Consider the following 57,671-nt stretch of genomic DNA (forward strand, 5'->3'; position numbering starts at 1 on the left):
AGGCGCGGGGCGAGAGCAGCGCGACGATCGCGTACGCGACCTCCTCCGCGCGGCCGAGGCGGCCGAGGGCGATCCCGCGGTCCGCCGCGAGCTCCGCCTGCCAGTCCTCGTACGACAGACCCGACTCGGCTGCCGCGTGGCGGCGGGTCCACTGGCCGGTGTCGATCAGGCCGAGGCAGACCGAGTTGACGCGGATGCCCTCGGGGGCGAGTTCCGCGGCCAGGGACTTGGAGAGGTTGAGGATGCCGGCCCGGGCGGCGCTCGTGGTGATGAGGCGGGGCTCGGGCTGCTTGGCGAGCACCGCGTTCACGTTCACGACGCTCGCCGCGTCCGACGCCGCCAGGTGAGGGCGGGCCGCGTGCAGGGGGTTGAGGACCCCCGCGAACTTCAGCTCGAGCTCGTCGCGCCAGTCGTCGGCGGTCGACTCGTCAAGGCCCTTCATGCGGGACTGCCCCGCGTTGTTGACGAGCCCGTCGAGCGAGCCGAAGGTGTCGGCCGCACGCTCGGTGAACTTTCGTACGGCGTCCGCGTCGCGTACGTCGCACACGCCCGTCAGGAGGCGGTCACCGCCGCCGAGGCCGGCCGCGGCCTTGGCGAGCCGGTCGGCGTCTCGCCCGCAGGTCGCGACGCGCGCGCCCTCGTCGAGCAGGGCGCGGACCGTGGCCAGGCCGACGCCCGAGCTGCCGCCGGTGACCAGGACGGTCCGGTCGGAGAGGCCCAGATCCATAACTCAGTGCTCCAGTGGGTCAGTTCATGGTGAAGCCGCCGTTGACGGCGATCACCTGTCCGGTCAGATAGCGGGACTCCTCGGAGAGGAGGAAGGAGACGAGCCCGACGAGGTCGTCCGGCTGCTGCGGGCGCGAGATCGCCCGGTTGCCCCGGTAGAGCGCGTGCCGTTCGGCGGGCACCGTCGCGGTGGCCTCGACCTCGGTGAGACCGGGCGCCACCGCGTTCACGGTGATCCCCTTGTCGCCGAGCTCGCGTGCCATCGCCCGGGTCAGCGCGATGACCGCGCCCTTCGAGGCGATGTAGTGGGCCAGGCGCGGCGACCCGTAGAGGGCCGCGTCCGACGCGATGTTGACGATCCGCCCGGGGGAGCGGAACTGCGGATGCAGGGCCTTGGCGACCAGCCACGGGCTGCGGGCGTTGACCGCCATCAGGCGGTCCCACACCTCGACGTCGATGTCCTGGAACTCCTTGCCGCCGACGCCGTTGGCGAGCGCGGCGTTGTTGACCAGGCCGTACAGCGGCCCCAAGTCACGTACGGCCAGGGCGAGACCGGCCACCGACTCCGGGTCCGCGACATCGCACCGCACGAAGTGCGCGTCCAGGCCATCGGCGCGCAGCCCGGCGACGGCCTCGCCGCCGAGCCCCGCGTCCACCTCGGCGACGACGACACGGAAGCCGTCCTCGCCCACCCGGCGGGCCATGGCGAGACCGAGGCCACGGCCCGCGCCGGTGATGACGACGGTGCGGTCGTCGCTCGTGGGACCGTCAGTCACGGGTGACGCCGTGCATCGGCGAGTGCTCGGGGTAGGTCGGCACCTGCGGCTTCTGCGTGCCGATGACGACGCAGAAGAGCGCGTCGGTGTCACCCTCGTTCTTCAGGGAGCGCGCCACGCCCGCCGGGACGACGATCATGTCGCGGTAGCCGAGGGTGCGGTACTCGGCTTCATCGGCGCCCCGGTGGATGCCCACCTTGACCTGCCCCTCCAGGACGAAGAAGGCCTCCTCGACGTCGTGGTGGGTGTGCTCGGGGCCCTCGGCGCCGGGCGGCAGCAGCATGTTGGAGAAGGTGAAGCCGCCGGACGGCAGGATGCGGCTGTCGTTCTCGTGGTTGCCGGTCGCGCCGGAGCCGACGTAACGGATCTGGCCGCGGCGGTACTGCGGGCCCGCCTTCTCCTGGAAGGACAGCGTGCTGAAGTCCGCGACACGGGACTCCTTGGTGGCGATCAGCGAGTCGGTGTACTTGCCGAGGTCGCCGCCGTTGTCGTACTCGGTGGTGGTCAGAGGCATGGAGTTCTCCTTCTCAGAGGTACTGGAGGTGTTCGGGGATACGGGCGGTGATGCGCAGGTGGGAGAGGACCCAGGCGTTGAAGGCCGCGGGCTGCTCCTGGTTGGCCAGGTGACCGGCGTCCTTGACGATCACGTAGGCGGTCTTGTGCAGGGCCCCGGCGATGGCCTGGGAGGCCTCGATGCCGGTGACCCGGTCCTGGTCGCCGCAGAGGACGAGGGCGGGGGCCGCGATCGTGGGGATCTCGGGTCGCAGGTCGGCGCCGGCCATGGACCGGGCCGCGTACGCGTAGCCGGGCAGGCGCACGGACGCGGCCATGGTGTCGACGACCCGGCGGACGAGCTGCGGGGGCGCGTCCGGCGAGACGAGCCGGGGCCCGCGCCGCTCGGCGAACTCCCGCGGCCCGAGTTCCGCGAGCTCCGCGGCCCGCTGCCGCATGGCGTCGGCCTTCGCGGGATCGGTGCCGGAACCGGCGCTGGAGTCCGCCACGATCAGCGAGTCGACCAGCTCCGGATGGCGGGTAGCGAGCCGCAGCGCGATCACCCCGCCCCACGAGACGCCGAGGACGTGGGCGCTCGCGCCGCGTTCCCGGATGAGGTCGGCTGCCGCGTCCGCGTAGCCGTCGAGGTCCAACGCGGCTGCCGGGTCGGCGGACCCGGCGTAACCGGGAGCGTCCCAGGCCACCACGCGCACGTACGCGGACAGCTCGGCGAGCTGGGGTGCGAAGGCGGCCGACGAGGAGCCGATGCCGTGCAGGCAGAGCAGGAGAGGACCCTGCTCACCCGCCTCCTCCACATGGACGGCGGTCACAGGATCTGCCCCGTCCGGCCCGCGAGCGCCGCGAGGCTGCGCAGGACCGCGTACGGCACGACCTGGCTGGTCGCGGGGTTGCCCGGGTCCGGCAGATGCGCGACCTCGAAGCGGTACGAGCCGTGCGCGCCGGACGCCTCGACGACATGCCGCGTGTGGTGGGCGCCGGGGTCGGCGACGACCTGGACCCGCACAGCGTCCAGGTCGCCGACGGCGAGGGCGACCGATGCCGCGACGTTCGTCGACTTGGGGAACTTCACGGGGACGTCCCGCGCGGTCCCGGACATGACCTCGACCGGCCCCGTCGCCGTCCGCATCCGGGACAGCAACTCCGCGTCCATCCACGGCTGTTCGAGGGTGGCGGGCAGTTTCGTCGTAATGAGCCGCACCTCGTCGAGCGGTCCGAGGGAACGCACCGCCTGGAGCAGATCGAGCCCGCCGACCGCGCCCCCGGTGAAGTACACCCGGCCGGGACCGGCGGCCAGGAGCCGCTTGGAGAGCTCCTCGTCGGTGAGCGCGCCGGTCGAGGCGATCAGCAGATCGGTCCCGGAGGCGAGGACACGCTCGCCCCACTCCCGTACGACGCCCTGGCCCGCCGCCTCGACGATGAGATCGCAGCGCTCCATGGCCTCGTCGAAGGAGACCTGCGGGGCGGGGGCGCTCTCGCCGAGTGGACGGTTGTCGACCAGGCACGTCAACTCGGCCCCGGTGACCCGCTGTTCGGCCAGCGCGGTGCCGACGACGCGGCCGATGGCCCCCCAGCCGACGATGCCGACCTTGCGCACCCGCGTCATGCCTGAACCTCCAGATGGTCGTGGGGGGAGAGGGGGCCGGGGTCGGGGGCGCCCGCCATGTGGCAGCGGATCTCCTTCGACGGCGGCCCGGCCGTCCCCCAGAGGTCGGAAAGCTCGGGGACCCGCCGCCAGACCTTGGCGATCCACGCGTCCTCGACGATCTGCGCGACCTCGGAGGTGTACTCGCAGACGAGCCCGGAGGGATCGGTGAAGTAGGAGAAGGTGTTGTTGCCGGGGCCGTGCCGGCCGGGACCCCACTGCGGGTCGATCCCGTGGTGGCGCAGGCGTCCCAGGCCCCGCATGAAGTGGTCGACCGAACTCATCTCGTACGCGACGTGGTTGAGCGAGGCCCACTGGGCCTGGTTGAAGGCGATGCAGTGGTGGTCGGCGTTGCAGCGCAGGAACGCCATCTGGTGCTCGGACCAGTCGGAGACGCGCAGGCCGAGGACGTCGCGGTAGAAGGCGACGGAGGCGTCGATGTCCGCCGTGTTGAGCACGGCGTGCGTGACTCCGACCGGCACGGCGCCGTCCCGGCCGCGCGGCGGCACGGCGTGGACCTCCGCGCTGATCTCGATCAGACGGTGCTCGGGGTCGGTGAAGCGCAGGCCGTAGCCGCCGCCGACCTGGTCGAGCGGGCCGGGCCCCGCGACCGGCGTGATGCCGCGGGCGAGCAGTCTGCGGGCGGCCTCGTCGACCTCGGCGGGCGTGGCCACCGCGAAGGAGATCTTGCCGAGGCCGATGCGGTCGGCGCGGGTGAGCTGAAGGGCGTGGTGCTCGGCGCCGGTGCCGCGCAGCCAGGCGGCCGCGCCGCGCTCGGACTCCACGGTCTCCAGGCCCCAGACCTCCTGGTAGAAGTCGGCGGCCTCGGTGAAGGAAGGCGTGAGCAGTTCGACGGAGCGCAGGGCGCGGAGCCGGGCGATCGGGGGACGGGGGGCTTGGGGTGGGGACATGACCTGCTCCAGGGGTCCGGAGGTACGGGGTTCAGTTGGCCCAGGGGAGAGGCGCGTCGGACAGGCCCCAGTACAGGGACTTCTGGCGCTGGTACGCGCGGATGCCGTCGCGGCCCTTCTCGCGGCCGAGGCCGCTCTCCTTCATGCCGCCGAAGGGCGTGGCGATGCTGAACTGCTTGTAGGTGTTGATCCAGACCGTGCCCGCCTCGACGCGGCGCGCGATCCGCCAGGCGGCCCGGTGGTCGCGGGTCCAGATGCCGCAGGCGAGGCCGTAGACACTGTCGTTGGCCTGCCGTACGAGGTCGTCCTCGTCGTCGAAGGGCAGCGCGACCAGGACGGGCCCGAAGATCTCCTCCTGGCAGGTGCGCGAGGAGTTGGGGAGTCCGTCCAGGACGGTGGGCAGGTAGTACGCACCGTCCTCGTACTCCGCACCTTCCGGCGCGCCCCCGCCGCACAGCACCCGTGCGCCTTCCTCGCGGGCGAGATCGACGTACGAGGCGACGGAGTCCCGGTGCTTGTGGTGGACGAGGGGCGCGACCTGGGTGTCGGGGGAGGTGCCGGGCCCGACGCGCAACTTCCTTACCCGGGCGACCAGTTCGCCGACGAACTCCTCGTGGAGAGCGCGGGCGACGAAGAGCCGGGAGCCCGCGATGCAGGACTGCCCGCTGGAGGAGAAGATCCCGAACAGCACGCCGGCCAGAGCCTGTTCCACGTCGGCGTCGGCGAGGACGACCGTCGGTGACTTGCCGCCCAGTTCGAGCGAGACCGGCATCAGCTTCTCGGCCGCCGCGTGGGCGAGCGTGCGGCCCGTGCCCGTGCCGCCGGTGAAGGTGACCTTGCCGACGCGCGGGTGGCGGACGATCGCGTCCCCGACGACGCTGCCCCGGCCGGTGAGGACCGAGAGCAGAGCGGACGGGAGGTCGAATTCCGCCAGGGCGGCGCTGATCAGGCGGCCGAGCGCAAGCGAGACGAGGGGGGTCCACTCGGCGGGCTTGAGCAGGACCGCGTTGCCGGCCGCGAGCGCCGGGGCGAGCTTCTGGGCGTCGCTGGCGACCGGGGAGTTCCAGGGGTTGATCGCGCCGACGACGCCGATCGGCTCGTACACGCTCATCGTCACGTAGTCGCCGCGCGGGGGAGTGATGGCCTCCTCGGCGGTCTCCAGGGCGGCGGCCGTGTAGTGGAAGGTGGCCGCCGCGCTCGCGACCAGGGCGCGGGTCTCGGTGAGCGCCTTGCCCGTGTCGGCGGTCTGCAGGGCCGCGAGGTCGTCAGCGGACGCCTCGATCAGCTCGGCGACGCGATGCAGGAGCAGGGCGCGACGGTGGGGCAGCAGGTCACGCCAGCGCGGATCGGCGGCGGCCGCGGCCGCCGCCTCGGCCGCTTCGGCGACCTCGTCGAGGGAGACGGCGTGGACGGTGGCGAGCACGCGGCCCGTCGCGGGGTCGACGGTGTCGGCCGGGGCGCCCGCGCCGCGTCGCCACTCGCCCGCGATGAGGGCCTCGTCGGCCGGGATGCGGGGCATGGGGGGCCTCCTTGCATGCGGTGTCCGGGGTGAACCGCCGCGTGCTTCAGGCGAGTTCCGGATGCTCTTCGGTAAGCGCTAGAAATCTAAGGGCTTAAATATCTGAAGCGCAAGACCTGTCCGTCGACGGACTTCATGGATTTCCCCTGCGGAGACTCTTGACGCGCTCCGGTGCCGGGACGGTACAACTTAAGCGCTTAGAAACTTTGCGCTTACTCGCTTCTTGGCTTGAGTTTCCCCAGACTCCGTGGCCGTCGCGTTCCTCCCCTCGTCCCCGCCCCCTCAGCAGCGGAGTGCCCGCATGACGATCGACGCCTCCCCGGACCCAACGGTCCGGGCCGCCATAGCCGCCCGCTTCGAACGGCTACCCCTGTGCCGCTGGCACGTCACCGTCCGGCTCATCGTGGGCGCGGTCACCTTCTTCGAGGCCTTCGACCAGCTCCTGATCGCCTACGCCCTGCCGGAACTGCGCCACGAGTGGGACCTCAGCACGTCCGCCGCGACGCTGCTGCTCACCGTCGGCTCGATCGGCATGCTGATCGGGGCGCTGCTCTCCGGGCGCCTCGCGGACCGCATCGGCCGCGTCAAGGTCATCGCGCTGTGCATCGCGCTGTCCAGCGTCGCCAACCTGGCCCTGTCCGTGTCCACATCGCCCGACGCCTTCATGGCCCTGCGGTTCGTCCAGGGCCTGGCGATCGGCGGCGAGGTGCCGGTGGCGGCGACCTTCATCGCCGAGATCACCCGCAGCCACCAGCGCGGCCGCTTCGTCCTCCTCTACGAGCTGGTGTTCCCGGCGGGCCTGACCGTGGGCGCGCTGGTCGCGGCCTGGGTGGTGCCGATGCTGGGCTGGCGCTGGATGTACGCCATCGCCGCGCTGCCCGGCCTGCTCTGCATCCTCGTACAGCGGAAGGTCCCCGAGTCACCGCGGTGGCTGGCGGACCACGGCAGGACGCAGGAGGCGGACGCGGTGATGTCCGGCATCGAGGCGGACGTCGAGCGGATCACGGGGAAACCCCTGCCGCCCGTACCCGAGGCGCTTCCCGTGGTGGCCCCCGGCGAGGCGGCCTCCGGTCTTCGCGGCCTGTTCACCGGCCGCTACCGCCGCCGGACCTTGATCATCGGCGTGCTCTGGTTCACCGGCTACTTCGTCAACTACGGCATCACGTCCTGGCTCCCGACGATCTACCAGAACCGCTACGACCTGACCCTCTCCGACGCGCTCCTGTACTCCACCGTCACGTCCTGCGCGGGACTCCTCGGATGCCTGGTGGCCGCGCTCACGGTCGACCGGGTGGGGCGCAGGAAGGTCATCACCGGCTGTCTGGGCGGCGCGGCGGTGATGCTGGTGACGCTCGCGGCCGTCGGCGCGGACACGCCGGTGCAGGTCCTGGTGTGGACCTCGCTCGCCGCGGTCTTCTTCTTCGGCTCCAACATCTGCCTGTACCTCTACACGCCGGAGCTCTTCCCGACGCGGATGCGGGCACTCGGCAGCAGTGTCGGCGGGGCGATGAACCGACTCGGCGTCATCCTCGGCCCGATCGTGGTGGGTGTGGTGTACGCGGGCGGCAATGTGTCCACGGTGTTCGTGATGCTGGGGTCGGTGGCGCTGGTGGGGTCCGTGGTGGCCGCGGTGGGGGCCGAGGAGACTGCCGGGCGGCGCCTGGAGGAGGTCTCGCCTTGAGTTTGGCGGCCGTCAGCATCGGCTTCGCCGAGTTCGTCCCCAAACGCCGGACGGGCTGAAACTCATCAGCCTGGCCGGCGATTGCGGCCATCTTGTCGGGGGTCCAGGGGGGGGCGGAGCCCCGTGGTTACCCGAACCGCTCGATGCGGATGCGATCCACCGGCTGGCCCCCGGCCACCAGCAGGCGCGACGCATGCTCGGCGAAGCCGTTCGACCCGCAGATGTACGCCTCCCAGCCCCCCTCGGGCTGAGCCGGGCCGAGGAACGGCGCCAGGTGCTCGGCACGAAGCCGCCCCTCCGCCCGCGTCAACACCACCGTGGTCTCGTCGCCGTACTCGTCCGCGTAGATCAGGTCCTCGCGCGTCCGCGCGGAGACCAGCAGCCGCAACGGCACCGGCCGCCCCGCCCTCCGCCAGTGCCGCAGCATCGACATCAGCGGGACCACACCGGAGCCCGCCCCGAGCAGCAGCGCGGGGCGGTCGCCGGGCCACGCGAAGAACCCGGAGAGCGGCCCCCGCACCTCCACCACGTCGCCGACGCGGGCGACCGTGTGCAGATGCCCCGACACCTCGCCGCCCGGCACGTGGTCCAAAGTCAGCTCGATCTCGCCGCCCTCCTCGGGAGGGGAGGCGATCGAGTAGTGGCGCTGGGCCACGTACCCGTCCGGGGCGGTCAGCCGCAGCATCAGATGCTGGCCCGGCAGATGCCCCTGCCAGTCGGGCACCCTCAGACGGAAGGTCGAGACCGTTCCGGCGGCGTTGTCCCGGCGGACCTCCACCACGGTCGCCCGCTGCCAGAGGGAAGCCGCGCGACCGCTCACCTCGATCCGCCCGGGCACGGCGAACCGCGTGGGGGGCACGAAAGTCCCGGCCACGGTCTCGTTCACACGCTCAGTCACCGGCGTAACGCTCCTCCCGCCAGGGATTCCCCCGGTGGTGATAGCCGTTCTGCTCCCAGAAGCCGGGCTCGTCGTGGTCCAGGAGCCGCAGCCCCGCGACCCACTTCGCGCTCTTCCAGAAGTACAGGTGGGGGACGATCAGGCGGGCCGGGCCGCCGTGCTCGGGAGGCAGCGGGCCGTCCCCGTACTCCCAGACGATCCACGCCTTGCCGTCCGTCACATCGGCCAGGGGGAGGTTCGTGGTGTACCCCGTGTGCGACCACGCGACGACATGCGTGGCCTCCGGACGCGGCCCCGCGGCGGCCAGGAACGCGTCCAGGCCCACCCCGCCGAAACGCACCCCGAACTTGGACCAGCTGGTCACGCAGTGGATGTCGCCGCGGTACTCGGACGCGGGCAGCGCGTGCGCCTCGTCCCACGTCCAGGTGCGCGGGGTGGTGACGAGGCCGTCCACGCGGAACGTCCAGTCCGCTGCCGCCAGCTCGGGCGTCACCTCGGCGGACAGGACGGGCCAGCCGTCGGCCGCGTCGTACTGCCCGGGGGGCAGCCGCGGGTCGCGGTCGGCGGCGCGGGCGCGGCCGGTGAAGCCGCGGGTGGGTTCGATGGTCATACGGTGCGTGCCACTTCGGAGGTGCTTGTCGTGCTGGTGGGACCGGGCGCCGCGGAGTCCGCCGCGCCCTGCAGCGCGCGCAGGGCCCGCTGCTCGTCCACTGTCACCAGCGTACGGTCCCGCATCAGGACCCGGCCGTCGACCACTGTGTCCCGTACGTCACCGGACGTGGCGGCATAGGCCAGCATCGACCACGGGTCGTGCCGCGGGGTGAGGTGCGGCCGGGAGAGGTCGAGGACGATCAGGTCGGCGCGCTTGCCCGCCTCCAGGGAGCCGAGCTGGTCGCCGAGGCCCAGCGCCCGCGCCGATTCGACGGTCGCCATCCGCACGGCCTGCTCGGCGCCGACCGCCGTCGGGTCGCCGCCCGCCTTGTGCACGAGGGCGGCCATCTTCACCGCGCCCAGGAGGTCCAGGGTGTTGGAACTCACCGCGCCGTCCGTGCCGAGACCCACGGTGACGCCGGCGTCAAGGAGGTCGGGGACGCGCGCGATGCCGCAGCCAAGCTTCAGGTTCGACACCGGGCAGTGCGCGACGGCCGTGCCCGTGCGGGCGATCGTCCCGATCTCCGCGTCCGTGAGGTCGACCGCGTGCGCGAGCAGCGTGTCCGGTCCGAGCAGGCCGAGCGAGTCGAGCAACTCCACGGGCCGCATGCCGTGCTGCCCGGCGACCATCTCCACCTCGCCCGCGTTCTCGGCGGCGTGGATGTGCAGCAGGGCGCCGTGCTCGCGGGCGAGCGCGCCGATCGCCGTCAGCTGCTCGGGCACCAGGGTGTACGCGGAGTGCGCGAAGACCACCGGGCGGGTGCCGGGCGCCGGGGTGCGCGCGGCCAGGTCCGCCGCGGCCCAGCCGAGCCGGTCGGCGTAGGGGCGGCCGTCCGGCGGGCCCGGCACGTCCATGAACGTGGGGCCGGTCAGCAGGCGCCACCCGGCGTCGCGGGCCACGGCCTCGGCCGCCTCGTGGAACCAGTACATGTCCAGCGCGGCGGTGACCCCGCCACGTATGGATTCCGCGATCGCGCCCCGGATGCCCGCCGTCACCGTCTCCGGCGAGAGCCGCTGTGCCTCGGCCGGGATGACGCGGGCCAGGAAGCCCTGGAGGGTGACGTCGTCGGCGATGCCGCGGAACAGCGTCATCGCGAGGTGGGTGTGCGTGTTGATCAGGCCCGGCATGACGAGACAGCCGCCGGCGTCCAGCTCTTCGGCGGCCTCGTGGGCGGCGCGCAGCCGCTCGGCGGGACCCACCTCGATGATGCGGCCGTCGCGCACGGCGACGGCGCCGTCCCGCACGACGGTGCCGGACGCGTCGACGGTGAGGATGTCGCCGCCGTGGACCAGGAGATCCACGGGTCCGCCCCGGTCCTGGGCCGGCAGGTCAGTGGGGTGCATCGGTTCCGTTCTCCACAAGGTCGTTCAGGTGTCTGCTCAGCGCTCCGTGGCGGCAAGGAGACTAAGCGCGTCCAAGGTTATCCGTGCGCCCCGGTCGACTCCCTGGGCCACCACGTCGCGGTGCGGGTCGTAGCCACCGGTCGAGAAAGGTGTTTCCTCGTCGACGAGTTCGTCCGCGTTGGCGCCGTCGATGACCAGTGCGCCGCCCGCGACAAGGCCGTGCGTGGACGCGAAGACGTACAGCGCGGAGAGCTCCATCTCGATGGCCGCGATCCCGGCGGCCGCGTACGCCTCACCGGGCAGCGGCAGGAAGCCCGGCTGGAACGCGGCCCGCGTCCACACCACGCCACGGTGGTGCGGGGCGTCGGCCGCGCGGGCCGCCCGCTGCAGCGCGATGACCGCTTCCGGGGCCGCGAACGCCGGGTACTCGGCGGGGATCAGCTGCTGGGTCACGCCGTCGTCGCGTACCGCCGCGTCCGCGATGACCAGGTCGCCGTCGCGGATGCCGGAGCGGATCGCACCGGCCGTGCCGAGCCGCAGGATGGTGGTGACGCCCGCGTCCGCCAGCTCCTGGAAGAGGAGCAGGGCGCCGGGGGCGCCGACGCCGTGCGAGGCGACGACGACCGGGGTGCCCTGCCAACTGCCGGTGAAGGTGCGGTACTCGCGGTGGTACGACACCTCCTTGGCGTCGTCCAGGAGATCGGCGACGGCGGTGGCGCGCGCCGGATCGCCGACGACGACCGCACGGGTGGGCAGGCCGGTGCGGGGGACGCGGGTGATGGGCAGCGCGTCGGTGGGCGTACGGGCGTCGGTCGTCATGAAGCTGCTCCTAGGGCCGCTCGCGGCGGCGCCTGCCGTGGCGCGCCGGGCCCCGGAGACGGTAGCCGACGGCGGGACGCGAGGAGCATGCCGCCCGGCCCACGCCGAAGGGCGGCTCCCCGCGGGGAACCGCCCTTCAGTAAGTACTGACCAGATGTGCCTACTTGTTGTCGAGCACGTCCTGGACCTTGGCGCGCACGTCGTCCGTGGCGAGGCCGCGGATCGTCAGCGTCGTGCGGCGGCGCAGGACGTCGTCCGCCGTCTCGGCCCACTCGTGGTCACGGGCGTAGACGACCTGGGCCCAGATCTCCGGGGCGTCCGGCGAGACGCGCTCGGCGAGCTCAGGGTTCTCGTTCGCCAGGCGGGCGATGTCGAAGGAGAGCGAGCCGTAGTGCGTCGCCAGGTGCTTGGCGGTGTCGGCCGCCATGCGCGGGCCGGGCGCCGGGCCGTCGACCAGGAGACGGTGCGCGACCGCGCGCGGGTTGGCGATGCCGGGCAGCGGCAGGCGCTTCTGGAGCTGCGAGATCGGCTCGTAGTCGTCGCCGAGCGGGTGGCCGGGCAGCGACTCCAGCTTCTTCATCACCGTACGGCCGATGTGGCGGAAGGTCGTCCACTTGCCGCCCGCGACGGAGAGCATGCCGCGGGCTCCCTCGGTGACGACGGTCTCGCGCTTGGCCTTCGACGTGTCGCCGGGACCGCCGGGCAGCACGCGCAGGCCGGCGAAGGAGTACGTGATCAGGTCACGGGACAGCTGCTGGTCGCGGATGGAGAACGCGGCCTCGTCCAGGATCTGCGCGGTGTCGGCCTCGGTGACGCTCACGTCGGCCGGGTCACCCTCGAACTCCTCGTCCGTCGTGCCGAGAAGGAGCATGTCCTCCCACGGCAGGGCGAAGGTGATGCGGTACTTGTCGATCGGCGTGGCGAGCGCGGCCTTCCAGGGGGCGGTGCGCTTGAGGACCAGGTGCGCACCCTTGGAGAGGCGGATGGAGGGCGCCGCGTCGGGGTTCTCCATCTTGCGCAGGTGGTCGACCCACGGTCCCGTCGCGTTGAGCACGAGGCGGGCGTTGACGCCGAACTCGGTGCCGTCCATGCGGTCCTTGAGCTCCGCGCCCGTGACCCGGCCGCTGGTGAAGCGCAGGCCGGTGACCTCGGCGTGGTTCAGGACGGCGGCGCCGGCCTCGACGGCCGCGCGGACCGTCATCAGGGCCATGCGGGAGTCGTTCATCTGGTCGTCGCCGTAGACGGCGACGGCCTTGAGGTTGTCGGTGCGCAGCTCCGGCACGTCCTGCGCGGCCTTCGAGGGGCTGAGCAGGTGGCCGACGCCGTCGCCGAACGCGGACAGCGCGCTGTACGCGAACACGCCCGCGCCCAGCTTGGCGGCGCCGTGCGGGCCGCCCTTGTAGACGGGCAGGTAGAAGGTGAGCGGGTTCGCCAGGTGGGGGGCCACCTGACGGGACACCGCGCGACGCTCGAAGTGGTTCTCCGCGACCAGCTTCACCGCGCCGGTCTGCAGGTAGCGCAGACCGCCGTGGAGCAGCTTGGAGGAGGCGGAGGAGGTGGCGCCGGCGAAGTCACCGGCGTCCACCAGAGCCACCCGCAGTCCCGACTGCGCGGCATGCCAGGCGGTGGAGATGCCCAGGATCCCGCCGCCGATCACCAGGAGGTCGTACGTCGCCTTGGAAAGCTGCTCCCGGGTCTCGGCGCGGCTCGGGTTGGAACCGGCAGCCGGATGCGTCCCGAGGGCAGGGACGCTCTGCAGGGTGGTCATGTTGTTTACTCCTCGCCACTTTCGTCGAGCCAGCCCATGGAACGCTCTACGGCCTTGAGCCAGCTCTTGTACTCACGGGCGCGGGTGTCCGCGTCCATGCGGGGGGTCCATTCCGCCGCCCGGCGCCAGTTGGCGCGCAGTTCGTCGGTGCCGGACCAGAAGCCGACGGCGAGACCGGCGGCGTAGGCGGCGCCGAGGCAGGTCGTCTCGGCCACCATCGGGCGCACCACCGGTGCGTCGAGGAAGTTCGAGAGCGTCTGCATCAGCAGGTTGTTGGAGGTCATGCCGCCGTCGACCTTGAGGGCCGTGAGCTCGACGCCGGAGTCCTTCGTCATGGCGTCGGTGATCTCACGGGTCTGCCAGGCCGTGGCCTCCAGGACGGCGCGCGCGATGTGCGCCTTGGTGACGTACCGGGTGAGACCGGCGATCACACCGCGGGCGTCGGAACGCCAGTACGGGGCGAAGAGGCCGGAGAAGGCCGGTACGAAGTAGGCGCCGCCGTTGTCCTCGACCGACGACGCGAGCGTCTCGATCTCGGCGGCGGAGTTGATCAGGCCCATCTGGTCGCGCATCCACTGGACGAGCGAACCGGTGACGGCGATGGAACCCTCGAGGGCGTAGACCGGCTTCTGCTCGCCGATCTGGTAGCCGACGGTGGTCAGCAGGCCCGAGTAGGAGTTGATGGCCGACTCACCGGTGTTCATCAGCATGAAGGTGCCGGTGCCGTACGTGGACTTGGCCTCGCCCTTGGCGAAACAGGTCTGCCCGAAGAGGGCCGCCTGCTGGTCGCCGAGCGCGGAGGCCACGGGGATGCCGGGCAGGACGTCGCCGAGCTTGCCGCCGGTGACCTCGCCGTAGACCTCGGCGGAGGAGCGGATCTCGGGGAGCATCGCCATGGGGACACCGATGGACTCGGCGATCTTCTCGTCCCACTTCATGGTGTGCAGGTTCATCAGCATGGTGCGCGACGCGTTGGTGACGTCGGTGACGTGCTTGCCGCCGTTGACACCGCCCGTCAGGTTCCAGATGACCCAGGAGTCCATGGTGCCGAAGAGGATGTCGCCGGCCTCGGCGCGCTCGCGCAGGCCCTCGACGTTGTCGAGCAGCCAGCGGGCCTTCGGCCCGGCGAAGTAGCTGGCCAGCGGCAGGCCCGTCTCGCGGCGGAAGCGGTCCTGGCCGACGTTGCGGCCGAGCTCCTTGCACAGGGCGTCGGTGCGGGTGTCCTGCCAGACGATGGCGTTGTGCACCGGCTCGCCGGTGTTCTTGTCCCAGAGCAGCGTGGTCTCACGCTGGTTGGTGATGCCGATCGCCTTGATGTCCTCGTGGGTGATCCCGGCCTTGGAGATCGCGCTCGCGACGACTTCCTGGACGTTGGTCCAGATCTCGCTCGCGTCGTGCTCGACCCAGCCCGGCTTCGGGAAGATCTGCTCGTGCTCCTTCTGGTCGACCGAGACGATCCGGCCGTCCTTGTCGAAGACGATGCAGCGGCTGGAGGTGGTGCCCTGGTCGATCGCGGCGATGAAGGGGCCGGCGGTGTGTGCGTCGGTGGTCACGGTGTGCTCCTGAATTCTTGCTCGGCGGTCTGTCTCAGGCGGTCATCGGCTGCTGTCGCGGTCCTACTTGAACGCGATGTTGTAGATACCGCCCGCGATGGCGCCGCCGATCAGCGGGCCGACGATCGGCACCCATGCGTACGTCCAGTCCGAGCCGCCCTTGTTGGGCAGCGGGAGCAGGGAGTGCACGATGCGCGGACCCAGGTCACGGACCGGGTTGATCGCGTAGCCGGTGGGGCCACCGAGCGAGAGGCCGATGCCGACCACGACGAGCGCGGTGATCAGCGCACCGAGGACACCGATGCCGTTGCCGTTGTCGTTCAGGCCCTGCGTGAGGATCGCGAGGACCAGCACGACGGTGGCGATGACCTCGGTCAGCACGTTCTGCGCGTAGTTGCGGATCTCGGGGCCGGTCGAGAAGACACCGAGCACCGGACCGGCCTTGGGCGCGGCCTTCTGATCGACCAGACCCTCGTCCACCGGCTGCGCGGCGAGGATCGCCGGGTCGGTGAGGTGCGCCTTGAACTGGCCCATGTACGTGAGCCAGACCAGGATCGCGCCGATGATCGCGCCGAGCAGCTGCGAGCCGAGGTAGAGCGGAACGTTGCTCCACTTGGTGCCGCCCTCGATGGCGAGACCGACGGTGACCGCCGGGTTGAGGTGGGCGCCTGACACGCCACCCGCCAGGTAGGCGCCGGTGAGCACCGCGAAGCCCCACCCGAAGGTGATCGCGAGCCAGCCGGCGTCCTTGGCCTTGGAGGCCTTGAGCGTGACGGCGGCGCAGACGCCACCGCCGAGCAGGATGAGTATGGCGGTACCGATGGTCTCGCCGATGAAGATGTCGGAGCTGGACACCCGCGACTCCTTTGTCCTTCGTCCAGGGGAAGGCGAACCCCGGGTCCCTCCGGTGGTCCGCGACCTCAGGTGAGGTCGTTGCCGGCCCTTGGCCTTGTCACACTCTAGCGCGTAATGCCGGTAGGTGTTCGACAATGCCGACCGATGGACGCGAGTCTCACCCCGGCGTTACTTGCCCGTCAAGAGTTCTGTTATTGAAAACACGATCGTTATTGATCGTTTCGGGTTATCGGTGGTGACAGGGGTCGCCACCGGGTGAAACGTCGTCCAACGATGTTCGCGCAGAAGAGTGCCCCCTGCATGTTGAGCAGGGGGCAGAGGTGGGGCGCGGGCCGGCCGCGACCAGGCGGCGGGAACTCCCGGCGGGCGGGTCTAGAAGCGGCCGGCGCCCAGATCCCGCGACACGGCGCGGGCACAGTCCCGTACGGCAGCGATCAGGTCGGGGCGCAGCTCCCCGTCCCTCTGGACCCGCTCCACCGCGCCGGTGATGCCGACCGCGCCGACCGGCATGCGGCGCCGGTCGTGGATGGGGGCGGCCACGGACGCGATGCCCTCCCACGTCTCCTCGACGTCGGCGGCGTACCCCCGCGCGCGGGTCAGGTCGAGGGCGCCCTCGAAGGCCTCGGGGTCCACGACGGTGCGCGTGGTGAAGGTCTGCCGGTCGGCCTCGGCCTCGGCCGCCTCGCTGTGCGCCACCGGGTCATAGGCGGCGAGCACCTTGCCCAGGGCCGTGGAGTGCAGCGGCTGCATCGCGCCGACCTCCAGGACCTGGCGGCTGTCGTCGGGCCGGAAGACGTGGTGCACGATCAGGACGCCCTGCTGGTGCAGGACACCCAGGTAGACGCTCTCGCCGCTGGACCGGGCCAGGTCGTCGGTCCACACCAGGGCGCGGGCCCGCAGCTCGTGGACGTCGAGATAGCTGTTGCCCAGGCGCAGGAGCTCGGCGCCGAGCTGATAGCGGCCCGAAGCCGACTCCTGCTCGACGAAACCCTCCGCCTGCAGGGTGCGCAGAATGCCGTGGGCCGTTCCCTTGGCCAAGCCAAGGGCGGACGCGATCTCCGAGAGGCCGAGCCGTCGCTCTCCGCCCGCGAGCAGCCGCAGCATCGCGGCCGCCCGCTCGAGCGACTGGATGTTCCGTGCCATCGCAGCCCCTTCCTCCGTCCCCTGCTGACTCCAACGTTCGACAATGCTGAACACTATCGGTCGTTGTCGACCTCCCGCGACAGAGCGGCAGGCTGTGTTTCCGGCCGTGTTCCCGCAGGATTCTCGCGGTTCCCCGCCGCGCGCCGCGCCACACCCCCGGGAAGGGCGGACCCGCCGGGCGTCCGCCTCGTGAACACTCGCACGCTGTGGACCTTCGTCCCGTTACCCTGACCGAGTGCGCCTTCCTCCGAAGCGCAAAGCCGACAGCCGTCGCACCTCAGGGAGCTCTTTCATGGCCTCGTTGCCGACCCCCTCGTCCGGTTCCTCGAATCTTCAGGACCGAGCCCGAGTCGATGCCTTCCGCGAAGCCCTCGCCACCCGTGTGGTGGTGGCCGACGGCGCGATGGGCACGATGCTCCAGGCACAGGACCCCACCCTCGACGACTTCCAGCAGCTCGAGGGCTGTAACGAGATCCTGAACGTGACCCGCCCGGACATCGTCCGCTCGGTCCACGAGGAGTACTTCGCGGTCGGCGTCGACTGCGTCGAGACCAACACCTTCGGCACGAACTTCGCGGCCCTGAGCGAGTACGACATCCCCGAGCGGAACTTCGAGCTCTCCGAGGCCGGCGCGCGCATCGCCCGTGAGGTCGCCGACGAGTTCACCGCCTCTACCGGGCAGCAGCGCTGGGTCCTCGGCTCGATGGGCCCCGGCACCAAGCTGCCGACCCTGGGCCACGCCCCGTACACGGTGCTGCGCGACGCCTACCAGACCAACGCCGAGGGCATGATCGCGGGCGGCGCGGACGCGCTCCTGGTGGAGACCACCCAGGACCTGCTTCAGACCAAGTCCGCGATCCTGGGCGCCCGCCGTGCCCTGGAGGCCACGGGCGCGAACCTCCCGCTGATCTGCTCGGTCACCGTGGAGACCACCGGCACGATGCTGCTCGGCTCGGAGATCGGCGCCGCGCTGACCGCGCTCGAGCCGCTGGGCATCGACATGATCGGCCTGAACTGCGCCACCGGCCCGGCGGAGATGAGCGAGCACCTGCGCTACCTCGCCCGCCACTCGCGCGTCCCGATCTCCTGCATGCCCAACGCGGGCCTGCCGGTCCTGGGCAAGGACGGCGCCCACTACCCCCTGACGGCACCTGAGCTCGCCGACGCCCAGGAGAACTTCGTACGCGAGTACGGCCTCTCCCTGGTCGGCGGCTGCTGCGGCACGACCCCCGAGCACCTGCGCCAGGTCGTCGAGCGCGTCCGCGGCACGGAGACGGTCCGCCGTGAGCCGCGCCCCGAGCCGGGCGCCGCCTCGCTCTACCAGACCGTGCCCTTCCGCCAGGACACCTCCTACCTGGCCATCGGCGAGCGCACGAACGCCAACGGCTCGAAGAAGTTCCGTGAGGCCATGCTGGAGGGCCGCTGGGACGACTGCGTGGAGATGGCGCGCGACCAGATCCGCGAGGGCGCGCACATGCTCGACCTGTGCGTCGACTACGTCGGCCGCGACGGCGTCGCCGACATGGAGGAGCTCGCGGGCCGCTTCGCCACCGCCTCCACGCTGCCCATCGTCCTGGACTCCACCGAACTGCCGGTCATCCAGGCGGGGTTGGAGAAGCTGGGTGGCCGCGCGGTCATCAACTCCGTGAACTACGAGGACGGCGACGGCCCCGAGTCCCGCTTCGCGAAGGTCACCGCGCTGGCCAAGGAGCACGGGGCGGCGCTGATCGCGCTGACCATCGACGAGGAGGGCCAGGCCCGCACCGTCGAGCACAAGGTCGCCATCGCCGAGCGCCTCATCGACGACCTGACCGGCAACTGGGGCATCCACGAGTCGGACATCCTCATCGACTGCCTGACCTTCACCATCTGCACGGGCCAGGAGGAGTCCCGCAAGGACGGCATCGCCACCATCGAGGCGATCCGCGAGCTCAAGCGCCGCCACCCGGACGTGCAGACCACCCTGGGCCTGTCGAACATCTCCTTCGGCCTCAACCCGGCCGCCCGTGTCGTGCTGAACTCCGTCTTCCTGGACGAGTGCGTCAAGGCGGGCCTGGACTCGGCGATCGTGCACGCCTCCAAGATCCTGCCCATCGCGCGCCTGGAGGAGGAGCAGGTCAAGGTCGCCCACGACCTGATCTACGACCGCCGCGAAGAGGGCTACGACCCCCTGCAGAAGCTCATGGAGCTCTTCGAGGGCGTCAACATGAAGTCGATGAAGGCGGGCATGGCCGAGGAGCTCCTGGCCCTGCCGCTGGACGAGCGTCTCAAGCGCCGCATCATCGACGGCGAGAAGAACGGCCTGGACGCCGACCTGGACGAGGCGCTCCAGACCCGCCCCGCGCTCGACATCGTCAACGACACCCTCCTGGAGGGCATGAAGGTCGTCGGTGAGCTCTTCGGCTCCGGACAGATGCAGCTGCCGTTCGTGCTGCAGTCCGCCGAGGTCATGAAGACCGCGGTCGCGCACCTGGAGCCGCACATGGAGAAGTCGGACTCCGAGGGCAAGGGCACCATCGTCCTGGCCACCGTCCGCGGCGACGTGCACGACATCGGCAAGAACCTCGTCGACATCATCCTGTCCAACAACGGCTACAACGTGGTCAACCTCGGCATCAAGCAGCCGGTGGCCGCGATCCTGGACGCCGCGGCCGAGCACCGCGCGGACGTCATCGGCATGTCGGGTCTCCTGGTCAAGTCGACCGTGATCATGAAGGAGAACCTGGAGGAGCTCAACCAGCGCAAGATGGCCGCGGACTTCCCCGTCATCCTCGGCGGCGCCGCCCTCACCCGCGCGTATGTCGAGCAGGACCTGCACGAGATCTACGAGGGCGAGGTCCGCTACGCCCGCGACGCGTTCGAGGGCCTGCGCCTGATGGACGCCCTCATCGCGGTCAAGCGCGGCGTCCCCGGCGCCACGCTGCCCGAGCTGAAGCAGCGCCGCGTGCCGAAGAAGGACACGCCCGTCCTGCCGACCACCGAGGACGAGGGCCCCGCCCGCTCGGACGTCTCCGTCGACAACCCCGTCCCGACCCCGCCGTTCTGGGGCACCCGCGTCATCAAGGGCATCCAGCTCAAGGAGTACGCGTCCTGGCTGGACGAGGGCGCCCTGTTCAAGGGGCAGTGGGGCCTCAAGCAGGCCAGGACCGGCGACGGACCCTCGTACGAGGAGCTGGTGGAGAGCGAGGGACGGCCCCGGCTGCGCGGCTGGCTGGACGAGCTGCACACCAAGAACATGCTGGAGGCGGCCGTCGTGCACGGCTACTTCCCGTGCGTCTCCAAGGGCGACGACCTGATCATCCTGGACGACCAGGGCAACGAGCGCACCCGCTTCACCTTCCCGCGCCAGCGCCGCGGGCGGCGCCTGTGCCTGGCGGACTTCTTCCGCCCCGAGGAGTCCGGCGAGATCGACGTGGTCGGCCTGCAGGTCGTCACCGTCGGCTCGAAGATCGGCGAGGCCACCGCCGAACTGTTCGCCGCCGACTCCTACCGCGACTACCTCGAACTGCACGGCCTGTCCGTGCAGTTGGCCGAGGCTCTCGCCGAGTACTGGCACGCGCGGGTGCGCGCCGAGCTCGGCTTCGGCGGCGAGGACCCCGCCGACGTCGAGGACATGTTCGACCTGAAGTACCGCGGCGCGCGCTTCTCGCTGGGTTACGGAGCCTGCCCCGACCTGGAGGACCGCGCCAAGATCGCCGAGCTCCTGGAGCCCGAGCGGATCGGGGTGCAGCTCTCCGAGGAGTTCCAGCTCCACCCGGAGCAGTCCACGGACGCGATCGTCATCCACCACCCCGAGGCGAAATACTTCAACGCGCGCTGAGCGGGCAAGTCGTACACTTGTCGGTCCAGTGCAGGCCGGTTGCCACCCCGTCAAAAGGGGGCAACCGGCCTTTCCGTCCCTCATGGAGGTGTGCCCGGATGACCAGTACGGTTCCCGCGCTCGGTACCCGAACGGCCGAAGGCTCCGCCCTGCAGGCGGTGCTCCTCGACATGGACGGAACACTCGTGGACACCGAGGGGTTCTGGTGGGACGCGGAGGTGGAGGTCTTCGCCTCGCTCGGACACACGCTCGACGAGGCCTGGCGTGACGTCGTCGTCGGCGGCCCAATGACGCGCAGTGCCGGATTCCTCATCGCCTCCACCGGCGCCGACATCACCGTCCCCGAGCTGACCGTGCTGCTCAACGACGGCTTCGAGGACCGCATCGGGCGTGCCCTGCCGCTGATGCCGGGCGCCGCCAGACTCCTCGCCGAGCTCGCCGCGCACGAGGTGCCGATGGCACTGGTCTCCGCGTCGCACCGGCGCATCATCGACCGCGTGCTCGAATCGATCGGAGCCCACCACTTCACGCTCACCGTCGCGGGCGACGAGGTGACCCGCACCAAGCCGCACCCGGACCCGTACCTCCTCGCGGCGGCGGGGGTTGGGGCGGAACCGGCCAGATGTGCGGTCATCGAGGACACCGCGACCGGCGTCGCGGCGGCCGAGGCCGCGGGGTGCCGAGTGGTGGCCGTACCTTCGGTGGCGCCCATCGCACCGGCCTCGGGCCGGACCGTCGTTCCGTCCCTCGAACACGTCGACCTGCCTTTCCTGCAAGGATTGATGGCCGGAAAGTGCTGAACAGTTGAAGATGTGACCTTTCCCACTCCCGGGGCGGTCGACAGCTGGTCAGAGCTGTGCCGGACCTCCGATTTGGGCGAGTTGTCGAGTGGCGTTGTGTCCCGATTGAGGGGAACCTCACGAAACCTTCCCGTGTTGGGTTATCGGTGCGTCCGCGCCCGGTTTCGCTGCGTGATTGAGGGTCAACTCCGGTCCCTTCGAGCCCTCCTGGCGGTGCGGACTAATGTCATCGCGAGAACATCGCCCTGCCCCACGGACCGGCTGACCCCACCCCTCGCTGCCGGTCCGGACGGGACCAACAGCTCTGGAGAACGTCGAGCATGAACCGTAAGACTTTGGTGCTGCCGGCCGTCATAGGTCTGCTCGCTCCCGCGCTCGCGGCCTGTGGTGGGGCGGGCGACGGTGGGGGAGACGACGCGATCGCCGTCGGCACCACGGACCGGTTCTCCACCTCACCCGAGATCCCGGCCCCCTTCGACCCCGCGTACGCCTACGACGCGGGCTCCTGGAACGTCGTGCGCCAGACGGTCCAGACGCTGATGGCCGCCCCGCGCGGCGGCGGAGACCCCGAGCCTGACGCCGCCGAGAGATGCGGCTTCACCGACACCGGCAACGAGCGCTACGAGTGCACGCTGCGCAAGGGCCTGAAGTTCGCCGACGGCAAGCCGCTGACCGCCACCGATGTGAAGTTCTCCATCGAGCGGGTGCGCGACATCAAGATCAAGGACCCCAGCGGCTCCGCCGGCATGGTGTCCAACGTCGACGCGATCGAGACCGAGGGCGACCGGGGCATCGTCTTCCACCTCAAGAGCCCCGACGCGACGTTCCCGTACAAGCTGGCCACGCCCATCGCGGGCATCATCAGCTCGGAGCACTACGCCAAGAACAAGCTGCGCGACGGCTTCGACCTGGACGGCTCCGGCCCCTACACCGCCAAGCAAGAGGTCGACGGCAACGATCTCGTCAAGACGGTGTTCTCCAAGAACCCGAACTACAAGGGTGCGTACAAGCCCAAGAGCGACAAGATCGAGATGCGCACCTACGAGTCCACCGACTCCATGGGCGACGCTCTCAAGAGCGGCGACATCGACATGATGACGCGCACCATGTCGCCCGAGCAGATCAAGCAGCTCGACGAGGACCCGGGCAACGACATCGAGCTGGTCGAGACGCCCGGCCTGGAGATCCGCTACCTCGGCTTCAACACGGACGCCACCACCGTCAAGTCCAAGGCGGTCCGTCAGGCCATGGCGCAGGTCGTCGACCGCGGGGCCCTCGCCTCCGGCGTGTACGGCGACGCCGCCGAGCCGCTGTACTCCCTGGTGCCCGCCACGATCACCGGCCACACCAACTCGTTCTTCAACCAGTACGGCGACCCGAGTCCGTCCAAGGCCCGCTCCCTGCTGCAGAAGGCCGACATCAGCACCCCGGTGAAGCTCACCCTGCACTACACGACGGACCACTACGGCCCGGGCACCAAGAAGGAGTTCGAGCTCCTTCGCAAGCAGCTCAACGAGAGCGGCCTGTTCGACGTGTCGATCAAGGGCACGGAGTGGAACACCTTCCGCCCCGCCGAGCAGAAGGGCGCGTACGACGTCTACGGGATGGGCTGGTTCCCGGACTTCCCCGACGCCGACAACTTCCTGACGCCGTTCCTCGACAAGAACAACATCCTCGGCTCGCCGTACGTGAACAGCACCATCAACGACGAGCTGCTCCCGCACTCGCGCCGCGAGGCGGATCGGCTCACCGCCTCCAAGAGCATCAAGAAGATCCAGGACATCGTCGCCGAGGACGTGCCGGTGCTTCCGCTCTGGCAGGGCAAGCAGTACATCGCCGCCGGCGACGACATCACGGGCGTCGAGTGGGCCCTCAACTCGTCCTCGAACCTGCAGCTGTGGGAGCTCGGCCGCGGTGTGAGCGGCTGACCTCCGCGCACACCGGCACACAAGGCAGCCGGGCTTCGCTCCACCGAATGACATCAACGACAAGGCACGTTCGTGAATTTGCGTAACCAGTGGCTGGCCCTTCCCCTCTCGGGCGGGCTGGCCGCGGCTCTGCTGACCGGCTGCGGCACGGAATCGGGTGGAGCGGGGGAGGACGGCGAATCCGTGGTGATGGGGATGTCGGACGACGTCCTCGCCACCGACCCGGCGTCCGGCTACGACCCCGGGTCGTGGCTCCTGTTCAACAACGTCTTCCAGTCCCTGATGAGCTTCCCGAACGGGGGCACGGAGCCGGAGCCCGAGGCCGCCAAGGAGTGCGGCTTCACCGACACGGAGACCAGAGTCTTCGAGTGCACGCTGCGGGACGGTCTGAAGTTCAGCAACGGCAACGCGCTGACCTCGAAGGACGTCAAGTTCTCCTTCGACCGCATGATGAAGATCAACGACGACGACGGCCCCGCGATCATGTTCCCGATGCTTGACCGCGTCGAGACCCCGAACGCCAAGAAGGTCGTCTTCAAGCTCAAGTACGCCGACGCGACCTTCCCCAGCAAGATCGCGTCCGGCGCCGGTTCCATCGTCGACCACGCGTCGTACGACATGAACTCCCTGCGCGGCGGTGACGAGGCCACGGGCTCGGGCCCGTACAAGCTCGACTCGTTCGACAAGAACCAGGCGGTCTTCTCGGTCAACCCCGACTACAAGGGCACCGCCAAGGTGAAGAACAAGGGCGTCACGCTCAAGTTCTTCCACGACGACCAGAGGGGCCTGAAGAAGGCACTCCTGGACGACAAGATCGACATCGCGTACCGAGGCCTCGCCGCGTCCGACATCGCGGACATCGAGGCCGACACCTCCGACGCGAGCCAGAACATCGACGTCGTCGAGGGCACCAGCGCCGAGGTGCAGCACCTGGTCTTCAACATGAAGGACCCGGTCGCGGGCAAGCTCGGCGTACGCAAGGCCATGGCGTACCTGCTCGACCGCGACGCCCTGGTCAAGGACGTCTACCGGGACACGGCGACGCCGCTGTACTCGATCGTCCCGGCCGGCATCGGCGGCCACAACACCGCCTTCTTCGACACCTACGGCGCCCGCCCGCAGCGCTCCAAGGCCGCGGCGGCCCTGCGCGCTGACGGCATCAGCGGCAAGGTCAAGCTCACGCTCTGGTCCACGCCCTCGCGCTACGGCCCCTCGACCGACCAGGAGCTGAAGGCGATCGCCAAGCAGCTCAACGCGAGCGGTCTCTTCGACGCCGACGTGAAGTCGATCGAATTCAGCCAGTACGAGCGGGACATCAAGTCCGGCAAGTACGGCGTGTACGTCAAGGGCTGGGTGCCGGACTACCCGGACCCGGACAACTTCACGCAGCCGTTCTTCGGCAAGGGCAACGTCCTGGGCAACGGCTACGAGAACAGCGACATCACCGGGAAGATCATCCCCGGCACCGCCGCCGAGACCGACCGCACCAAGACCGACGAGGACTACGCCGAGCTCCAGGAGACCGTCGCCGACGAGCTGCCGATCCTGCCGGTCTGGCAGGCCAAGCAGTACGCGGTCATCCGTGACGACGTGTACGGCGTGGAGTCGTGCCTCGACGCGTCGACGGTGTTCCGCTTCTGGGAACTCAGCAAGGCCTGATCCCACGGACACAGGAAAAGGCGGCCGCTCCCTTTCGGGGCGGCCGCCTTCATGCGTCCGGTCGTGCTGCCTGCCGTCACTGGGCGCCGGGGCGCACCAGACCGCTCTCGTACGCGTACACGGCGGCCTGCACGCGGTCGCGGAGGCCGAGCTTCGTGAGCACGTGACCCACATGCGTCTTGACCGTCGTCTCGCTCACGAACAGGTCGGCCGCGATCTCCGCGTTCGACAGGCCGCGGGCCACCAGCTTGAGGACCTCGACCTCCCGCTCGGTGAGCGTGTGCAAGGTGTCCGGCACCGGCTCGTCGCCCGACGGGAGATGACCGGCGTACTTGTCCAGGAGCCTGCGGGTGATGCTCGGCGCGAGCATCGCCTCGCCCGACGCGACCACGCGGATCGCCTGCACCAGCTCGTTCGCCGGGGCGTCCTTGAGCAGGAAGCCGCTGGCGCCCGCGCGCAGCGCCTCCACCACGTACTCGTCGAGGTCGAACGTGGTCAGGACCAGGACCTTCGCGGGACCGTCGCGGCCCGGTCCGGTGATCTGCCGGGTCGCCTCGACGCCGTCCATCCGCGGCATGCGGATGTCCATCAGGACCACATCGGGCTGCAGCGCCCGCACCTGGTCGAGAGCCTGCAGGCCGTCCCCGGCCTCGCCGACGACCGCGACGTCCTGCTCGGCCTCCAGGATCATCCGGAATCCCGTGCGCAGCAGTGGCTGGTCGTCGACCAGTAGGACACGGATCGCCACGTAACTCTCCTTCGCTAGCCCGGGGCCATTCTGCCCTGCGCGTCCTCTTCGGACTCGGGCACCCTCACCGCAAGGGGGTACGGCGGGGGAGTCCCGCCGAATTCCGGACATACGGCCTGGTGGTCGCACCAACCGCAGAGCTTCGTGGGCCTCGGCCGCCAGTCACCCGTCTCGGTGGCGAGCGTGATCGCCTCCCACAGCGCGTGCAGCTTCCGCTCGACCTGCTCCAGGTCCTCGATCCTGGGGTCGTACGTGATGACGTCCCCGCTGCCCAGATAGACGAGCTGGAGACGGCGCGGGACCACGCCCTTCAGCCGCCACACCACCAGGGCGTAGAACTTCATCTGGAAAAGCGCGCCCTCCGAATACTCGGGGCGGGGCGCCTTGCCCGTCTTGTAGTCGACGATCCGCACCTCGCCGGTGGGCGCCACGTCCACGCGGTCGATGATGCCGCGCAGCTTCAGGCCCGACTCCAGCTCCGCCTGCACGAACAGCTCACGCTCCGCGGGCTCCAGACGGGTGGGGTCCTCCAGGGTGAACCACCGCTCGACGAGCTTCTCCGCGTCCGCCAGCCAGCGCGCGAGCCGCTCACCCTGCTCGTCGCCCGCGAACAGCTCCGTCAGCTCCGGCTTGGCCTCGCGCAGACGGTCCCACTGGCCGGGGATCAGTGACTTGGCGCTCGTCGCCGTCCGCTCGCCCGCGGGCGCGTCGAAGAGCCGCTCCAGGACGGCGTGCACCAGCGTGCCGCGGGTCGCCGCCTCGCTCGGCTTCTCCGGCAGCTTGTCGATGACCCGGAACCGGTAGAGCAGCGGACACTGCATGAAGTCACTGGCGCGCGAGGGCGACAGGGACGCCGGACGCACGGCCGTCACGGCACCGTCGGTGCTGGTTTCCATAGGGACAGACCCTACGACCCGCCACTGACAACGGCCGCATACCATCGACGACAGACCCTCTCGCCCTGCATGATCGTGCGTGTACCGCGCCGGGCAGGGGCGAGGGACGCATCGAACGAGGGGACATCGTGGACGAGAGCGGCGGGAGCGGCAGGCCGCGATCCGACGGCACGGACGGCCGACGACCGGGCGCCGCGGAAGACGCCGGCCACCCGGACTCGCCACGTCCGGTGGACACGGCTGACACGGCTGACACGGCCCCAACCACCGCCGGGGACGCCGGCGCCGAAGACACCGCCCCGGCCGGGGCGAGCAAGGCGACGCCCCCGCACGCGCCCGAGCCCGTACAGACGCCGCACCCCGAGCCCGCGCAGACACCACGCACCGAGCCCGAACCCGCGCCCCCCACCGACCGCCTCACCAAGACCCCGCACGACACGCCCGGGAAGACGCCGCGCGACACGCACCCCGAGTTCGCGCACGCCACCCACGGCCCCGCCCCGAAGGCCACCCCGCCGCAGGGCAAGAAGGGCCCCGGGGGAGGGCTCCTGATGGGGCGCCCCTTCGGGGTGCCCGTGTACGTGGCGCCGAGCTGGTTCCTCGTCGCCGCCCTCATCACCTGGGTCTTCGGCGGCCAGCTCGACCGCGTCCTGCCCGAACTCGGCGCCGCCCGCTACCTGGTCTCGCTCTTCTTCGCCGTCGCCTTCTACGCCTCCGTGCTCGTCCACGAGCTGGCGCACACCGTCGTCGCCCTGCGCTACAAGCTGCCGGTACGCCGCATCCAGCTGCAGTTCTTCGGCGGCGTCTCGGAGATCGAGAAGGAGTCCGAGACCCCCGGACGCGAGTTCGTCCTCGCCTTCGTGGGCCCGCTGCTCTCCCTCGTCCTGTCGGGCGTCTTCTACGGGGCCATGCGCCTCGTGGAGCCCGGCACCGTACCCGGCGTCCTGCTCGCGGGGCTGATGATCTCGAACCTCATCGTCGCCGCCTTCAACCTCCTGCCCGGCCTGCCCCTGGACGGCGGCCGCATGCTCCGCGCCGTCGTCTGGAAGATCACCGGCAAGCCCATGAGCGGCACCATCGCCGCCGCCTGGGTCGGCCGCGCGCTCGCCATCTCCGTCCTGATCGGCCTGCCCCTGCTCAACCAGTCCGGCGCCCTCGGCGGCGAGACCCAGGACATCGGCGGCATGGACACCGTCACCGACGCCCTGCTCGCCGCGATCCTCGCCGCGATCATCTGGACCGGCGCCGGGAACAGCCTGCGCATGGCCCGCCTGCGCGAGCACCTGCCCGAACTCCGCGCCCGCGCCCTGACCCGCCGCGCCGTCCCCGTCGAGTCGGCCACCCCGCTCTCCGAGGCACTGCGCCGCGCCAACGCCTCCGGGGCCCGCGCCCTCGTGGTGGTCGACGCCGACGGCGACCCCATGTCGGTGGTCCGCGAGGCGGCCATCGTCGGCGTGCCCGAACACCGCCGCCCCTGGGTAACCGTCAGCGGCCTAGCCCAGGACATCACCGAAGGCATGCGCATCTTCGCCGAACTGGCCGGTGAGGAACTCCTCGACACCCTCCGGGCGACACCCGCCACCGAGTACCTCGTGGTCGAGGCCTCCGGCGAGATCTACGGCGTACTGTCCGCCGCCGACGTGGAGCGGGCCTTCGTCAAGGCGATGGCCCGCCCCAGCTGACCCGCCCCGGCCGACCCCGACACCCTGGTCGGCGGCTCCCGCACGGCCCGGTAGGCTGGTCACATGTCCGAACCGACCGGTGCCGCCCGCCGACGCGGGCCCTTCAAGGTCGGGGACCAGGTTCAGCTGACCGACCCCAAGGGCCGCCACTACACGTTCACGCTCGAGGCCGGGAAGAACTTCCACACCCACAAGGGTTCCTTCCCCCACGACGAGCTGATCGGTGCTCCCGAGGGCAGCGTTGTCCGCACCACGGGAAACGTCGCCTACCTCGCGCTGCGCCCCCTGCTCCCCGACTATGTCCTTTCCATGCCCCGCGGCGCCGCCGTGGTCTACCCCAAGGACGCGGGGCAGATCCTGGCCTTCGCCGACATCTTCCCCGGCGCCCGCGTCGTGGAAGCGGGTGTGGGCTCCGGCTCGCTCAGCAGCTTCCTCCTGCGTGCCATCGGCGACGAGGGCATGCTGCACTCGTACGAGCGCCGCGAGGACTTCGCCGAGATCGCCCAGCAGAACGTGGAGCGCTACTTCGGCGCCCCGCACCCCGCCTGGCAGCTCACCGTCGGCGACCTCCAGGACAACCTGAGCGACACCGACGTCGACCGCGTCATCCTCGACATGCTCGCCCCCTGGGAGTGCCTGGACGTCGTCTCCAAGGCGCTCGTCCCCGGCGGCATCCTCTGCTGCTACGTCGCGACCACCACCCAGCTCGCGCGGACCGTCGAGTCCATCCGCGAGATCGGCGGCTTCAACGAGCCGACCGCCTGGGAATCGATGATCCGCAACTGGCACGTCGAGGGCCTGGCCGTCCGCCCCGATCACCGCATGATCGGCCACACCGGCTTCCTGCTCACCGCCCGCCGCCTCGCGGACGGCGTCGAGCCGCCCATGCGCCGCCGCCGCCCCTCCAAGGGCGCCTACGGCGACGACTACACCGGCCCGAACGCCGACGGCGGCACGCCCCGCGCGGAGCGCTGACCACCCCGGCACCGCAGGCCCCCACGCACAACCGCTGAACGCACAGGCGCTGCCGCCGAGTTCCCCCGCAGACCGGGGAACTCGGCGGCGGCGCCTTTCCGTTCCGGAACGCGCCGACCCCGGTGTTCCGCCGCACTGTGAGGTATGGCACGATGCTGGCCACCTCCCCCACCGGCACAGCCCTCACAGGAGACACTCCTAGTGCAGCACCCCGCCGTCCCGGAACTGGCACACAACACCACCCGCCCCATCCACTGGCTGGCCACCGCGGCCGCGCTCGCCGCCGTCATCGCCGGCTCGTCGTTCCTGCAGCCCGACCCCGCGACCGCCGCCCAGCCGAACCCCGAGCCCTCCGGCAAGACCGCCGCGGCCCCCGCGCCGCCCGCGACCGCCCCGGACCCGGGCACCGTCACCTTCCCCCTCGCCTGCGGCAAGGTGAAACCCGTGGTCAAGAAGAAGGCCTCCGGAGACCTCGACGGGGACGGCAGGCCCGAGACCGTCGCCGTGGTGCACTGCGCCGCCGGATCGGGCACACCCCCCGACGGCGTCTACGTCATCACCCGCCCCACGCAGGGCAAGCCCCGCGTCGTCGCCACCCTCGTCGACCCGAAGGACCGCCAGAACGTCAGCGACTTCGCCGTACGTGACGGTGTGATCACCGCCACACTCCTCGGCTACTCCGCACCGAACGTGCCCAGCTGCTGCCCCGACCTCAAGGACGCGGCCAAGTGGCAATGGAAAGACGGCACGTTCGCGCGGACCACGCCTGCCGAGGCACACACCGTGTGACGGCTCCCGCACCGACAAGGGCCTGTGCCCGCCGTCCAACGGCGGGCACAGGCCCTTTGCCCATGCGTCAGTTCGCGCCCTCAGGCCGCGTCGGGGCCATAGACCTCGACCCTGTCCGAAACGCGGCGCACGTGAATGCAGTCTCCCGGGCACTCCTTGGCCGAGTCGACCACGTCACGCAGAAGCGGCAACGGAACGGGCGTTGTGGCGCCCGGAGCCTGCAACAGCTCGTCCTCGCCGCTCTTCACATAAGCCAGTCCGTCGATGTCCAGCTCGAAGACCTCAGGCGCGTACTGCGCACAGATGCCGTCGCCGGTGCAGAGGTCCTGGTCGATCCAGACCTCCAGCGGATCGCGGCTCTCGGAGCCGGTACCGGCCTTGTCTCCCACGGTCATCTCTCCTGCCGGTCGTCACGCCGAGTGAGCCGACTCGGCAGCAAGTCGGGCCCACCCTGACGGGTGTTGAACGCTTCGACGATACAACCGCCCGCTTTCCGATGTTGTTGGGTGGGTAATGACCTGACGTGAGGGAGAGCGCAAGGGTGAAGATCGGACACACCTCTACCGTCTTTGTGATCTAGGGGTTTCAATCGACACCCACCCAGGTAGGGTCTGGAAGCGTCCAGCTCCCCTTGGAGGAGGTGAGGACCGTGGCAGCCCACGACGACGACATCAACCGCGGCATCCGGCCGGGGCGAGGGTCTGAGGACCCCGCCGGTCAGGTTGCCTATCTCGAGCAGGAAATCGCCGTCCTGCGACGCAAGCTCGCCGACTCTCCGCGTCATACGAGGATTCTCGAAGAGCGGATCGTCGAGCTGCAGACCAATCTGGCCGGCGTGTCCGCACAGAACGAGCGGCTCGCCAACACGCTCCGTGAGGCCCGCGACCAGATCGTGGCCCTCAAGGAGGAAGTCGACCGGCTCGCGCAGCCGCCGGCCGGCTTCGGAGTCTTCCTCGTGGCGAACGAGGACGGCACGGCGGACATCTTCACCGGGGGCCGCAAGCTCCGGGTGAACGTCAGCCCCGGCGTGGAGCTCGAAGAGCTCAGGCGCGGCCAGGAAGTAATGCTCAACGAAGCGCTCAACGTGGTCGAGGCCATGGAGTACGAGAGCGTGGGAGACATCGTCACCCTCAAGGAGATCCTCGAGGACGGCGAGCGCGCCCTGGTGGTCGGGCACACCGACGAGGAGCGAGTGGTCAGGCTCGCCGAGCCACTCCTCGACGTCACCATCCGCCCCGGTGACGCACTCCTGCTCGAACCCCGCTCCGGGTACGTCTACGAAGTGGTTCCCAAGAGCGAGGTCGAAGAGCTCGTACTCGAAGAGGTCCCGGACATCGGCTACGAACAGATCGGCGGCCTGGGCAACCAGATCGAGCTGATCCGCGACGCGGTCGAACTGCCCTACCTCTACCCGGACCTCTTCAGGGAGCACGAACTGCGGCCGCCCAAGGGCGTCCTGCTGTACGGGCCCCCCGGCTGCGGCAAGACACTGATCGCGAAGGCCGTCGCCAACTCCCTTGCCAAGAAGGTCGCCGAGGTGACCGGACAGGCATCGGGGAAGAGCTACTTCCTCAACATCAAGGGCCCCGAGCTCCTCAACAAGTACGTCGGCGAGACCGAGCGCCACATCCGCCTGGTCTTCCAGCGTGCGAGGGAGAAGGCGAGCGAGGGCACCCCCGTCATCGTCTTCTTCGACGAGATGGAATCCCTCTTCCGCACCCGCGGATCCGGAGTCAGCTCGGACGTGGAGAACACCATCGTCCCCCAGCTGCTCGCCGAGATCGACGGCGTGGAAGGCCTGGAGAACGTCATCGTCATCGGTGCCTCCAACCGTGAGGACATGATCGACCCGGCGATCCTGCGCCCCGGACGACTCGACGTGAAGATCAAGATCGAGCGCCCGGACGCCCAGGCGGCGAAGGACATCTTCGCCAAGTACCTCACCGAGCGGCTCCCGCTGCACGCGGACGACCTCGCCGAACACAGCGCCGACCGGCGCACCACCGTGGACGGCATGATCCAGTCCGTCGTGGAGCAGATGTACGCGGAATCCGAGGAGAACCGCTTCCTCGAGGTGACGTACGCCAACGGCGACAAGGAAGTCCTGTACTTCAAGGACTTCAACTCCGGCGCCATGATCGAGAACATCGTCGGACGCGCCAAGAAGATGGCCATCAAGGCCTTCCTCGACGCCAACCAGAAGGGCATCAGGGTCTCCCACCTCCTGCAGGCTTGCATCGACGAGTTCAAGGAGAACGAGGACCTGCCCAACACCACCAACCCGGACGACTGGGCCCGCATCTCCGGCAAGAAGGGCGAACGGATCGTGTACATCCGTACGCTCGTCACCGGAAAGCAGGGCGCGGACACCGGACGCTCCATCGACACGGTGGCCAACACCGGTCAGTACCTGTAGAAGACAGGACGGCTGCGGGTGTCCTTCGTGGGTACCCGCAGCTGTCTGTTTTTCAATGAAGGCAATGATCTCCCCACCAGCGCAAAGGCGCTCTAGGCTCTTCGGTACCGCCGAGTCGCGCAGTGCGGGGACGGGCACCGCACACGCACCGGAGAACCAGCGGTACTTGAGCGCCGTTCCCGGAGGGGAGCGCCGCCGGGCAAGGAGGGCCGCATGACCGTACGGCGAGTAATGGGCATCGAGACGGAGTACGGCATCTCCGTCCCCGGCCACCCGAACGCCAATGCCATGCTCACCTCGTCCCAGATCGTCAACGCCTACGCCGCGGCGATGCACCGGGCGCGACGCGCCCGCTGGGACTTCGAGGAGGAGAACCCCCTGCGGGACGCGCGGGGCTTTGACCTCGCCCGTGAGACCGCCGACGCCAGTCAGCTCACCGATGAGGACATCGGCCTCGCCAACGTGATCCTCACCAATGGGGCGCGCCTCTACGTGGACCACGCGCACCCCGAATACAGCTCACCCGAGGTCACCAACCCCTGGGACGCCGTCCTGTGGGACAAGGCCGGCGAGCGCATCATGGCGGAGGCGGCCGAACGCGCCGCACAGCTGCCGGGGGCCCAGCCGATCCACCTCTACAAGAACAACACCGACAACAAGGGCGCCTCCTACGGCACGCACGAGAACTACCTGATGAAGCGGGAGACCCCCTTCTCGGACATCGTGCGCCACCTGACGCCGTTCTTCGTCTCCCGCCAGGTCGTCACCGGCGCGGGACGCGTCGGCATCGGCCAGGACGGCCACGAGCACGGCTTCCAGCTCAGCCAGCGCTCGGACTACTTCGAGGTCGAGGTGGGCCTGGAGACCACCCTCAAGCGGCCCATCATCAACACCCGGGACGAGCCGCACTCGGACGCCGAGAAGTACCGCCGCCTGCACGTCATCATCGGCGACGCGAACCTCTCCGAGATCTCGACGTACCTGAAACTGGGCACGACATCGCTGGTCCTCGCCATGATCGAGGACGGCTTCATCGCGGTGGACCTCGCCGTGGACCAGCCCGTGCGCACCCTGCACCAGGTCTCCCACGACCCGACCCTCCAGCGCCTGATCACGCTCCGTAGCGGACGGACACTCACCGCTGTCCAGCTCCAGATGGAGTACTTCGAGCTGGCCCGCAAATACGTGGAGGAGCGGTACGGCTCCGACGCCGACGAACAGACCAAGGACGTGCTGACCCGCTGGGAAGACGTCCTGGGCCGCCTGGAGAGCGATCCGATGAGCCTCTCCGGAGAGCTCGACTGGGTCGCCAAGCGAGAACTCATGGAGGGCTACCGCCGCCGTGACAGCCTCGACTGGGACGCGGCACGACTGCACCTGGTCGACCTCCAGTACGCGGATGTACGGCCCGACAAGGGCCTCTACAACCGTCTGGTGGCACGCGGCAAGATGAAGCGCCTCCTGGAGGAGCCACAGGTCGAGCGCGCCCAGGCCAAGCCTCCCGAGGACACGCGCGCGTACTTCCGCGGCCGCTGCCTCGAGCAGTACGCGGACGACGTGGCCGCGGCCTCGTGGGATTCGGTCATCTTCGACCTCCCCGGCCGCGACTCCCTCCAGCGTGTGCCCACACTGGAGCCGCTGCGGGGCACGCGGAACCACGTCAAGGAGCTCCTTGACCGCTGCCGCACGGCAGAGGATCTGGTACGGGTGCTCTCCGGAGGCTGAAAGACCCGGCGTGTGGGAATCATCGAGGTGGTCCCCGGACGTTCCAGTAACTACGGGGCCGATGTCAGACCTGGCTTATAGGGTCTGATCAAGTACATCGCACCTAACGAGCGGGGTGAGGTAGATGGCGACCAAGGACACCGGCGGCGGACAGCAGAAGGCAACGCGTTCCACCGAGGAGGTCGAGGAGCAGACAGAGGAAGCGCAGGGCTCCGAGGACCTCAAGGAGCGCCAGGAGAAGCTGAGCGACGACGTGGACTCCGTCCTGGACGAGATCGACGACGTCCTCGAGGAGAACGCCGAGGACTTCGTACGTTCGTTCGTGCAAAAGGGCGGACAGTAGGGCATAGCCGCCGCGGTGCGGGGAGTGCGTGGCGCGGTATCGGCCACGCACCTCAACGCCCTGGACCGCACATGTGGATCACCGCCGCGAGGCGGGTAGGGTCCGTGACGAACAGCCCTTCAGACGTAATTCGCTTCAACTGCAAATCGGCCACCGGCGAGTTGGGACACGCTCCCGGCGCACAGCGCCCGGCCGTCACTTACCTGGAAGGAAACGCGTGGAAGCCAACACTCGTAGCACCGGGCGTCTACCAGCTGCCTTCCTGACGCCTGGGTCTTCGTCCTTCATGGACTTCCTGTCCGAGCATCAGCCCGACATCCTGCCGGGCAACCGGCAGTTGCCGCCCACGCAGGGCGTGATCGAGGCGCCGCACGGCACGACGATCGTGGCGACGACGTTCCCCGGTGGCGTGGTGCTCGCCGGTGACCGGCGGGCGACCATGGGCAATGTCATCGCGCAGCGGGACATCGAGAAGGTCTTCCCGGCCGACGAGTACTCAGCGGTCGGCATCGCCGGCACCGCCGGTCTCGCCGTCGAGATGGTCAAGCTCTTCCAGCTGGAGCTCGAGCACTTCGAGAAGGTCGAAGGCGCCACGCTCTCCCTGGAGGGCAAGGCGAACCGTCTGTCCACGATGATTCGCAGCAACCTCGGCATGGCCATGCAGGGCTTGGCCGTCGTCCCGCTCTTCGCCGGGTACGACGTCGACCGCGAGAAGGGGCGCATCTTCTCGTACGACGTGACGGGCGGCCGTTCCGAGGAGCACGGCTTCGCGGCCACCGGCTCCGGCTCGGTCTTCGCGCGTGGTGCGATGAAGAAGCTCTACCGCAACGACCTGTCGGAGCAGGAGGCGACGACGCTCGTCGTGCAGGCGTTGTACGACGCGGCGGACGACGACTCGGCGACGGGCGGCCCGGATGTCGCCCGCCGGATCTATCCGATCGTCACTGTCATCTCCGACGAGGGTTTCCGGCGGTTGGAGGATCAGGAGTCTTCCGAGATCGCCCGCTCGATCCTTGAGCGGCGCCTGGAGCAGCCCGATGGTCCGCGGGCCTCGCTGCTCTGATCGATCCGTATTCGCCACTGACTGAGTCACTGACAGAAAGGGACGGATAGCCGGTGTCGACGCCGTTCTATGTCTCACCCCAGCAGGCCATGGCCGACCGGGCGGAATACGCCCGCAAGGGCATCGCCCGTGGTCGCAGCCTTGTTGTGCTGCAGTTCGCCGATGGCATCGTGTTCGTCGGCGAGAACCCGTCCCGTGCGCTGCACAAGTTCAGCGAGATCTATGACCGGATCGGCTTCGCGGCCGCCGGCAAGTACAACGAGTACGAGAATCTGCGGATCGGTGGCGTGCGGTACGCCGATCTGCGGGGCTACACGTACGACCGTGACGATGTGACGGCCCGTGGGCTCGCGAACGTCTATGCCCAGACCCTCGGCACGATCTTCTCGAGCCAGGCGGAGAAGCCGTACGAGGTGGAGCTGGTCGTCGCCGAGGTGGGTGCCACGGCGGACGCCGATCAGATCTACCGCCTGCCGCATGACGGTTCGATCGTGGACGAGCACGGTTCGGTCGCGGTCGGTGGCAATGCCGAGCAGATCAGTGCGTATCTCGATCAGCGTCATCGTGACGGGATGTCGCTCGCCGAGGCGCTGAAGCTGGCCGTGCAGTCGCTGTCCCGTGACACGAACGGCAGCGAGCGGGAGATCCCCGCGGAGCGGCTGGAGGTGGCGGTGCTCGACCGTACGCGGCCGCAGCAGCGGAAGTTCAAGCGGATCGTGGGGCGTCAGCTCGCGCGGCTGCTCGAAGGCGGCGCCTCGGCTCCCACGGACGCCGCGTCCGACAACGAGGAAGAGGCGGACTCCGGCTCCGGGTCCTCCGAGGAGTAGTCCTGTTCGTCGTACGCCCCGTGTTCCGGCCCTGTGGCCGGGACGCGGGGCGTTCGCATGCGTGGGGTGTCATCGGGCCGCGGGGGCGGTGGAGCCGCGGGTCACCAGTTCGACGGGGAGTGTGTCGGTCCGGGGTGTGTGTCCGTCGAGGACGGCGAGCAGGGAGGTCATGCCGCGTTCGCCGAACTGCTCGGCCGGGAGTCGCACGGTGGTGAGTTCGGGTTCCACGGCGGTCGCCAGGGTGAGGTCGTCGAAGCCGGTCACGGAGAGGTCCTCGGGCACGCGCAGGCCGAGGCGGCGGGCTGCCTTGCAGGCGCCCGCGGCGAGGATGTCGTCGTCGCAGATGAGTGCGGTGGGGCGGAGCCCGGGGGCGGAGAGGGCGGCTTCGGCAGTCGCGCGGGCGTCCTCGACGGTGAGGAGTGCCCGGTCGGTGCGTACGGCCGTGTCGGTGCCTCTCAGTGCCGCCGTGAGGGCGTCGGAGCGCACGTCGAAGGTCCAGGAGTCGACGCCCGCGGCGAGGTGCAGGAAGTCGCGGTGGCCCAGGGCGAGGAGGTGCTCGGTGACCTGTCGCATCCCGTCGCCGATGTCGAGGTTGACGGTGGCGGCGCCGAGGCTGTCGGCCGGGTTGCTGTCGAGCATGACCAGGGGGAGCGCGTCGCCCTGGATGGTGGCGAGCGCGTCGGAGGCGATGGAGGAGGCGAGGATGCCGTCGAGGGCCGCGCGGCTGGAGTCGAAGGGGTCGCGGGCGGGGCCGATGCCTTCGGGGGAGGGGTAGAGGACGACTCCGAAGCCGTGTTCGGCGGCGACGCGGGCGGCTCCGGTGTAGACGCGGGCGAAGAACTCGTTGGTGAGGGCGGGGACGACGAGGAGCGCGGTCCTGGTGCGGCCGAGGCGGAGGTTGCGGGCGGCGAGGTTGGGGCGGTAGCCCAGTTCGCGGGCGGTGGTCCGGACGCGTTCGGCGGTGCGCTCGGCGACGCGGCCTCGCCATTTCTCGCCGAACACGAGGGAGACGGTGGCCTGGGAGACCCCGGCGGCGCGTGCGACGTCGCGGCTCGTGGGGCGTGGCCCCGCGGCCTCCTGCTCTGGCCCGGCCACTACTGGTACCTCCCAGGTCGTTGCCGCGGGGGAGATCGGGATGGACCCGCGGTGAGCGCTCATGGTACGTATGGTGCTCGAAGTTATACGTAAAACCTCGGCGCGCGGGCGCAGGGGGAGGGGCGGGGAGCATGGCTGGCGGATACGCGGAGATCCTCAGGACGAAGCACGCGGGGCGGCTGCTCGCGGGCACCCTGGTGGGCCGGCTGCCGAACGCGACGGCCGCGATCGCCATCGTGCTGTTCATCCGTGCCGAGGGCGGGACCTACAGCCTGGCCGGCGCCCTCGCCGCGGTGTACGGCGTGGCCAACGCGGTGGGCCAGCCGCTGCTCGGCCGCCTGGTGGACCTGTACGGGCAGCCGCGGATCCAGCTTCCCTCCGCGATCGTCTCGGCCATCGGCATGGGGGCCTTCGCCTTCACCGGGCCCGAATCGCTCGGCCTCGCGTATGTCGCGGTGGGCGTGGCGGGCCTCTTCACGCCGCCCCTCGAAGGCGGCCTGCGCGCGCTGTGGCCGAGCGTCCTCGGCAAGGAGGAGCAGGTGCACCGGGCGTACGCCATGGACGCCATCGCCCAGGAAATCATGTTCACCGTCGGGCCGTTGCTCGTCACGGCATGCGTCGCGCTCTGGTCGGAGCAGGCCGCGCTGCTCGTGGTGAACGTCATCGGCGTGCTCGGTGCCCTCTCCGTGGTGATGTCGCAGCCCTCGCGCGCGTGGCGCTCGGCGCCCCGCGAGGCGCACTGGCTCGGCGCGCTGCGCTCGCCCGGGCTCATCGCGCTCCTGGGCGCCTTCCTCTTCGTCGGCATGGCGCTCGGCTCCATCACGGTCGCCGGTGTGTCGTACGCGGACGGGCACGGCGGCGACGCGGTGTACGGCTGGATGATGGCGGCGCTCGGGCTCGGCGCCCTGGTCGGCGGTTCCGTGTACGGGGCGCGGCAGTGGGCCGGCGTACCGGAGAAGCGGCTGACCGTCCTGGTGGCCCTGCTCGCCCTGTGCTACTGGCCGTTGACGCTGACGCCCGGCGCGGTCGCCATGACGGGCCTCGCGGCCCTGGCCGGGGTCTTCCTCGCGCCGGCGCTCGCGTGCGCGTTCATCATCGTGGACCGGCACGCGCCGCGGGGCACCGTCACCGAGGCGTTCTCCTGGCTGGTGACCACGTTCACGGTCGGCGCGTCGCTGGGCACGGCGGTCGCGGGGCCGGTCGTGGAGTGGGGCGGGACCGTGTGGGGCTTCGCCGTTCCGGGGGGCGCCGGGGTCGCCGCGCTGCTTGTCCTGCTGGCCACGGCGCGGGTGCTCGTGCTGCCCGCTGATTCGGCGGTCGTTGCGGGTTCATCGGAAAATGATCGAAACGGTGCCGTCGAACCCGGTTTCAGGGCAGGGCATCAGGCGTAATGTTCAGTCATGGACCGCCGCATTTTCGGGCTGGAGAATGAGTACGGCGTCACGTGCACGTTTAGGGGACAGCGCCGTCTGTCGCCTGACGAGGTGGCGCGCTACCTCTTCCGCCGTGTTGTCTCATGGGGCCGCAGCAGCAACGTCTTTCTGCGGAACGGCGCCCGCCTCTATCTTGACGTCGGGTCACATCCGGAATACGCAACACCGGAATGTGACAACGTGACCGAGCTGGTCACGCACGACAAGGCGGGCGAGCGCATTCTGGAAGGCCTGCTCGTCGACGCCGAACGCCGCCTGCACGAGGAGGGAATCGCGGGCGACGTCTATCTCTTCAAGAACAACACCGACTCGGCGGGAAACTCCTACGGCTGCCACGAGAACTATCTGGTGGCCCGGCACGGGGAGTTCTCGCGGCTCGCGGACATCCTCATTCCCTTCCTCGTCACGCGACAGCTGCTCTGCGGCGCGGGCAAGGTGCTGCAGACTCCACGCGGCGCCGTGTACTGCGTCAGTCAGCGTGCCGAGCACATCTGGGAAGGGGTCTCCTCCGCGACCACCCGCTCCCGGCCGATCATCAACACCCGCGACGAACCACACGCGGACGCCGAGCGCTACCGCCGGCTGCACGTCATCGTCGGTGACTCGAACATGTCCGAGACGACCATGCTCCTGAAGGTCGGAGCCACCGACCTCGTCCTTCGCATGATCGAAGCGGGCACGGTGATGCGCGACCTGACCCTGGAGAACCCGATCCGGGCGATCCGCGAGGTCAGCCACGACATCACGGGCCGCCGCAAGGTGCGTCTGGCCAGCGGCCGCGAGGCATCCGCCCTCGAGGTCCAGCGCGAGTACTACGAGAAGGCCGTGGACTTCGTGGAGCGCCGCGGCATCCGCACGGGCACGGTCGAGCAGGTCCTGGAGCTGTGGGGCCGCACGCTCGACGCGATCGAGGCCGAGGACCTCGACCGCATCGGCACCGAGATCGACTGGGTCATGAAGTACAAGCTCATCGAGCGGTACCGAGCGAAGAACAACATGACCATGTCGCATCCGCGGGTCGCGCAGATAGACCTCGCGTATCACGACATCCACCGCCGTCGCGGGCTGTACTACCTCCTGGAGAGGAAGGGCCAAGCCGCCCGCATCTGCAACGACTTGAAGATCTTCGAGGGCAAGTCGGTGCCGCCGCAGACCACCCGCGCGCGGCTGCGGGGTGACTTCATCCGCAGGGCCCAGGAGCAGCGACGTGACTTCACGGTCGACTGGGTGCACCTGAAGCTCAACGACCAGGCACAGCGCACGGTGTTGTGCAAGGACCCCTTCCGGTCGGTGGACGACCGGGTGGAGAAACTGATCGCCGGTATGTAACCCCGGATACAGCAGGTGCGTTGCGGGAACGCAACGCGGGGCGCCGTACGTTCCTCGTACGGCGCCCTTCTCCATGCGTAGAGTTGCGCGCACGCCAACCGACAAGATCGACCGATACGAGGCCCCCACCGTGCGCCGACGCTCACTCCTCCTTGCTGTTCCGGCCGGCCTGCTCACGCTGGCCGGGTGTGGTGACGACAAGAAGGCCGACAAGGCCAAGCCCAGCGACAGCCCAGCCCCTTCGAACTCGACCTCGGCCGCACCGACGGCGAAGATCGTGGACGGGCCCCTGCCCGAGATCACCAAGGGGACGAAGTTCGGCCAGAAGCCGACCGTCGCGAAGGGGTCGGGCAAGCCGTCCTCCGACCTCGCGGTCAAGACCCTGGTCGAGGGCAAGGGCGCCGAGGTGAAGAAGGGCGACTACCTCCAGGCGAACTACCTCGGCCAGATCTGGGCCACGGCGAAGGTCTTCGACAACTCGTACGACCGCGGGAACCCCACGGTCTTCCCGATCGGCACCGGTCAGGTCATCCCCGGCTGGGACCAGGCGCTCGTGGGCAAGAAGCTCGACAGCCGTGTGCAGCTCGCGATTCCGCCGAAGATGGGTTACGGCACGGAGGGCAACAAGCAGGCGGGCATCAAGGGCGACGACACGCTGGTCTTCGTCGTCGACCTGGTGGGCACCTTCAGCGCCAAGAGCTCGGCCAAGGGCAAGGAGGTCGCGCAGTCCAACATCGACCTGCCCAAGGTCGGCACGAACACGGACGGCAAGGCCCCCTCGATCGACGTCCCGAAGAAGGCCGCCCCGAAGAAGCTCGTCGCGAACTACATCCTTGAGGGCGACGGCGAGGAGATCAAGGAGACCGACAGCCTCCTGTGCCAGTACAAGGGCGTGCTGTGGGCCGACGGCAAGGAGTTCGACTCCTCGTACAAGAGGAACGAGCTCGCCTCGTTCCAGCTGGCGCAGGTCGTCAAGGGCTGGGCGCAGGGCCTGACCGGCAAGAAGGTCGGCAGCCGCGTCCTGGTCGTCGTCCCCCCGAAGCTCGGGTACGGTGACCAGCCGCCGCAGGGCAGCACCATCAAGAAGGACTCCACGCTGGTCTTCACCGTGGACATCCTCGCGAAGATGTAACACTGTCCCGGCTGGCCATTCGTATCAAAGCAGGAGCAATAGACGTGAGCATCGAGAAGCCCGAGATCGACTTCCCCGAGGGCCCGGCCCCCACCGACCTCGAGATCGTGGACATCTGGGAGGGCGACGGCCCGGAGGCGAAGGCGGGCGCCACCGTCTCCGTCCACTACGTGGGTGTGGCTTTCTCCACCGGTGAAGAGTTCGACGCCTCCTGGAACCGCGGCACGCCGCTCCAGTTCCATCTGGGTGCCGGTCAGGTCATCGCCGGCTGGGACCAGGGCGTCCAGGGCATGAAGGTCGGCGGACGCCGCCGGCTGACCATTCCCTCGCACCTCGCGTACGGCGAGCGTGGCGCCGGTGGCGGCCGTATCGCGCCCGGCGAGGCCCTGATCTTCGTCTGTGACCTCGTCGGCGTCTGAGAGACGACCTGGCGACGACTGAGGACAGGGTCTGATCAGACCTGTCCGTCGAGGCCCATGCCGGTTCCGGCATGGGCCTCGGCTTTTCCCACGACACCCCGGGGCGGTACGGTCGGCGGTCGGAAGCATTGTTGAGAAAGGGCGTCGATGGCCATTGCCAAGGCCGAGCGGCTGATGAACCTGGCGCTGTGTCTGCTCGGGACGCGGCGGCCGCTCAGCAAGCGCGAGCTGCGCGAGTCCATCGAGGCCTATCTGGAGGCGGGGTCCGACGACTCCTTCAACCGGATGTTCGAGCGCGACAAGGACGATCTGCGCGAACTCGGCCTGGTCATCGAGACGGTGGAGAATCTCGACGGCGAGGTCGGCTATCTCGCGCGCCGTGACAGCAACCGCCTGCCGCCCATCACCATCGACGCCGAGGAGGCCGCGGCGCTCGGCCTCGCGGCCAAGGTCTGGCAGCAGGCCCGCCTCGCAGGGGCCGCCAGCGGCGCCCTGCAGAAGCTGCGCGCGGCGGGCCTTCCCGAGGACGTCGATCCGTACGGGGCGCACAGCGCGCTCGAGCCGCGCATCCCCGTGCACGAGGCGGCCTTCGAGCCGCTGATGCTCGCCTGCCGCGACCGCCGCCCCGTCGTCTTCGACTACCGAAAGGCCACCGCGGCCCGCCCCGAGCCGCGCCACGTCGAGCCGTGGGCGCTCGAATGCTGGCGTGGCCACTGGTACCTCGCGGGCTGGGACCGTGACCGCGGGGCCGAGCGCGTGTTCCGGCTCTCCCGCATCACCGGGAAGGTCCGCGCCCGTGCGGGCAAGTTCACCGCGGGCGTCCCCGATGTCGTCACGGTGCGCGAGACCGTCGCGGGCTGGGCGGGGGAGAGCGCCGACCGCTCCGCCCTGATCCGGCTGCGTACGGGCGCGGGTTACCCGCTGCGCGCCAAGGCCGCCCACATACGTGAAGTGGGCGAGGGGTGGGACGAGTTGGAGATTCCGTACGGGCACGGGCTGGACGCGTGGCTGGTGGAGTTCGGGCCCGACGTGGTGGTCCTGGAGCCCGCCGAGTTGCGGGCCGACGTGGTGGACCGGCTGCGTGCCGTGGCCAAGGGCTGAGGGGGACGTACCGAATCATGGCCACGAACGCGATCGACCAGACCCGGCGGATGCTGTCCCTGGTGACCTATCTGCGCGAGCGCCCCGGCGCCCACGTCAGTGACGTCGCCCGCGCCTTCGGGATCACCGAGGACGAGCTGATCTCCGACCTGGACGTGCTGCCGCTGTGCGGGACCAGTTTCCGCGGCGGCGACCTCCTGGACATCGACACCGACGGTGACCGCATCTGGTGGCACAACGCGGACGACGTGGCGGCCCCGCTGCGGCTCGCCGCCGACGAGGCCACCGCGCTCCTGGTGGCCGCCCGCGCGGTCTCCACGCTCCCCGGGCTGCGCGAGAGCGACCGGCAGGCGCTGGTGCGCGCCACCGCGAAGCTGGAGACGGCGGCCGGTGACAACGCCGGCGCCAGCGCGCGGCTCTCGGTGACCTTCGAGTCCGAGGGCGGTGTCTTCGCCGAGGTCGACCGTGCCATCTCCGAGCGGCGCAGGCTCTGGCTGCGCTACTACTCACCGGCGCGCGACGAGCTCACCGAGCGCGAGGTCGACCCGATCCGCCTCTTCGCCGTGGGGCACACGTACATGGAGGCGTGGTGCTACCTCTCCGAGGCGCGCCGCACTTTCCGCCTCGACCGGGTGGCCGAGATCAGGATCCTGGACGAGCCGTCCGCGCCGCCCGAGGTCGAGCTGCGTGACCTCTCCGAGGGGCTCGTGCAGCCGGCCGCGGAGGACCCTGAGGTGGTCGTCGAGGTCGGGCCGGGCGGCCGCTGGGTCGCCGAGTACTACCCCCACGACAGCGCCGAGGAGCTCCCCGACGGCGGTCTGCGGATCACGCTGCGCACCCCGGACCCCACCTCGCTGCGCAGGCTCGCGCTGCGGCTCGGCGGGGACGGGCACATCGTCTCCCCGGCGGATCTCGCGGACAGCGCGCGGCAGGCGGCGCGCGAGGCCCTGGCGGCCTACGACGAGCACGACAAACACCCCGGCGGGTCGTACGACAGGCAGGAGCAAGGACGTTGACCACCAGCCTCATGTCCGAGATTCCCGGAATGTCGAGAATCGCCCCTGTGCTCTTCAAGGCCGCCTGCCCCGACTGCCGCGCCCGCTTCGAACTCTCCGCCGGGGCCCTGCGGTTGGCCATCGGCGCCTCGGCCCGCACCACCTTCTACTCCTTCACCTGCCCGGAGTGCGGCAGCGCGGTGCGCAAGCCCGCGGGCGAACGCATCGTCGAACTGCTCACCGGCGGCGGGGTGCGGACGCTGCGTCTGCACTCGACCGTCTAGGCTCGACGCATGTTCTGGGCGATGCTGGCGATTGCCGCGGGGTTCTGTGGCCTCGCCGTGCTCGGCGTACTGGCGATTCGGGTCTTCATCGAGGCGCAGCGCCTCAGTACTCAAGTGACGCAGACCACACAGCGGATCAACCGCGCGGCGGAGGATCTCGAGGCGGCGGCGACCGGTGTGGCCCAGGCGAGCCGAGATGTCCTGTAGGTCCAGAAGATCCTGCAGGTGTCGCGGAGACGCACGTCGACACCGCGGCCTGTCAACTTCCCTTGTCCGGCAGGTACGCTGCTGAAGTGGCCCGGAGTGCGAGGCGCGGGCCGCAACTGGGAGTACGCACAGGGATTGCCCTGCGTTCACCCCTGAGCGTTACGATCGCTGCCAGCACGGTGGCCGGACAGCAAGTCCGGCCTGTCCGGCAGCCCCGCCCCTGCCGCCTCGGTGAGAAGGTAAAGACCTATGTTCGGAAAGATCGGCGCCCCCGAGATCATTCTCATTCTCGTCGTCATCGTTCTGCTGTTCGGGGCGAAGAAGCTTCCCGACATGGCCCGGTCGCTCGGCAAGTCCGCGCGCATCCTCAAGAGCGAGGCCAAGGCGATGAAGACGGACGGCAAGAAGGACGAGGCGGCCCCGGCCGACCCGCCCACCGACCCTTCCGCCGCTCAGCGCACCATCCAGGCCGCGCCCGGTGACGTGACCAGCTCGCGCCCGGTCACCGAGCCCACCGACAGCACCACCAAGCGCTGATCCAAGGCCGGCGACGGCCGGCCTGCCGCACGAGATGAGGACGTGGGTTGCTCAAGTCTGCCCGCAAGAAGGAACAGGATCCCGAGGGGCGGATGCCTCTTGCGGAGCACCTGCGCGAGCTCCGCAACCGGCTCGCGAAGGCCGTGCTGGCCATCATCGTCGTCGCGATCGTCGCCGCGTTCTTCTACAAGGACATCATCGAGTTCTTCACGAACCCGATCCTGAACTCCGTGGGGTGCGAGAAGAGCTTCGCCGAGCTGGCGAAGGAGGACGACGGCACGTGCGCGCGCATCGTGCTGAACGGTCTGCTCACGCCGTTCACCCTCGCGCTCAAGATCTCCCTGATGGCCGGCGTGGTGCTCGCGTCGCCGATCTGGCTCTACCAGCTGTGGGCCTTCGTCGCCCCCGGCCTGCACAAGAGCGAGAAGAAGTACGCCTACGGCTTCGTGGCCGCCGGATTCCCCCTGTTCCTGGGCGGCGGGTTCTTCGCGTACAAGACGCTGCCGACGATGGCGCGGGTGCTGCTCGAATTCTCGCCCGGCGGGATCGACAACTTCTTGCCGCTGGACGAGCTGATCGACCTGGTCACCCGCATGGTGATCGTCTTCGGCCTCTCCTTCGAGCTGCCCCTCCTGCTGGTGATGCTGAACCTCACCGGGGTGCTCACCGGCAAGCGGATGCTCGGCTGGTGGCGCGGCATGATCATGGGCATCACGGTCTTCGCGGCCGTGGCGACGCCCAGCACCGACCCGCTGACCATGATCGCCCTCGCCGGGCCGATCTGGGTGCTCTACTTCGCCGCCACCGCCTTCTCGCTCCTCAACGACCGGCGCAAGGCGAAGATCGACGCGGCCGGGCCCGATGACGACGAGGCGTCCGAGCTCGACCTGACCCCCGAGGACGTCGGCGCGATCGAGCCGGTGTCCGCGAACAGGGCGCTGCCCGAGCAGGCGAGCGGCGACAGCACGACCAGGGACCGTGTGAACGGTTTCGACGACGTGACCTGATCTTGTAGGGTCCTGCCCCAGACTCCGTCCGGGGGGACCTCAGTGACCAGCGACATCACGCTCTTCGTCAATCCCACCGCGGGCCGCGGCCGGGGCGCCCACGCGGCGCAGCCGGCCGCTTCCGCGTTGCGGGCCGCGGGCCACTCCGTGCGCACGGTCATCGGGGAGGACTCCGCCGACGCGCTGCGCCGGGCACGCGATGCCGTGGATGCCGGGACGCGCGCGCTGATCGCCGTCGGCGGTGACGGCATGGCGAGCCTCGCACTGCAGGCCGTCGCGCGGACCTCGACGCCCCTGGGCGTGGTCGCCGTGGGCACCGGCAACGACTTCGCCCGTGCGCTGGGGCTTCCGGTGCGCGATCCGGCCGCCGCGGGGGCCGTCATCGCCGAGGCGCTCGACGCGGGGCGCACGCGCGACGTCGACCTGGGGCAGGTGGGCAAGACGTGGTTCGGCACCGTGCTCGCCTCCGGCTTCGACTCCCGGGTCAACGACCGGGGCAATCGGATGCGCTGGCCCACCGGGCGTTTCAAGTACGACCTCGCGATGGCTGTGGAGCTGGCGGCCTTCCGGCCCATCCCGTTCCGGATCACGCTGGACGACGAGCAGGTCCACGAGATCGACGCGACGCTCGTCGCCGTGGGGAACGGGACCTCGTACGGCGGGGGCATGAAGATCTGCGCGCGGGCCGACATGGGCGACGGCCTCTTCGACGTCACGGTCGTCGGCGACTGCAGCCGTACGACGCTCCTGAAGGTCTTCCCGCGGGTCTACAAGGGCACGCACCTGGACCACCCCAAGGTCACCGTGTTCCGGGCAGCGAAGGTGGAGCTCGCCGCGCCTGCAGTCACCGGTTACGCGGACGGGGAGCAGCTCGGCGGCCTGCCGCTGACGGCACGGTGCGTGCCGCGAGCCGTACGGGTGCTCGGGCCCGAGGGACCGCGGGAGCCGTAAGGCAGATAATGATCGTCCGTTGTCAGTGGTGGCCGGTAGTCTCGAAAGCACGATGACAGAGGACCTCTCACCGGCCGAGCGGTACGCGGCGGCGCGCGAGCGCGCTGTCGAGCAGGCCACAGCACTCGCCGGCTTCCGCGAGATGTACGAATTCGGCCTCGACCCCTTCCAGATCGACGCCTGTCGGGCGCTCGAGTCGGGCAAGGGCGTGCTCGTGGCCGCCCCCACGGGTTCGGGCAAGACGATCGTCGGCGAGTTCGCCGTGCACCTGGCCCTGCTGCAGGGCAAGAAATGCTTCTACACCACGCCCATCAAGGCGCTCTCCAACCAGAAGTTCGCCGACCTCTCCAAGAGATACGGCGCGGACAAGGTCGGTCTGCTGACCGGCGACAACAGCGTCAACTCCGACGCCCCGGTGGTCGTGATGACCACCGAAGTGCTGCGGAACATGCTGTATTCGGGCTCGCAGTCGCTGCTGAACCTCGGCTATGTGGTGATGGACGAGGTGCACTACCTCTCCGACCGCTTCCGCGGCGCCGTCTGGGAAGAGGTGATCATCCACCTCCAGGAGTCGGTGACGCTGGTCTCCCTGTCGGCGACCGTGTCGAACGCCGAGGAGTTCGGCGACTGGCTGGACACCGTGCGCGGCGACACCCAGGTGATCGTCTCGGAGCACCGGCCGGTGCCGCTGTTCCAGCACGTCCTCGCCGGCCGCCGGATGTACGACCTCTTCGAGGAGGGCGAGGGCCAGCGAAAGGCCGTCAACCCCGACCTCACGCGCATGGCGCGGATGGAGGCCAGCCGTTCGTACAACCCGCGTGACCGCCGCAAGGGCAAGATGGTCCGCGAGGCCGACCGCGAGCGCGAGCGCAGACAGCGGTCGAGGATCTGGACGCCGGGGCGCCCCGAGGTCATCGACCGGCTCGACTCCGAAGGTCTCCTCCCCGCGATCACCTTCATCTTCAGCCGCGCGGCCTGCGAGGCCGCCGTACAGCAGTGCCTGCACGCGGGCCTGCGGCTGAACGGCGAGGACGCGCGGGCCGAGGTCCGCGAGATCGTCGAGGAGCGCACGGCCGCCATCCCGGACGAGGACCTGCACGTCCTCGGCTACTACGAATGGCTCGAAGGCCTGGAGCGCGGCATCGCGGCGCACCACGCGGGCATGCTGCCGACCTTCAAGGAGGTCGTCGAGGAGCTCTTCGTCCGCGGGCTCGTGCGCGCCGTCTTCGCCACCGAGACCCTCGCCCTGGGCATCAACATGCCCGCGCGCAGCGTGGTGTTGGAGAAGCTCGTCAAGTGGAACGGCGAGCAGCACGCGGACATCACGCCCGGTGAGTACACCCAGCTGACCGGCCGTGCCGGGCGGCGTGGCATCGATGTCGAGGGCCATGCGGTGGTCCTGTGGCAGCGCGCCATGAGCCCGGAACACCTCGCGGGGCTCGCCGGTACGCGCACGTATCCGCTGAGGTCCAGCTTCAAGCCGTCGTACAACATGGCCGTGAACCTGGTCGAGCAGTTCGGGCGGCACCGCTCGCGTGAGCTCCTAGAGACGTCCTTCGCGCAGTTCCAGGCCGACAAGTCGGTCGTCGGGATCTCCCGCCAGGTGCAGAAGAACGAAGAGGGACTCGAGGGCTACAAAGCCTCGATGACCTGTCACCTGGGCGACTTCGAGGAGTACGCCCGCCTGCGCCGCGAGCTGAAGGACCGGGAGACCGAGCTCGCCAAGCAGGGCGCCAACCAGCGCAGGGCGGCGGCGGCCACCGCCCTGGAGAAGCTCAAGCCCGGTGACGTCATCCACGTGCCGACCGGGAAGTACGCGGGCCTGGCGCTCGTCCTGGACCCGGGGATCCCCGCGGGCCGAGTCAACGGCCACCGCGGCTTCGAGCATCAGGACGGGCCGAGGCCGCTGGTGCTCACCGCCGAGCGGCAGGTCAAGCGCCTCGCCTCGATGGACTTCCCGGTGCCGGTCGAGGCCCTTGAGCGGATGCGCATCCCGAAGTCGTTCAACGCGCGCTCGCCGCAGTCGCGCCGGGATCTGGCGTCCGCGCTGCGCACGAAGGCCGGGCACATCGTGCCGGAGCGGCATCGCAAGGGGCGCGCCGCCGCGGCCGACGACCGCGAGATCGCCCGGCTCCGCACGGAGCTGCGGGCGCACCCGTGCCACGGGTGCGACGAGCGGGAGGACCACGCGCGGTGGGCCGAGCGCTACCACCGCCTGCGGCGGGACACCGTGCAGCTCGAGCGGCGGATCGAGGGGCGTACGAACACCATCGCGCGGACCTTCGACCGGATCGTCGCGCTGCTCACGGAGATGGACTACCTCCGGGGTGACGAGGTCACCCAGAACGGCAAGCGGCTGGCCCGGCTCTACGGCGAGCTGGACCTCCTTGCCAGCGAATGCCTGCGCGAAGGCGTGTGGGAGGGGCTCAGCCCGGCCGAACTGGCCGCGTGCGTCTCGGCGTTGGTGTTCGAGGCCCGGGCCGCGGACGACGCGCTCGCCCCCAAGCTGCCCTCCGGGAAGGTGAAGGCGTCCCTCGGCGAGATGGTGCGGATCTGGGGCCGGCTCGATGCCCTGGAGGAAGAGTTCAAGATCAACCAGGCGGAGGGGGTCGGGCAGCGGGAGCCGGACCTCGGGTTCGCCTGGTCGGCGTACATGTGGGCGTCGGACAAGGGCCTCGACGAGGTGCTGCGCGAGGCGGAGATGCCGGCCGGTGACTTCGTGCGGTGGTGCAAGCAGGTGATCGACGTGCTGGGGCAGATCTCGGCCGCCGCTCCCCGCGAGAACTCCACCGTGGCCAAGAACGCCCGCAAGGCCGTGGATCAGCTGCTGCGAGGTGTGGTGGCGTACAGCTCCGTCGGCTGACGGAAGGCGACGGTCCGCGGCTGTCGGACCGCGACGAGCGGTCGGCGCCGAAGGGCGGGCCCGGGGATTTTCCTCCCCGGGCCCGCCCTTTTTCGTATCCAGGTCCGCCTGTTCGACGTCATCACTCCACGTGTTCGATTGATCGCCACGCGTGTAAATGGAGCCGAGTGTATGCCCGTCGGTGAGCGCGCTGCAGGGCCTTGCTGAATATGACTCGGCGATGATTCCGGCGCGCTAAGCTCGCCCGGAGCGCGGCGAGTTGAAACGAGTTGCGATAGATTCGCGCGTTTGTTCATAGATCTTGTGATTGTTCGCATACGTCTACCGCTTCCAACTCCCCGCACATACCCCCCATTTCCCAGCACCGCCCCCCATTCCTTCCCCCAAGACAAGTCTTCAGAGGGCATACATGGTGAGTGTTCAATCGCCTCCCGGTGGCCGAGAAGTCCCTTACGCACGCGTGCTGTTGCTGCCCGCCTTGCTGATGGCCGCGGCCACCGGAGCCGCCGTCGCCGCGGTGCCGGAGCCCGCCCGCATCGCGGTGGGCTGGTGCGGCGCGATCGCGACCCTCGTGGTCGTCGCGGTCGGCGCCGAAGCCGTGCGACGCGGCCGGTCCATCCGGGAGTTGCACACCCAGTACGCGCAGCGCCTCGCTTCCCTGGAGCGGCGCATCGCGTCCCATGACGACGAGACCATCCGCCTGGGCAGGGAGATCATCCCCGAGGCCGTCTACCGGCTCCGGGGAGGCGAAGCGCCCTCGGAAGTCATCCGCAACCTCGTCGACGCCGACGAATCCTTCTCCGAACTGCCGCACTCGCAGCGCAAGCTGCTCCGGAACGTCCTGGACACCCTGGACTCCGGAGAGGCGATGCGCGAGTCCTCGCAGCGTGCCTTCGTCAACATCGCCCGGCGCGTCCAGTCCATCGTCCACCAGCAGTCCGCGGAACTGCGCGAGATGGAGGAGTTCCACGGCCGCAACCCCGAGGTCTTCGACGACCTGCTGCGCATCGACCACGGCACGGCACTGATCGGCCGCCTCGCCGACTCGATCACCGTCCTCGGCGGAGCCCGTCCGGGACGCCAATGGCCCAAGCCCGTACCGCTGTTCAGCGTGCTGCGCGGCGCCATGTCCCGGATCCTGGAGTACCAGCGCGTCGACCTGCACTCGATCGCCAAGGTCGCGATCCGCGGCACGTCCGTCGAACCGCTCATCCACGCCTGCGCCGAGCTGCTCGACAACGCCACGCGCTACTCACCGCCGCAGACCCGCGTGCACGTCACCGCCGTCGAGGTGCAGACCGGCATCGCCATCGAGATCGAGGACGGCGGCGTCAGCCTCAGCGAGGAAGCACGGGCACGGGCCGAGCGCATGCTCGCGCGGGCCCAGGCCGGCTTCGACCTGAACGACCTCGGCGAGAGCCCGCGCCTGGGCATGGCCGTCGTGGGACGGCTCTCGCAGATGTACAACCTGCAGGTCTCGCTGCGGCAGTCCGCGTACGGCGGCGTCCGCGCGGTGCTCATCGTCCCGCGCGAGATGCTCTCCACCGGACCCGCCCCCGGCCTCGCCCACGGCATCGGCGCGTCCGCGGTGCCCCGGGTGAACGCCGAAGGCGTGCCCATCGAGGAGGCCCACGGCATCCGGCGCAAGAAGCCCCGCGTGATGACGGCAGGACCGCCCCTGACCAAGTCGCTCGGTGCGGCCATGGAAGACGACATCCCCGAGGTCACCGAGTGGACGTCGAACGGCCTGCCGCAGCGCCGCAGCCGGGTCCGCACCTCGCTGGCCGAGCGTCTCGCGCAGGAAGCCGCGGACGCGAAGTACGCCGCGCAGCGCGCCCAGTACTCCCCGCAGGCGGCCGCACCGGTCGTATCCGAACCGGCGAAGAAGGAGGAGAAGGAACCGGGCCTCTGGATCGAGGCCTTCATGAAGGGCGTGAACGGCGACGACTCCGCAGCCGATGACCCGTTGTCCCCCAAGGGCCACAGCGACAACGACCACGGCACAGCCGACAGTGCCGACAACGCCGACGAGGGGGGCTGGAAGTGATCCAGCAACGGGCCAATTTCGACTGGATGCTCAAGGAGCTCGCCGACGGCGTGCCGCAGACCCGGCAGATCGTGGTGCTCTCCGCGGACGGCCTGCGCATCGCGCGCTACGGCGGCGACCCTGACGCCGCCGACCGGATCGCCGCCGCCTGCGCGGGACTTCAGTCCCTGGCGGCCGCGGTCGCCACCGAGATTCCGCACGCCGACGGCGGCATGCGGATGGTGATCATCGAGGTCGGCGGCGGCTACTTCTATCTGATGGCGGCGGGGGCCGGGGCGTACCTCGCCGTGCTCGCCGACGAGACCGTCGACGCGGGCCTCATCGGCAACCGCATGCGGGACCTGGTCGTCCGGATCGGCGCCCATCTGACGAGCCCGCCCCGGCGAGACGGGCAGGCCGTATGAATCCTCCGCAAGGCGAGAATCCCTCCCACCGAGACGACCCTCCCCAACGGGAACGGCGCAGCCCGGAGAACCCCGAGCGGCTCTACATCCTGACCGGTGAGGACACGGAGCGGGCAGCGCTCGACCTCGTCACGCTGATCGTCGCGCACGGCGAGGCGCCGCCCACGGCCGAACCCGAGCACGCCGACGTCCTGCGGCTGTGCGGGACACCGCTGTCCGTCGCCGAGATCTCCGCGTACCTCGCGCTGCCGTTCAGCGTGGTGACCGTGCTCCTCACCAGGATGCTCGAGGCCGACCTGGTACAGGCGCGGGCATCGATCGTCCGCTCCACGCTCCCCGATCGTTCCCTTCTCGAAGCGGTGATGCATGGACTTCAAAAGCTCTGACACGATCACCGGGCCCAGCAGCGACGAGGTCCTGCCGCATACGGCCACGGCCGCCGTGAAGATCGTGATCGTGGGCGGGTTCGGGGTCGGCAAGACGACGATGGTCGGCTCCGTCAGCGAGATCCGTCCGCTGACCACCGAAGAGACCATGACCCAGGCGGGCATCGGCGTCGACGACAACTACGGCTCCGACACCAAGACCGCCACCACCGTCGCGATGGACTTCGGCCGGATCAGCATCTCCGACGAACTGGTGCTCTATCTCTTCGGCACCCCCGGCCAGGAGCGCTTCTGGTTCCTGTGGAACGGCCTCTTCGAAGGGGCGCTGGGTGCGGTGGTCCTCCTCGACACCCGCCGCCTCGAGGTCAGCTTCGACGTGATCGGCCGCCTCGAGGAACGCGGCGTGCCCTTCGTCGTCGCCGTCAACGACTTCCCCGACGCGCCCCATCACCCCATGGAGACGCTGCGCCGCGCACTCGACCTGGACGACGCGGTGCCGATGGTGAAGTGCGACGCCCGGCAGCGCGCGTCTAGCCGGGACACCTTGCTGACCCTCATGCGGTACCTGCACTCCCTGACCGTGGCCCCCGTCTGACATCTCCCCCTATCCGCAACCCCGGAGCGACGAACGTGACGACTCCTTCCCGACCCCACACCGGCATGGACGACCCCGCCATGCCACCGCCCGGCTGCCCCGCGCACGGTCTGGGCGCCGGCGGCCTGCGCCGTCTCTACGGCCCCGAGGCGGAGACCGACCTCGCGGGCGTGTACGAGAAGCTGCGTGCCGAGCACGGCGCGGTGGCCCCGGCCCTGCTGCACAACGACGTACCCATCTGGGCGGTCCTCGGCCACAGCGAGAACCTCCACATGGTCCGCACCCCCTCGCACTACACCCGCGACCCGCGCCAGTGGCGGGCCATCATCGACGGCTCCATGGGCCCCGACAACCCGCTCGCCCCGGTCGTCACCTACCAGCCCATGGCCAGCATGGTCGAAGGCGCCGAGCACCAGCGGCTGCGCGGCGCGGTCACCGGCGCCATGGCGCTCCTCGACCACCGCGGCATCCGCCGCTACATCAACCGCTACAGCAACCTCCTGCTCAACGACATCTGCCAGGACGGGCGCGCGGACGTCGTGAGCCAGTTCGCCGAGCATCTGCCGATGATGGTGATGTGCCACGTCCTCGGCATGCCCGAGGAGTACAACGAGCGGATGGTGCAGTCCGCCCGCGACATGCTCAAGGGCACCGAGACCGCCATCGCCAGCAACGCGTACATCATGGACGCGCTGATGCGGCTCGTGGTGCGGCGCCGGGCGCAGGCCGAGGAGGACTTCACCAGCAACCTCATCGCGCAGCCCGCGCAGCTCACCGACGACGAGGTCGCCGCGCACCTGCGCCTCGTGCTCATCGCCTCGTACGAGGCCACGGCCAACCTCATCGCCAACGCCCTGCGCATGGTCCTGACCGACCCGCGCTTCCGCGCCCAGCTCAGCGGCGGTCAGATGACGGTCCCCGAGGCGGTCGAGCAGTCCCTGTGGGACGAGCCGCCGTTCAGCGCGATGATCGGCTACTTCGCCAAGCAGGACACCCAGCTCGGCGGCAAGCAGATCAAGGCGGGCGACGGTCTGCTCCTCGGCATCGCGCCGGGCAACGTCGACCCCGTCGTACGCCCGGACCTCAACGCCAACATGCAGGGCAACCGCTCCCACCTGGCGTTCAGCGGCGGTCCGCACGAGTGCCCGGGGCAGGACCTCGGCCGTGCCATCGCCGACACGGGGGTGGACGCGCTGCTCATGCGCTTCCCGGACGTGGAACTCGCCGTCGAGGAACACGAGTTGAAGTGGACCTCGTCGATCCTCTCCCGGCACCTGGTGTCGCTCCCGGTGCACTTCGCGCCGCGGCCTCCGCAGGACGTGATGGCGCGGCCCATGGCGCGGGTGCCCGACGCGCGCAACGACTGGCATGTGTCGTCGCCGGCTCCGCAGCCCGCGTACCCCGCGACGCCCGCGCCCCGGCCCGCGCCTGCCGCGGCCGCTCCTCCGCCCGTGCCGGAGTCCGCGCCGGTGGCCGTGTCGGTGCCGCGGCAGGGGGCGTGGCGGCGGCTCGTCACCTGGTGGCGGGGTTACTGACCGCCCGCTGAGGGGTCCTCGTTCTCCCAGGAGTCGTACGAGGACCAGGCGCCCAACTCGCGTGCGCTGACGAAGCGGTGGTCGGCGCCCGTGACGGGGTCCCTGAACTCCAGCACGCGGGAGAGGAGTTGGAGGGGCCGCCGGAAGTCGTCCGGCGGCACCGGCCCGGCCACCAGCGGGTAGACCGGATCGCCGAGGATCGGCAGGCCCAGCGCGTTCATGTGCACGCGCAACTGGTGGGTGCGGCCGGTGTGCGGAGTGAGGCGATAGCGCCCCAACGCGTCGTTGTGCTCGATGAGTTCGACGCGGCTCTCGCTGTTGGGCTCCGCACCGGGAACCTCGTACGCGGCGATGATGCCGCGCTCCTTGACGATGTGGCTGCGCACGGTGCGGGGGAGTTCGATCGCCGGGTCGTGGGCGGCCACGGCCTCGTACTCCTTCGACACCCGCCGCTCGCCGAACAGCGTCTGATACGCGCCGCGCTCGCTCGGCCGTACGGTGAAGAGGATCAGCCCGGCGGTGAGCCGGTCCAGGCGGTGCGCCGCGCCGAGCGTGGGGATGCCGAGCTCCCTGCGCAGGCGGGCGAGCGCGGTCTCGGTGACGTGGCTGCCGCGGGGCGTGGTGGCCAGGAAGTGGGGCTTGTCGGCGACGACGATGTGCTCGTCGCGGTACACGACCTCGATGGCGTACGGCACCGGGACCTCGTCCGGCAGCTCACGGTGGAACCACACGAAGGCGCCGGGAACATAGGGGGCGTCCGGCGTCACGGGAAGCCCGTCCACGCCGACGATCAGCCCGTCCCGAAGCATCGCGTCGATCACCCCGGGCCCGGGCTTCAGCCGCTCGACGAGATGGTCCCGTACGGTCGCCCACGCTCCGTCGGCGGGCAGCTTGACCCGCATGGGGTCGACGCCGCGCCGTTGCGGCAGGGGAGAGGGCGGGATGCGGGGCTTACGGGTCACAACCGGCAACAGTACGGGGCCCGGCGGGGCGCCCCGCCGGGTCACTCGGGTCGGGAGGCCACGGGCTCGTCTCCCCGGACACGGGCGTGCAGATGCATGTCGTGCCAGCCGTCCGCGTGCAGGACCGCGCTGCGCTTGGTGCCCTCCGGCACGAAGCCGGTCTTGAGCGCGACACGGCAGGAGGCCTCGTTGGCCGTGGCGTGGGTGAGTTCGAGGCGGTGCAGGCCGAGTTCGCCGAAGGCCCAGTCGCTCAGCGCCGTGAGAGCGCGCGGGGCGATGCCCCGGCCGCGGGCCGACGGCATCGTCCAGTAGGCGACTTCGGCCTGTCCGTCGGCGAGCACGATCAGCCGCAGCGAGATCCGCCCCACCACCTCGTCCGTCGTGGCGTCGGCGACGGCCCAGTGCGCGTCGCGCTCCTCGGACCAGGCCTTGCGCCAGCCGTAGATCCAGCCGCGGGTCTCGTCGACGGAGTCGGCCTCGCGCGCGTGCCAGCGCCGCAGCACCGGGTCCTGGAACGCCTCGTACACGGCGGGTGCGTCGTCCGGGGACCAGGGGCGCAGGACCAGCCCTCCGGGGACGGCGATGGTCGGCTGCTCCTGCTGGGCGAGGGCGCCTGCGGCGACGACGTCCGGGATCATGAAGGGCATCCCGGCATCGTGCCAGCGGCCGCCCGCCGGGGAAACCGGTTTTGGCTCATCCCGTCAGCGCGCTGGTGGGGGCTGACCGCGCGTTCCCCGCGCCCCTGACGGGGCGCGGCTGTGCGCAGCTGTCACGCGGAGGGCACCGACTCCTGCTCCGCCTCGACCGCGGCGTTCCAGTCGCGCTTGGACGCCTGCCAGCCGTCCTCGTTGTCACCCAGGCGCCAGTAGCCGGAGACCGAGAGGCGCTCGCGGGGTACCTGGCGCTCCATGCGGAGGTAGCGGCGCAGCTCCTTCACGAACCCCGCCTCGCCGTGCACGAACGCGTGCACGTCGCCCGCCGGGAAGTCGAGGGAGCGTACGGCTTCGACGAGGGCCTCGCCCACGGGGCGCTGCCCGCGGTGCAGCCACACGATGTCCGCGACCGAGCTGATCTTCTGCTCCTCGTCCGCGGCGGCGACCTCCACGAAGGCGTACGCCTTGGCGCCCTCGGGCAGTGCCTCGAGGGACGCGGCGATCGCGGGCAGCGCGCTCTCGTCACCGGCCAGCAGATGCCAGTCGGCGTCGGCGTCCGGGGCGTATCCACCGCCGGGGCCGAGGAAGCGGATCGTGGCGCCCGGCTGGACGTCCTTGGCCCAGGGGCCCGCGAGGCCCTCGTCGCCGTGGACGACGAAGTCGATGGCGAGCTCGCGGGTCGCCGGGTCCCAGGAGCGCACCGTGTACGTACGCGTGACGGGCCACTGGTCGCGGGGGAACTCCTCGCGGATCCGCTGCATGTCGAACGGCTCCGGGTAGGTCACGCCTTCGGCGCCGAAGAGCAGTTTCACGTAATGGTCGGTGGAGTCGCCCACCGTGAACTCGGAGAGGCCCTCACCGCCCAGGACCACGCGCTGCATGTGCGGGGTGAGGCGCTCGGTGCGCACCACCTGGGCGATGTGGGCCTTCGGTGCCTTGCGTGCCGGACGTTCTGCCATGGCGGCGGCCTCCCCTGATCAAATGTTGCTTAGGCTTACCTAAGCTAACACCTCATCCCTGGAGAGTCGTGAGCAACCGCTTCAGCGCTCCGCCCAGGTTCCACCGCTCGGCGAGGTCGTCCAGGGCCGCGGGATCACGGGGCTCGCCCGGCAGCGCGAGGTCAACGTCCGGCAGGGGTACGTCGCCCGCGACGCGGACCACCGTCGGTGCGACGGCCACATACGCGCGGGATTCGTCGAGCCGCTTGCGCTGGGAAGGCGTCAGCTTGCTCTTCGGGTCGTCCACCGCGGCCATGATTCCGGCCAG

General features: G+C 70.0%; 53 protein-coding genes (2 of these 53 running past the window's edge). 30 read left to right on the top strand and 23 right to left on the bottom strand.

From position 1 onward, the window contains the following. The 7 genes in view from ACWD02_RS23090 to ACWD02_RS23120 are tightly spaced (at most 31 nt apart) and all read right to left on the bottom strand, a layout consistent with a single transcriptional unit that may run on beyond the window. Positions 1-727, bottom strand: partial view of an SDR family oxidoreductase gene (locus ACWD02_RS23090; RefSeq protein WP_451213917.1) — the 5' portion only. 59 nt of this gene lie to the left of the window's left edge; only the first 727 of its 786 coding nucleotides appear in the window; its start codon is at positions 725-727; the stop codon falls past the left edge of the window. Positions 728-746: 19 nt separating this feature from the next. After that, positions 747-1,502: an SDR family oxidoreductase gene (locus ACWD02_RS23095; RefSeq protein ID WP_451213920.1), complete on the bottom strand. Its 756-nt coding sequence runs from the start codon at positions 1,500-1,502 to the stop codon at positions 747-749. Further along, on the bottom strand, positions 1,495-2,016 hold the full coding sequence (locus tag ACWD02_RS23100) for a cupin domain-containing protein (protein WP_451213923.1): 522 nt from the start codon (positions 2,014-2,016) through the stop codon (positions 1,495-1,497). The genes ACWD02_RS23095 and ACWD02_RS23100 overlap by 8 nt, the downstream gene beginning before the upstream one ends. 13 nt (positions 2,017-2,029) lie before the next feature. Beyond that, on the bottom strand, positions 2,030-2,824 hold the full coding sequence (locus ACWD02_RS23105) for an alpha/beta fold hydrolase (protein WP_451213926.1): 795 nt from the start codon (positions 2,822-2,824) through the stop codon (positions 2,030-2,032). After that, positions 2,821-3,618, bottom strand: coding sequence for an aspartate dehydrogenase domain-containing protein (locus ACWD02_RS23110; RefSeq protein WP_451213929.1), 798 nt, complete (start codon positions 3,616-3,618; stop codon positions 2,821-2,823). Before ACWD02_RS23110 ends, ACWD02_RS23105 begins: the two co-directional genes overlap by 4 nt. Further along, complete coding sequence (locus ACWD02_RS23115; protein ID WP_451213931.1) at positions 3,615-4,568, bottom strand: VOC family protein; 954 nt, start codon at positions 4,566-4,568, stop codon at positions 3,615-3,617. The genes ACWD02_RS23110 and ACWD02_RS23115 overlap by 4 nt, the downstream gene beginning before the upstream one ends. Before the next feature lie 31 nt (positions 4,569-4,599). Next, positions 4,600-6,087: an aldehyde dehydrogenase family protein gene (locus ACWD02_RS23120; protein ID WP_451213934.1), complete on the bottom strand. Its 1,488-nt coding sequence runs from the start codon at positions 6,085-6,087 to the stop codon at positions 4,600-4,602. Positions 6,088-6,388: 301 nt separating this feature from the next. On the opposite strand from ACWD02_RS23120, the gene ACWD02_RS23125 reads away from it, so the two are divergent. After that, positions 6,389-7,768, top strand: a complete 1,380-nt coding sequence (locus ACWD02_RS23125) for an MFS transporter (protein ID WP_451213937.1) — start codon at positions 6,389-6,391, stop codon at positions 7,766-7,768. Between the two features lie 127 nt (positions 7,769-7,895). Here the strand turns inward: ACWD02_RS23125 and ACWD02_RS23130 are convergent, their stop codons facing one another. The 8 genes from ACWD02_RS23130 to ACWD02_RS23165 form a co-directional block, all read right to left on the bottom strand. Further along, complete coding sequence (locus ACWD02_RS23130; protein WP_451214575.1) at positions 7,896-8,642, bottom strand: ferredoxin reductase; 747 nt, start codon at positions 8,640-8,642, stop codon at positions 7,896-7,898. 16 nt (positions 8,643-8,658) lie between these two features. Further along, entirely contained in the window at positions 8,659-9,270 is a 612-nt protein-coding gene (locus tag ACWD02_RS23135) for a sulfite oxidase-like oxidoreductase (RefSeq protein ID WP_451214577.1), read from the bottom strand. A gap of 2 nt (positions 9,271-9,272) precedes the next feature. Continuing rightward, positions 9,273-10,661, bottom strand: coding sequence for an amidohydrolase (locus ACWD02_RS23140; RefSeq protein ID WP_451213940.1), 1,389 nt, complete (start codon positions 10,659-10,661; stop codon positions 9,273-9,275). Between the two features lie 36 nt (positions 10,662-10,697). Further along, entirely contained in the window at positions 10,698-11,480 is a 783-nt protein-coding gene (locus ACWD02_RS23145; RefSeq protein WP_451213943.1) for a nucleoside phosphorylase, read from the bottom strand. Between the two features lie 160 nt (positions 11,481-11,640). Further along, on the bottom strand, positions 11,641-13,248 hold the full coding sequence (locus ACWD02_RS23150; protein WP_451213946.1) for an FAD-dependent oxidoreductase: 1,608 nt from the start codon (positions 13,246-13,248) through the stop codon (positions 11,641-11,643). Between the two features lie 5 nt (positions 13,249-13,253). After that, positions 13,254-14,801: a glycerol kinase GlpK gene (glpK, locus tag ACWD02_RS23155; protein WP_451213949.1), complete on the bottom strand. Its 1,548-nt coding sequence runs from the start codon at positions 14,799-14,801 to the stop codon at positions 13,254-13,256. Positions 14,802-14,864: 63 nt separating this feature from the next. Next, a complete protein-coding gene (locus ACWD02_RS23160; protein ID WP_451213952.1) occupies positions 14,865-15,656 on the bottom strand; it encodes an MIP/aquaporin family protein in 792 nt (263 codons plus the stop codon). Positions 15,657-16,028: 372 nt separating this feature from the next. Beyond that, complete coding sequence (locus tag ACWD02_RS23165) at positions 16,029-16,799, bottom strand: IclR family transcriptional regulator (protein ID WP_451213955.1); 771 nt, start codon at positions 16,797-16,799, stop codon at positions 16,029-16,031. A 292-nt stretch (positions 16,800-17,091) separates the two neighbouring features. Between ACWD02_RS23165 and metH the strand changes: the two genes are divergently transcribed. The 4 genes from metH (at position 17,092) to ACWD02_RS23185 (ending at position 25,006) form a co-directional block, all read left to right on the top strand. Beyond that, entirely contained in the window at positions 17,092-20,619 is a 3,528-nt protein-coding gene (metH, locus tag ACWD02_RS23170) for a methionine synthase (protein WP_451213958.1), read from the top strand. 98 nt (positions 20,620-20,717) lie between these two features. After that, positions 20,718-21,419, top strand: a complete 702-nt coding sequence (locus ACWD02_RS23175; protein ID WP_451213961.1) for an HAD-IA family hydrolase — start codon at positions 20,718-20,720, stop codon at positions 21,417-21,419. Positions 21,420-21,739: 320 nt separating this feature from the next. Next, entirely contained in the window at positions 21,740-23,347 is a 1,608-nt protein-coding gene (locus tag ACWD02_RS23180) for an ABC transporter substrate-binding protein (protein WP_451213964.1), read from the top strand. Between the two features lie 72 nt (positions 23,348-23,419). Continuing rightward, positions 23,420-25,006: an ABC transporter substrate-binding protein gene (locus ACWD02_RS23185; RefSeq protein WP_451213967.1), complete on the top strand. Its 1,587-nt coding sequence runs from the start codon at positions 23,420-23,422 to the stop codon at positions 25,004-25,006. Between the two features lie 76 nt (positions 25,007-25,082). Here ACWD02_RS23185 and ACWD02_RS23190 read toward each other — a convergent pair whose 3' ends face one another. Beyond that, positions 25,083-25,754, bottom strand: a complete 672-nt coding sequence (locus tag ACWD02_RS23190; protein ID WP_135332738.1) for a response regulator — start codon at positions 25,752-25,754, stop codon at positions 25,083-25,085. A gap of 14 nt (positions 25,755-25,768) precedes the next feature. Beyond that, the gene (locus tag ACWD02_RS23195) at positions 25,769-26,650 is read right to left on the bottom strand and encodes a RecB family exonuclease (protein ID WP_451213971.1); all 882 of its coding nucleotides are present in this window, start codon (positions 26,648-26,650) and stop codon (positions 25,769-25,771) included. 128 nt (positions 26,651-26,778) lie between these two features. On the opposite strand from ACWD02_RS23195, the gene ACWD02_RS23200 reads away from it, so the two are divergent. From ACWD02_RS23200 to ACWD02_RS23210, 3 genes are all read left to right on the top strand, one after another. After that, positions 26,779-28,332 (top strand): site-2 protease family protein, encoded by a 1,554-nt coding sequence (locus tag ACWD02_RS23200; protein ID WP_451213974.1) that lies wholly within the window; start codon positions 26,779-26,781, stop codon positions 28,330-28,332. 63 nt (positions 28,333-28,395) lie between these two features. Beyond that, positions 28,396-29,307 carry a tRNA (adenine-N1)-methyltransferase gene (locus ACWD02_RS23205; protein ID WP_249590980.1) on the top strand — a complete coding sequence of 304 codons (912 nt, stop codon included), beginning with the start codon at positions 28,396-28,398 and terminating at the stop codon, positions 29,305-29,307. A 201-nt stretch (positions 29,308-29,508) separates the two neighbouring features. Further along, positions 29,509-30,096 (top strand): hypothetical protein, encoded by a 588-nt coding sequence (locus ACWD02_RS23210; protein ID WP_451213977.1) that lies wholly within the window; start codon positions 29,509-29,511, stop codon positions 30,094-30,096. Between the two features lie 80 nt (positions 30,097-30,176). Here ACWD02_RS23210 and ACWD02_RS23215 read toward each other — a convergent pair whose 3' ends face one another. After that, entirely contained in the window at positions 30,177-30,491 is a 315-nt protein-coding gene (locus tag ACWD02_RS23215; protein WP_451213980.1) for a ferredoxin, read from the bottom strand. Between the two features lie 254 nt (positions 30,492-30,745). On the opposite strand from ACWD02_RS23215, the gene arc reads away from it, so the two are divergent. The 5 genes from arc to prcA all read left to right on the top strand — a co-directional run bounded on the left by arc (position 30,746) and on the right by prcA (position 36,470). Continuing rightward, the gene (gene arc / locus ACWD02_RS23220) at positions 30,746-32,512 is read left to right on the top strand and encodes a proteasome ATPase (protein WP_363210881.1); all 1,767 of its coding nucleotides are present in this window, start codon (positions 30,746-30,748) and stop codon (positions 32,510-32,512) included. 213 nt (positions 32,513-32,725) lie between these two features. Continuing rightward, a complete protein-coding gene (gene dop / locus ACWD02_RS23225) occupies positions 32,726-34,237 on the top strand; it encodes a depupylase/deamidase Dop (RefSeq protein ID WP_365820895.1) in 1,512 nt (503 codons plus the stop codon). A gap of 124 nt (positions 34,238-34,361) precedes the next feature. After that, on the top strand, positions 34,362-34,580 hold the full coding sequence (locus ACWD02_RS23230; protein ID WP_249590985.1) for a ubiquitin-like protein Pup: 219 nt from the start codon (positions 34,362-34,364) through the stop codon (positions 34,578-34,580). A 217-nt stretch (positions 34,581-34,797) separates the two neighbouring features. Next, on the top strand, positions 34,798-35,643 hold the full coding sequence (prcB, locus tag ACWD02_RS23235; RefSeq protein ID WP_451213985.1) for a proteasome subunit beta: 846 nt from the start codon (positions 34,798-34,800) through the stop codon (positions 35,641-35,643). Between the two features lie 53 nt (positions 35,644-35,696). Next, the gene (gene prcA, locus ACWD02_RS23240; protein WP_451213988.1) at positions 35,697-36,470 is read left to right on the top strand and encodes a proteasome subunit alpha; all 774 of its coding nucleotides are present in this window, start codon (positions 35,697-35,699) and stop codon (positions 36,468-36,470) included. A 69-nt stretch (positions 36,471-36,539) separates the two neighbouring features. Here the strand turns inward: prcA and ACWD02_RS23245 are convergent, their stop codons facing one another. Next, a complete protein-coding gene (locus tag ACWD02_RS23245) occupies positions 36,540-37,628 on the bottom strand; it encodes a LacI family DNA-binding transcriptional regulator (protein WP_451213991.1) in 1,089 nt (362 codons plus the stop codon). Positions 37,629-37,696: 68 nt separating this feature from the next. On the opposite strand from ACWD02_RS23245, the gene ACWD02_RS23250 reads away from it, so the two are divergent. The 17 genes from ACWD02_RS23250 (at position 37,697) to ACWD02_RS23330 (ending at position 54,790) form a co-directional block, all read left to right on the top strand. Further along, positions 37,697-38,956 (top strand): MFS transporter, encoded by a 1,260-nt coding sequence (locus tag ACWD02_RS23250; protein ID WP_451213993.1) that lies wholly within the window; start codon positions 37,697-37,699, stop codon positions 38,954-38,956. A 9-nt stretch (positions 38,957-38,965) separates the two neighbouring features. Further along, positions 38,966-40,327 (top strand): Pup--protein ligase, encoded by a 1,362-nt coding sequence (pafA, locus tag ACWD02_RS23255; protein ID WP_135334215.1) that lies wholly within the window; start codon positions 38,966-38,968, stop codon positions 40,325-40,327. A 130-nt stretch (positions 40,328-40,457) separates the two neighbouring features. Next, positions 40,458-41,459 carry an FKBP-type peptidyl-prolyl cis-trans isomerase gene (locus ACWD02_RS23260; protein ID WP_451214579.1) on the top strand — a complete coding sequence of 334 codons (1,002 nt, stop codon included), beginning with the start codon at positions 40,458-40,460 and terminating at the stop codon, positions 41,457-41,459. A 44-nt stretch (positions 41,460-41,503) separates the two neighbouring features. Then, positions 41,504-41,878, top strand: coding sequence for an FKBP-type peptidyl-prolyl cis-trans isomerase (locus ACWD02_RS23265; protein ID WP_451213996.1), 375 nt, complete (start codon positions 41,504-41,506; stop codon positions 41,876-41,878). Between the two features lie 147 nt (positions 41,879-42,025). Continuing rightward, complete coding sequence (locus tag ACWD02_RS23270; RefSeq protein WP_451213999.1) at positions 42,026-42,979, top strand: helix-turn-helix transcriptional regulator; 954 nt, start codon at positions 42,026-42,028, stop codon at positions 42,977-42,979. A 17-nt stretch (positions 42,980-42,996) separates the two neighbouring features. Then, positions 42,997-43,995: a helix-turn-helix transcriptional regulator gene (locus ACWD02_RS23275; RefSeq protein WP_451214002.1), complete on the top strand. Its 999-nt coding sequence runs from the start codon at positions 42,997-42,999 to the stop codon at positions 43,993-43,995. Between the two features lie 11 nt (positions 43,996-44,006). After that, a complete protein-coding gene (locus ACWD02_RS23280) occupies positions 44,007-44,258 on the top strand; it encodes a hypothetical protein (protein WP_365821137.1) in 252 nt (83 codons plus the stop codon). Between the two features lie 9 nt (positions 44,259-44,267). Then, entirely contained in the window at positions 44,268-44,465 is a 198-nt protein-coding gene (locus ACWD02_RS23285; protein WP_451214005.1) for a hypothetical protein, read from the top strand. Between the two features lie 249 nt (positions 44,466-44,714). After that, positions 44,715-45,002: a Sec-independent protein translocase subunit TatA gene (tatA, locus tag ACWD02_RS23290; protein ID WP_451214008.1), complete on the top strand. Its 288-nt coding sequence runs from the start codon at positions 44,715-44,717 to the stop codon at positions 45,000-45,002. 47 nt (positions 45,003-45,049) lie between these two features. Continuing rightward, positions 45,050-46,009: a twin-arginine translocase subunit TatC gene (gene tatC, locus ACWD02_RS23295; protein WP_451214011.1), complete on the top strand. Its 960-nt coding sequence runs from the start codon at positions 45,050-45,052 to the stop codon at positions 46,007-46,009. Between the two features lie 42 nt (positions 46,010-46,051). Beyond that, positions 46,052-46,960 (top strand): diacylglycerol kinase, encoded by a 909-nt coding sequence (locus ACWD02_RS23300; protein ID WP_451214014.1) that lies wholly within the window; start codon positions 46,052-46,054, stop codon positions 46,958-46,960. 52 nt (positions 46,961-47,012) lie between these two features. After that, on the top strand, positions 47,013-49,823 hold the full coding sequence (locus tag ACWD02_RS23305) for a DEAD/DEAH box helicase (protein ID WP_451214017.1): 2,811 nt from the start codon (positions 47,013-47,015) through the stop codon (positions 49,821-49,823). Between the two features lie 409 nt (positions 49,824-50,232). Continuing rightward, entirely contained in the window at positions 50,233-51,870 is a 1,638-nt protein-coding gene (locus ACWD02_RS23310; RefSeq protein WP_451214019.1) for an ATP-binding protein, read from the top strand. Beyond that, positions 51,867-52,274 (top strand): roadblock/LC7 domain-containing protein, encoded by a 408-nt coding sequence (locus ACWD02_RS23315; protein ID WP_363210896.1) that lies wholly within the window; start codon positions 51,867-51,869, stop codon positions 52,272-52,274. Before ACWD02_RS23310 ends, ACWD02_RS23315 begins: the two co-directional genes overlap by 4 nt. Then, positions 52,271-52,660 (top strand): DUF742 domain-containing protein, encoded by a 390-nt coding sequence (locus ACWD02_RS23320; protein ID WP_451214022.1) that lies wholly within the window; start codon positions 52,271-52,273, stop codon positions 52,658-52,660. Before ACWD02_RS23315 ends, ACWD02_RS23320 begins: the two co-directional genes overlap by 4 nt. Then, the gene (locus tag ACWD02_RS23325; protein ID WP_451214025.1) at positions 52,641-53,255 is read left to right on the top strand and encodes a GTP-binding protein; all 615 of its coding nucleotides are present in this window, start codon (positions 52,641-52,643) and stop codon (positions 53,253-53,255) included. The genes ACWD02_RS23320 and ACWD02_RS23325 overlap by 20 nt, the downstream gene beginning before the upstream one ends. Before the next feature lie 35 nt (positions 53,256-53,290). Further along, positions 53,291-54,790, top strand: a complete 1,500-nt coding sequence (locus ACWD02_RS23330; protein ID WP_451214027.1) for a cytochrome P450 — start codon at positions 53,291-53,293, stop codon at positions 54,788-54,790. On the opposite strand, the gene ACWD02_RS23335 is transcribed toward ACWD02_RS23330, so the two are convergent. The 4 genes from ACWD02_RS23335 to ACWD02_RS23350 all read right to left on the bottom strand — a co-directional run. Beyond that, entirely contained in the window at positions 54,784-55,692 is a 909-nt protein-coding gene (locus ACWD02_RS23335) for an RluA family pseudouridine synthase (RefSeq protein WP_451214581.1), read from the bottom strand. The genes ACWD02_RS23330 and ACWD02_RS23335 overlap by 7 nt on opposite strands. Before the next feature lie 101 nt (positions 55,693-55,793). Then, positions 55,794-56,399: a GNAT family N-acetyltransferase gene (locus tag ACWD02_RS23340; protein WP_451214030.1), complete on the bottom strand. Its 606-nt coding sequence runs from the start codon at positions 56,397-56,399 to the stop codon at positions 55,794-55,796. A 122-nt stretch (positions 56,400-56,521) separates the two neighbouring features. Then, the gene (locus ACWD02_RS23345; protein ID WP_451214033.1) at positions 56,522-57,364 is read right to left on the bottom strand and encodes a siderophore-interacting protein; all 843 of its coding nucleotides are present in this window, start codon (positions 57,362-57,364) and stop codon (positions 56,522-56,524) included. 52 nt (positions 57,365-57,416) lie between these two features. Then, positions 57,417-57,671 carry the end of a 5'-3' exonuclease gene (locus ACWD02_RS23350; protein ID WP_451214583.1) on the bottom strand. Its footprint extends 651 nt past the window's final position, so the window shows 255 of its 906 coding nt (coding positions 652-906); the start codon falls outside the window, past its right edge — the gene reads right to left on this strand; it ends in the stop codon at positions 57,417-57,419.

The sequence above is a fragment of the Streptomyces sp. NPDC002853 genome (assembly GCF_053591915.1).

Bases quoted from the DNA above. Each gene is read 5' to 3' on its own strand.
- ACWD02_RS23100 (WP_451213923.1), bottom strand. From the start codon at position 2,016: ATGCCTCTGACCACCACCGAGTACGACAACGGCGGCGACCTCGGCAAG.
- ACWD02_RS23110 (WP_451213929.1), bottom strand. From the start codon at position 3,618: ATGACGCGGGTGCGCAAGGTCGGCATCGTCGGCTGGGGGGCCATCGGC.
- ACWD02_RS23115 (WP_451213931.1), bottom strand. From the start codon at position 4,568: ATGTCCCCACCCCAAGCCCCCCGTCCCCCGATCGCCCGGCTCCGCGCC.
- ACWD02_RS23120 (WP_451213934.1), bottom strand. From the start codon at position 6,087: ATGCCCCGCATCCCGGCCGACGAGGCCCTCATCGCGGGCGAGTGGCGA.
- ACWD02_RS23125 (WP_451213937.1), top strand. From the start codon at position 6,389: ATGACGATCGACGCCTCCCCGGACCCAACGGTCCGGGCCGCCATAGCC.
- ACWD02_RS23140 (WP_451213940.1), bottom strand. From the start codon at position 10,661: ATGCACCCCACTGACCTGCCGGCCCAGGACCGGGGCGGACCCGTGGAT.
- ACWD02_RS23145 (WP_451213943.1), bottom strand. From the start codon at position 11,480: ATGACGACCGACGCCCGTACGCCCACCGACGCGCTGCCCATCACCCGC.
- ACWD02_RS23150 (WP_451213946.1), bottom strand. From the start codon at position 13,248: ATGACCACCCTGCAGAGCGTCCCTGCCCTCGGGACGCATCCGGCTGCC.
- ACWD02_RS23165 (WP_451213955.1), bottom strand. From the start codon at position 16,799: ATGGCACGGAACATCCAGTCGCTCGAGCGGGCGGCCGCGATGCTGCGG.
- metH (WP_451213958.1), top strand. From the start codon at position 17,092: ATGGCCTCGTTGCCGACCCCCTCGTCCGGTTCCTCGAATCTTCAGGAC.
- ACWD02_RS23175 (WP_451213961.1), top strand. From the start codon at position 20,718: ATGACCAGTACGGTTCCCGCGCTCGGTACCCGAACGGCCGAAGGCTCC.
- ACWD02_RS23180 (WP_451213964.1), top strand. From the start codon at position 21,740: ATGAACCGTAAGACTTTGGTGCTGCCGGCCGTCATAGGTCTGCTCGCT.
- ACWD02_RS23195 (WP_451213971.1), bottom strand. From the start codon at position 26,650: ATGGAAACCAGCACCGACGGTGCCGTGACGGCCGTGCGTCCGGCGTCC.
- ACWD02_RS23205 (WP_249590980.1), top strand. From the start codon at position 28,396: ATGTCCGAACCGACCGGTGCCGCCCGCCGACGCGGGCCCTTCAAGGTC.
- ACWD02_RS23215 (WP_451213980.1), bottom strand. From the start codon at position 30,491: ATGACCGTGGGAGACAAGGCCGGTACCGGCTCCGAGAGCCGCGATCCG.
- dop (WP_365820895.1), top strand. From the start codon at position 32,726: ATGACCGTACGGCGAGTAATGGGCATCGAGACGGAGTACGGCATCTCC.
- ACWD02_RS23230 (WP_249590985.1), top strand. From the start codon at position 34,362: ATGGCGACCAAGGACACCGGCGGCGGACAGCAGAAGGCAACGCGTTCC.
- ACWD02_RS23245 (WP_451213991.1), bottom strand. From the start codon at position 37,628: ATGAGCGCTCACCGCGGGTCCATCCCGATCTCCCCCGCGGCAACGACC.
- ACWD02_RS23250 (WP_451213993.1), top strand. From the start codon at position 37,697: ATGGCTGGCGGATACGCGGAGATCCTCAGGACGAAGCACGCGGGGCGG.
- pafA (WP_135334215.1), top strand. From the start codon at position 38,966: ATGGACCGCCGCATTTTCGGGCTGGAGAATGAGTACGGCGTCACGTGC.
- ACWD02_RS23270 (WP_451213999.1), top strand. From the start codon at position 42,026: ATGGCCATTGCCAAGGCCGAGCGGCTGATGAACCTGGCGCTGTGTCTG.
- ACWD02_RS23275 (WP_451214002.1), top strand. From the start codon at position 42,997: ATGGCCACGAACGCGATCGACCAGACCCGGCGGATGCTGTCCCTGGTG.
- ACWD02_RS23280 (WP_365821137.1), top strand. From the start codon at position 44,007: ATGTCCGAGATTCCCGGAATGTCGAGAATCGCCCCTGTGCTCTTCAAG.
- ACWD02_RS23285 (WP_451214005.1), top strand. From the start codon at position 44,268: ATGTTCTGGGCGATGCTGGCGATTGCCGCGGGGTTCTGTGGCCTCGCC.
- tatA (WP_451214008.1), top strand. From the start codon at position 44,715: ATGTTCGGAAAGATCGGCGCCCCCGAGATCATTCTCATTCTCGTCGTC.
- ACWD02_RS23305 (WP_451214017.1), top strand. From the start codon at position 47,013: ATGACAGAGGACCTCTCACCGGCCGAGCGGTACGCGGCGGCGCGCGAG.
- ACWD02_RS23310 (WP_451214019.1), top strand. From the start codon at position 50,233: ATGGTGAGTGTTCAATCGCCTCCCGGTGGCCGAGAAGTCCCTTACGCA.
- ACWD02_RS23320 (WP_451214022.1), top strand. From the start codon at position 52,271: ATGAATCCTCCGCAAGGCGAGAATCCCTCCCACCGAGACGACCCTCCC.
- ACWD02_RS23325 (WP_451214025.1), top strand. From the start codon at position 52,641: ATGGACTTCAAAAGCTCTGACACGATCACCGGGCCCAGCAGCGACGAG.
- ACWD02_RS23335 (WP_451214581.1), bottom strand. From the start codon at position 55,692: ATGCGGGTCAAGCTGCCCGCCGACGGAGCGTGGGCGACCGTACGGGAC.
- ACWD02_RS23340 (WP_451214030.1), bottom strand. From the start codon at position 56,399: ATGCCCTTCATGATCCCGGACGTCGTCGCCGCAGGCGCCCTCGCCCAG.
- ACWD02_RS23345 (WP_451214033.1), bottom strand. From the start codon at position 57,364: ATGGCAGAACGTCCGGCACGCAAGGCACCGAAGGCCCACATCGCCCAG.